The organism is Helicobacter mustelae (genome assembly GCF_900476215.1).
Lineage (GTDB): Bacteria > Campylobacterota > Campylobacteria > Campylobacterales > Helicobacteraceae > Helicobacter_H > Helicobacter_H mustelae.
Map to the genome: position 1 here is coordinate 1496679 of NZ_LS483446.1, position 57671 is coordinate 1554349.

Consider the following 57671-nt stretch of genomic DNA (forward strand, 5'->3'; position numbering starts at 1 on the left):
GTACGGTGTGGCTAGGAGATGAAGAGGTAGCCTTTTCGGGCGAAATGTATAGCTATTCTACGGATCAGAATCCTAAGTTTATCGCCTATTATTTTCAAACTTCGAAATTTCAAAAAGAAAAGGAAAAGATAGTGACGGGGACTAAGGTTATACGCATCCATGAAGATGATTTAAAACAAATCAAAATCCCCCTTCCCCCTCTGGAAGTCCAAAGAGAGATTGTGAAGATTTTAGATGATTTCTCCACCCTCACAGAGGACCTTAGCTCTGGCATCCCTGCAGAGATTGCTGCAAGAAAAAAGCAATATGAATATTATCGTGACAAACTACTCACCTTCACACCCCTCATAAAGGAGGGAGAATGATGCTTTTAAGGCAGGGGGGTTCCCTACCCTCACTCCAACCCCATAAAAAGGATGGGCCGCGTAGGGTGGTGTGGTTGCAATGCACGGGCACAAGTGGGAGCATTGTGAAAAATCCCTGTGGGCGTATGCCACGATAAAAAGTAGAGCGTGTAGGGGTGGGGGTACGACATAGGGGGAGGGAGCGACTTTGCCATATAAGCCCCTCCCCCTTGTCAAAGAAAGAACCTCCCTCGGGTTATTCGAGGAAAAAGCAGCCGCTCAGGGGGTGGAAAAAACCCACGGGTTATTTAAGGAAAGAGATTTTTAAGAAAGTGTAAAAGAAGAGGGGAGTGATAAACCCCTGCAAGGGTGGCAAATAAAGCCTTTAAAAAAATCCTTTATTTGCGCTTTTGGTCTGTGAGTTTTTCTGTAAATTTCTGTAGCACATACAGGCATACAGGTACGATAAAAAGCGTGAGGATCATCGAGCTCACCACCCCTCCGAGCATGGGTGCGGCGATGCGCTTCATGACTTCATTGCCTACGCCATTATTAAACATAATGGGAAGGAGCGAGCAGACCAAAGAAAGCACAGTCATGAGTTTGGGGCGCACACGCTTGGCCGCACCTTCAATGATGCAAGACTCAAGCCCTCCGCCATATTCCTTTCGTTTTTGCAATGCAGAATCCAGATAGACCATCATCACGATAGAAGTCTCAGCCGCCACGCCAAGAAGCGCTAAAAATCCCACAATCACGGCCACACTGAGATTGTATCCCAGCAAGTCGATGGCCAAAAGCCCGCCAAAGATCGCAAAGGGTAGCGTGAAAAATACCACGATGGCATAGGTGAGATTTTGCAGGGCCAACAAAATGAGTAAAAACACTAGGAAAATGGTGAGGGGAATGACAAATTTCATTGTGTTTAGGGATTTCTCCAAATATTCACTTTCCCCAGAAAATTCATAATAATAACCACTTGGCAATTTGAGACTAGAAAGCAATTTGCTCGCATCGCGCTTGTAGGTATCTGCACTCACTCCAGTCTTTGGGGTGATGTAGACAAAATTCACCTTCAACCCACCCTCGCTCTTGAGCTCTAGGGACATTTGTCTCTCTTGTATCTGACCAAGATCTAAGAGTGGAACAAAACCATAATCTGTCTTGATATAGAGCTCTCTTAGTGCCCTTAATCTATCTCTCTGCACATCAACAAAACGCAGACTCAAGGCATAGCGCTCCACTCCATCAATGATGGTAGAGACCTTAGCACCACCCACTCCTTGCGCGATGAAACTAAGTACCTGCTCCTTTGTGATGCCATAATAAGCAAGCTTTTGATTATCTAGCGTAATGTCTATAAAAAACCCCTTATTACTGCGCTCAGCAAACACAGAAAGACTGCCAGGATAGCTAGATAATCGCGATTCAATCTGGCCAGAGATCTCTTGGAGCTTGTCGCTATCATTGCCAAAGACCTTGATGCCAAGGGGGGTGCGAATGCCTGTGAGCAGCATGTCAATGCGCCCTTTGATGGGGTAGGTCCAGGAATTGGTCAACCCCTTTACCTGCAGGGCTTTTTCAAATTCATTGCGCAGCTTTTGCATGTCCATGCCCTTGCGCCATTGGTTTTTGGGTTTGAAGGTGATGAAGGTCTCAATCATAGCCAGCGGTGCTGGATCTGTGGGGGTGTTGGCACTTCCTACCTTGCCAAAGACACTCTCCACCTCAGGAAAGGATTTTAAAATCTTGTCAGTTTTGACCAAAAATGCGCGCGCGCTCTCTACATTGGCCCCATAGCTTGTCACAGGCATATAAATCATCACTCCCTCATCAAGTGGGGGCATGAATTCCCATTTTTGATGGGGATAGAGATAGACCATATAACCAATCCCCGCCGCACAAAGCCCCAAAAAAATATAATCAAATCGCAGGGCAAGTTTCAAAGCTGGCGTATAAAGGCGCATGAAAAAGGCACTAAGGATGTTTTTCTCTTCAGGCAGGATCTTGCCCTGGATAAGGTAAAACATCAAAATGGGCACCAAGGTAATGGAGAGCAAAGCGCCAAAAATCATTGCAAAAGTCTTGGTGAATGCCAGCGGGGCAAAGAGCTTGCCCTCCTGGCCATTGAGCCCAAAAATAGGCAGGAAGGAAATGGTGATAATCATCAAAGCAAAAAACACAGCCCCACCCACCTGAGAGCTTGCATGAATGATGGCATGCATCCTGTCTTTTGCAGTATGGGGAGTGGGAAGGGCAAGGAGATGTTTATGCGCATTTTCCACCATGACGATGGCTGCATCTACCATCGCACCAATGGCAATCGCAATACCCCCAAGGCTCATGATATTGGAAGTGATGCCAAAAATCTTCATCAATAAAAAGCTAAAGAGCACACACAAAGGCAGCGTGATAACAATCACAAGGGCACTGCGCAAATGCCACAAAAACAAAATCACAATCAACAAAACAATAACACATTCCTCTAGCAGGGTATGCCAGAGATTGTCGATGGCCTGCTGAATAAAATCACTGCGATCATACACAGGCGTGATTTGCACATTGGGATTTTCTTTTGCAATTTGCTCTAGGCGCTTTTTAATTGCCCTAATCACCCCAAAAGTATCTGCCCCATAGCGCACCAAAACAATCCCCCCCACTACCTCGCCTTCTCCATTGAGGTCAGCAATGCCTCTCCTGGCTGAGGGCGTGAGTACGACCTGGGCTATGTCTCCTACTCTAAGGGGGATAGAGTTTTTTGTTTTCACCATCACATTTGCGATGTCTTGTTGATTTTTGAGATAGCCACTAGCATTTACGACTTTTTCAAATCCACTCTGCAAGATCACGCCCCCACCTGTGTCATTATTGGCCTTTTTGATGGCATTGACCACCTCATCAAATCCGATGTTATACTGCACCAATTTATCATTATCAATGCGCACTTCATAGTTTTTCTCAAATCCCCCCACGCTAGCCACCTCACTCACCCCATCCACGCCAAGCAAACTGTATTTATAATAAAAATCCTGCAACGCTTTAAGCTCTTGGAGGGTTTTTGTCTTGCTAGAAAGCGCATAGATAAAGGCCCAGCCAATCCCGCTAGAATCCGATCCAAGTGTGATTTTTGCCTCTTTGGGTAGATTTGGGAGAATGGCGGTTATCTTTTCTAAAATCCTGCTATTTGCCCAATAAATGTCTGTGCCATCTTTGAAAATCACATACACAAGGCCCTTGCCAAAGCTACTCATCCCACGCACAACATCCACACGTGGCACACTCATGAGCGTGGAGGTGAGCAAGAAATTCACCTGTTCATCAATGACTTTGGGAGATTGTCCCTCATAATCAATCTGCAAAATCACCTGCACGGGACTGATATCTGGCAGCGCATCTAGCGGGGTATTTCGCAAGGCCCAAATAGATGCGATTAAAAGCAAAAAAATAACCCCTAGCACAAAATATTTGAAACGAAGCGAAAGAGAGATGATAAAATGAATCATTCATAATCTCCATTATTTTGCGCATCTGCATCAAGCATGAATAAAGAATCCTTGGCAATCTCTACACCTGCATCCACGCCAGAGAGGATCTCATAATCACCGTTTTCCAGTCTTCTAGCAGTGATTTTTGTGGGGGTGAATTGCTCCCCATCCTTGACAAATACATAAAGTTGGTTATTTCTAGAAATAACCGCATCGCTGGGCGCTATGAGCATTTTGCGCGGTGGCAGGGAGAGATGGGCGATGCCAAAGAGATTGGGAAAGAGCCTTAGGTCTTTGTTATCTGCCAAAAAGCGCACCTGCAAAAATTTACTATCAGGATCGACATTGGGAAGGATCTGGAGGAATTGCAAAACAAAGCTCTGTGGCATGCCCTGGCTAGAAAATCGCGCAGTAGAGAATTTCTCAAGCCTATCACCAGCATTATTATGGGTAGAATTTTTTACCTCCGCACTAGGATCTAGGGTTGTTGTAGGCATGGCTTTATCTCCCTTGGTAGACTCAGATTTAGCCCTCTTATCAGGCGCTGCCATGAGGCTTGGATTTTTCTGGGCATTTTTGGCTGGGCTGATGGCAGTGGGGTTTTTGAGATCTGAGGGATTTTTTTGGGCAGAATCTTGCACAAATTCCTGCAAAAATTCACGCGCACTCTGGGGCACCTGCACAATCACCCACACCTTTGAGAGATCTATAAGCTTATAGAGCGTCTCGCCCTTTTTGATGAATTGACCCTGGGTAATGTTTTTTTCCATCACAAAGCCCTCAGACTGGCTAAAAAATGGCAGCACATTCTGTGCTTTTTTATTCTTGGTGATAGCTTGTAGAATGTCTTTTTCCACGCCTAGGAGTTGCAGCTTTTCTGCGAGATTTTTTGCATTGTTGTTGAATTTGAGCGCATTGATGTATTCATTTTGCACTGCCAAAAGCTCAGGGGAATAGAGCCTATAGAGGGGTTGGCCTTTGTGCACGAGATTGTAGCTATCTTTGAGTTCCAGCTCTTCTACAAAACCATCAAGGCGCGTAGTGATGGTAGAAATCCTGCTATCATCTGGAGCTACCAAGGCATAGAATTTGCGCTCTTTTGCCACCTCTTTCATTTCCAAAACCATGGTTTTTTGATAGAACTGAGCAAAACACAGGGCATAAAACAATAAAAAACACCAAATTTTTTTCATCATAGATCTCCTAGACTCTCAAGCTCCACATAGGCACCATAAATACTCCCCAGCACATCAATTCTTAGCAATTGGCTATCTAGCAGCTCATTAAGCGCAGAATAATACTCCTGCACCGAGGCAGTGGTGGAGAGATTACTGCTATAGAGATTGGTGAGTTTTTGATTTTGTGGGATTAGGACTTTTTCTATCAAACCTAGCTCCCTTTGCTTTTTTTGCAGGATATTTTGCAGGCGATGGATTTGGCTTTTGATGCTATTTTCTTTGTCGACATACGCATCACTCTCAAGCTGAGCGCTCTTTCTTGCATTTTGCAGCATCAGTCTTTCTTTGCCATAAACTGGCAGCGAGAAGGTGAGAGAGAAATTCATGTAATCACTTTGCACCTGGCGATAAAAATATCCAATGCCAATGGTAGGATCGCTCAAAAAATTCCTTTTAGCCAGCGCCACATCTTTTGCAGCAATCTTTTGTCTGAGCTGCTGAATCTCTAACTCATAGGCATGTTTATAATAATCTGGTGGAAAATCTGTGCGAAAGTCCATCACAAAACCCACATCATCATAATCCCCAAAACTCGCCTCGCTAAGATCTATCATCTCGCTTTTTGTGTTTTCTTCTAGTTGATTGAGCTTTATCTCTAGTTTTGTTTGCAAAATCTCTAGATTGTACACCTTTGCTAGAGGGATGCTATCTGAGCTAGATTGCAGCTGCTCTTTGAGGATGGTGAGATTTTTTTTGGTGGCTTGTAGGATGCTAATGCGCGTTTTGTTTTGATAATTTCTAATCATGCTAAGCTTGACTTTTTTGATGAGATTTTTGCGCAGTGCTTTGAGCTCTAGCATCTTGATTTGCTTTTGCAGGGAAAATTTCTGAGACTCTAGGGGTTTTTTTGCAAAGAGATCGACTTTTTGCAAGAGAGTCACACCAATGCTTTGCATCTGACTTCCGCGATAGGCCGGATCCCTTAGATCCAAAACATTATAGCGGGCATCCAAATTGGGGTTCTCCCATTTTCTAGCAATTCTTGCCTGCAATTCCAACTGCTCGATTTGGGTTTGCAAGATCTTGATTTGGGCATTGTTTTGCATGGCCTTTTGGATGATGGCCTCAAGACTGCTCTGTGCAAAAAGCACAAGGGGCAAACACAAAAGCGCCAAAATCCTCATGCTAAAAAATCCCTTAGAAATCTATGCTGCTTTTGTAGTTATAGACTTTTCCATCCACTTCTATACTAAAGCGCAACTGCCAAGTGCCACCATGGGGAAAATTGAGTTTGGCCACATAGCCATCACCCTGCTCTTTTGCCTCAGCCCTAAAATCCATCTTTGGCATGCCTGGCATAGGTGGCATCACCACACGGATCTTGATTTTAGCCGCGCTAACAAATTTCCCATCTTTTTGCAAAGAGATCACAACCTCATTGTCTCCGCTGCTAAAGGGCTTTTTTGGGTGAAAGTCGATGTTCATATCCCCTACTTTTCCACCTTGAGCAAACAATCCTGCACAAAACAACAAAATTAAAAAAATCTTTTTCATAATCACTCCTTAAAAAATTTCGCGCATTGTAGAAATCTTTTGTGGAATATGTGTGGAATCTAAAAAAATATTTCAAAGGTATTGAGATTATCTTGTGTGCTAATCACAAAAGTATAATGATGGCTAAGTGCAACCTTTTGAACGATATCAAGCCCGATGCCATAGCCCTTGGTGCGAGAATTTTGGCGAAAATAGCGCATTTTAATCTGATCTTTTATGGAGGGATCGATGAGCTCGCCGCTATTTTGGATGCGAAGGCGCGTAGCAGAGAGTGCGATAAAAATCCGCCCATTTTGCTCATTGTATTTGATGGCATTGCTTAGCAAATTATCTAGCATCCTTGTGATTGACTCTCTATCAGCAAACAACACACAAGGGGAGAGATCTGTTTGTATGCGCAGGGATTTGGAGAGAAAATGCTCCTCAAACATCTCCAACCTCAAACCCAATAATGCCAAAAAATCGATGTGCTCTTTTTGCTCCCCCGCCTCGCCCAAAAACAAAAAAGTGAGATTGTTATAGAGAAATTCAATCCTCTTGCAGGCCTGCTCTATGCGTGAGAGCTTGCGATTATTTACGCCATTTTTGAGCGAATTGGCACTCATCAAAAGTGCTGAAATGGGGGTATTTAGCTCATGGGTGATGTCTTTGATAAAATGATCTAGCAACTCCAAACCCTGGCGCACAGGCTGCAAAAACATCCTGCCTAAAATCACACCAAAAACAAGCACCAGCCCCAAAGAAATCCCCGCACCCAAAACAAGAAAAAAAATCAGCCGCGCAGTTTCCTCTCCAAAATCCCTCTGAATCAAAATCCAAGCAATGCCAAGATGCCCAAATGCGCTATTATCAAGCAAATAGGCATGATGGCCCTGCACAAAAAATCGCTTTTTACTCTCAATAAATGGCAGATTTCCATAGAGATTTTTTTTGTTGGCATCAAAAAGTGAAATCTGGATTTTACTGCCATTTTGAGGCATGGGATTTTGCTGGCTATCATGCAAATTGTGGCCGGGGGTATTTTTCTCAAAGGGCAATGATGGGGAGTTTTTATGACTAGGGCTTTGTGATATGCTAGAAGAGATTTGAGCTGTGAGCCCCTGCAAGATTTTTGGATCAAAAACCCGCCTTCCGCTCATGTGCTCAAAGGTGGCAATTTGGGCAATTTTTGAACTCTGCAAGAGCATTTGATTGTAGGCATTTTTTTGGATCTGGTTTTTTTCAATGACAAAAACCAAAAACACAATGCCAATGATAAGAATCAAAGAAGAACTGATATAAAATCCCAAAAAGCGCGCGAGCGAGCGCTTTTCATAAGCTGTTAAAACGATAGCCGCTCCCCTTGGAATTGGTGATTTTTTCAAATCCCAAATAGCGTCGCAGATTTTTCACATAACTGCGCAATGTGTTCTGGCTAGGGGCTTCCTCATAGCTCCAAACATTCAAAAGGATTTCTTGTGGGCTTAGAATGCGATTGGGATTTTTGAGGAAAAAACAAAGAATCGCGCTTTCTTTTTGTGTGAGCTTGAAGGTTTGGGAAGTGGATTTATTTTGCAAAGTGAGATTTTTCGGGGAGAAAATGAAATGGGGAGAAATGAAAAAATTCTCAATTTGCAAATGCTTTGTAACATGTTTAATACGGACTTCTAGCTCTTGCAGGTCAAAGGGCTTTTTGATGTAGTCATCTGCGCCAACCTCAAAACCATTTTTGAGATCCCTGCTTTGATTGAGTGCGGTGATGAAGATTGCTTGGGTGCGATTGCCAAGCTCTCTTTGTGTGCGCAAAAGCTCAAAGCCATTGATGCCTGGCACCTGGACATCTAGCAGCAACAAATCAAAATGCAAAGATAGCAATGCCTCCTCTGCTGCCCTCCCATCGCGCACCACGAGCACCTCATCGCCCCGCTCAATCAAAAACTCCTCAATAATCTCACAAAGCAGCGCATCATCTTCTAGCAATAAAATCCGCAAAAAAACTCCTAAATTTTAAATCCAGCCGCTTCTATGCTAGCGCTCATTTCATTTGCGCCCTAAACCCCGCTGTTAGCACCTCGCAGCCAAAACAAGAAAAAATCTCACCGCAAAAAATCTAGCCTAACGCCCCCACCCATGCAAAAGGATGCAAAAACCACGCGCAATCTGCGCAAACTCGCCTTTTTGATAAAATCACGCGCAAGCCCCGGCACGACACCAAAAACACAACCGCGCGATCACTCTGACCCCCACTTATCTACTTTCTTTGATTTTTCCCTGCGATAATGAAGCGCAGGGCATTGAGTTTAATAAAACCTGCGGCATCTTTTTGATCATAGACGCTATCCTCTTCAAAGGTGCTATAGGCTGAGTGAAAGAGGGAATTTTTAGACTCTCTGCCCAGGATGCTCACATTTCCTTTATAAAGCTCTAGCCTCACTACTCCCTCTACCTTCTCTTGAGTCTTGTCAATCAATGCCTGCAATGCCTCGCGCTCGGGCGAAAACCAATAGCCATTATAAATAAGCTCGGCATATCTTGGCATCAGAGAATCTTTGAGATGTGCCTCCTCACGATCCAGGCATAGGGACTCGATGGCGCGATGAGCCTTAAGATAGATGCTGCCCCCTGGCGTCTCATAGCAGCCACGGGATTTCATGCCAACATAGCGATTTTCCACCAAATCCGTGCGCCCGATGCCATTTTGGGCACCAAGCTTATTTAGCTTTGTCCAAAATTGCGCAGGACTTAAGCGCTCTGCATTGATGGCGATGCCATCCCCCTTTTGGAATTCTATGGTGATGATGGTGGGCGTATCAGGCGCATCCTTTGGACTCACGCTCCATCTCCACATATCCTCTTCTGGGGCGATGCTAGGATCTTCTAGGATCTGACCCTCATAGCTAATGTGCAGCAAATTTGCATCCATGGAATAGGGGGATTTGTTTTTGTTTTTCTCAATCTCAATGCCTGCATTCTGCGCATAGGAGAGCAGTTTTTCGCGGCTATTTAGATCCCACTCCCGCCAGGGTGCGATGATCTTTATATCAGGATTTAGTGCATAGGCCCCAATCTCAAATCGCACCTGATCATTTCCCTTCCCTGTCGCGCCATGTGCGATGGCATCTGCACCCACAGCCTTTGCAATCTCTACCAAATGCTTGGCAATCAGTGGCCTAGCGATGCTAGTGCCCAGCAAATACTCCCCCTCATACACTGCATTTGCCCGAAACATCGGAAATACAAAATCGCGAATAAATTCCTCGCGCAAATCAAGGATGAAAATATTTTCCTCCTTGATTCCAAGCTTCTTGGCCTTCTCCCTTGCAGGCGCAACCTCCTCACCCTGACCAATGTCTGCAGTGAAGGTCACTACCTCGCAGCCATAGTTTTCCCCAAGCCACTTCAAAATCACGCTTGTATCCAACCCCCCGCTATATGCTAGCACGACTTTTTTTGCCATTTCTTTCCTTTTTTTAAAATGCGGAAATTTTATCACAGCTTGCAAAAACTTCGTTAAAATCACAAGAAAAATCCTCAAGGCCTGGCGTGAAAAACCTCTTTGGAAGCTATCATTTTTTAATCTTTTTGCTTAGCATCTATTTTGTAATCTTTTATCACCAGAGCTTTTGGAGTGCCCTTTTCAGCCACACCAAAAGCTTCCCGCATCAAAACCTCTTGCTTCTTAGCATAGGCATTCTTTTATGCAGCACACTTTGCTTTTGCTTGGAATTGCTCTGCACAAAACGCAGTGCCATCTATGTGCTAGGAGTGCTCTGCGCTTTAAGTGCGGTGAGTGCCTATGCCATGGACACCTATCACATCAGCATAAGTCCCTTAATCATTGATAGCATACTGCATACCAACCTCAAAGAAGCCCGTGGCGTTTTTGACCTCAAAGCAATGCTAAAAATCCTAGCCCTGCTTGCTGTGCCCTTTTTGGCCTTGTTTTTGATGAGAAGCAAAAAAATGCAAAACCCTCGCCTCAAAGATAAATTTTTGCTACTGGGATTTTATTTGCTTGTGATTTTGGGGATTTCTCTCCTGCAGGGGCGTGACATCATTTTTGCATTCAAGGCCTATAAGCCCATGATTGATATGCTAAACCCCATTGCACCCATTCGCTCCACCATCCGCTATGTTTCTGCGCAGGCAAGAACCCCAAAGACCTATGCGCAGATCGGAGTAGATGCCACACTATCCCCAGGAGATGCGCCAAAAATCATCGTTCTTGTCATCGGGGAATCAAGCAGAGCCCAAAACTTTGCTTATAATGGCTATCTGCGCCCCACCAATCCCTACACTAAGGATTTTGCATCCCATCTCATCAATTTCCCCCATTTCTTTTCTTGTGGCGTGATCACAGCCATCAGCATCCCCTGCATGCTCACAGATCTCACCCATAACAGCTACACCACAAGAAATTTGAGCTATTATCGCGACAATATCCTAGACATCGCCAAGCGCGCAGGCTATGAGGTGTGGTGGATTAGCAATAATGGCGGGGAGTGCATGGGCAAGGTCTGCCAGAGATTGCGTCATATTCGCTATTTTGATGAGGGCGGGGCGCGGAATACATTTGATGGCGCGATGCTAGGAGAAATTTCTTCCATCATCCAAAACGCAAGACACAATACATTTTTGGTCATCAATCTCTATGGCAGCCACGGGCCCAAATATTTTGAGCGCTACCCCAAGGAATTTGAGCACTTCACGCCTGTTTGCAAAAGCCCAAATCTCCAAACCTGCTCCAAAGAAGAAATAGAAAATGCCTATGATAATTCGCTGCGCTATAGTGATTTTTTCCTCGCCTCTGTGATGAAATCCCTTGCCGCCTCCCCACTGCACCAAGCCCTGTGGTATGTGAGCGATCATGGTGAGAGCCTGGGGGAATATGGCCAATACATGCATGGGGGACTGCCCTATTCGCTCTCTCCAGAGGAACAAAAGCATATCCCCTCCCTCCTTTATCTAGGTAAGGGCTATGAGGCACTCATTCCCACTCTCAAAGAACATGCAAATAAAATCTATAATCAGGACTATGTCTTTCATTCCCTTTTGCATTTGCTAGATATCAAAACCCATATCTACAACAAAAAACTCGATATTTTCGCACAATAGCTGATGTGAATTTGGGCTTTGTGAGGGATGTGAAGAGTTTCCAACCCTATGGGTAGGGGCATGCGTGAGGCGGATGAGAAATAGCCTAGGCACAGAGACGCAATCTCCCTTGACACAAGCCTTTATAACAGATCAAAACATATCCACAAAATCCTATGCTGACATTGATTCTTTTAAAAACAACAAAATCATCGCTTACCTGCAAATACCAGAGGGACTTCTTTAATAGGATCCCGCCCCAGTTTCCTCCTAAGCTAAGAGGAGATGGGCTAATAACTCTACTCTAGTCTAGGATTTTTCATCTATTAAGAAATTATTTGAGATCTGCCCAGTTTTGGCCGATGGCCACATTGCAGCGCAGAGGCACTCGGAGCTCATAGACGCCATTCATGATGTTTTCTATTTCTCTGGCTGCATCCTCTGCCTCCTCCTCTGGGCTCTGGAAAATGAGTTCATCATGCACCTGCAGGAGCATCTTTACGCCACTGTTTTGAAAGGTCTGATAAATCTTATTCATGGAGAGCTTCATCAAATCTGCTGCACTACCCTGGAAGATCGCATTAATCCCCTCGCGCAAAAAATTGCTCCGCATAAAATCCCCAACACCCTTGAAATTGAAATAACGCCGATGGCCTAGCAGCGTCTGTGCATAGCCCCTGCGCAAAATCTGCTCCTCCTCTGTGCGCAAAAATTGCCTGACCGTGGGAAAGGATGCAAAATAGCGATCGATGTATTCCTTGGCCTCTGTATTTGAGATTTTTAGCGTCTGAGAGAGTTTGCGCGTGCCCATGCCATAAATGAGACCAAAATTGATGGTTTTAGCAATATGGCGCTTGTTTTTTGCATCCTCTCCAAAAACCATCTGTGCGGTGCGCAAATGGATGTCTAGATCCTTCCTGAAGGCATCAAGCAACTCTTGGTCTTGAGAAAAATGAGCCAAAAGCCGCAGCTCAATCTGAGAATAATCCACGCTTATGAGTTTTTTACCAGCATCTGCGATAAATCCCCTGCGAATCTGCTTGCCCGCCTCCGTGCGCACGGGGATATTTTGGAGATTGGGTGAGCGAGAAGAAAGTCGCCCTGTGGTGGTGCCAGTCTGAGAAAAGGAAGTGTGAATTTTGTTTTCTTTGGTGCGAAGCTTTAAGATGGGCTCTGCATAGGTGTTTTTTAGCTTGAAAATCTCGCGATACTCCATCAAAATAGGGATGATGGGGTGACTGTCTTTGAGCTCTTCTAGGGTTTTTTCATCTGTGCTATAACCTCCCTTAACCCGCCTAAGCCCGCGGAGTTTGAGGTCATCAAACAAGACTCTAGAGAGCTGCTTTGGGGAATTGATATTAAAATTTTGCTTGGCGTGAGCAAAAATCTCTTCTTCTTTTTGGGAAAGTGCCTCACTTAAGCTTTCTTTTAGTGCTTCAAACCACTCTACATCAATCTTGATGCCCTGGTATTCCATATCAGCCAAAACCTCGATGAAGGGATACTCCAAATCTTTGGCAAGCTCTAATAGATGCGCACAGCGCTTTGCTTGCAACTCTTCTTTGAGTCTCTCTTGCAAACAAAAGCAAGCCACGGCATCTTCGCTAGCATATTCACTAGCCCGCTCCAAATCCACATCGCCAAATGTCTTTCCCTTTTTGACCACCTCATCATAAGCAATCATCTTTTTGCCAAAAAATTTCTCCATCAAGATATCTAATCCCATCATACTCGCACTATCTAGCAAATAAGCTAGCAGCATGCTATCTTGGATTTCCCTTTTTGGTGTGAGGTTAAAATTTGCCTTTGCTATCATGAGATCAAATTTGAGATTATGCCCCACAATGGGATGGGAGAAAATTTTTTCAATTGCGCGTTTTGCATCTTTGGTATCTACCTGCTTACCTACACCAAGATAATCATGAGAAATGGGCACATAATAGCCATGGATCCCATCAAAACAAAAGCTAAATCCCACAAGCCTAGCCTGCAGGGCATCCAGGCCATTGGTCTCACAATCATAGGCAATCAGAGCATCTGATGGGATGGAATCAAGCAGGGCAAATAATTCTCTTTCCTCTGTGATGAGATGGGGGATGCAGTGAAATTCACTCTTTTTTTGAGGGGAATAATCCACCCCGCCAATGCCCTTGGCGCGAATCTTTTTGGGTGTTCCTTGGGTGGTGGGGAGTTTTTTGAGTCTTTGAAGGATTTTGTAGAGCTGGTATTCTTCTAAATCACTAGCAATGGCAAGCATGGGATTTGACCCCCCCTCCAAAGAAGAACCAAAAGAAAAATCCTCTAATACATCCTTTCGCAGGCTCACTAGCTTGCGACTCAAATAGGCCTCCTCTTTGTGCTCTAGGATCTTGCTGGCAATTTTTTTTGACACAACACCCTCTAACTCCTCTGTCCTAGCATAGATTTCCTCCAAACTGCCAAAGTGATGGATGAGCTTTTGGGCAGTTTTGGGTCCTATGGATGGGATGCCAGGGACATTGTCCACACTATCGCCAACCAAGCTTTGAAAATCAATGAATTGCTGGGGATGGACGCCATATTTCTCCAAGCATTGCTCTGCTTTGATGGGGATTTTTTTGATGGGATCAAAGAGACAAATCCCCTCATTGATAAGCTGGTAGAGATCTTTATCATGGCTGTAAATCTCCACTTCATAGCCCTTTTTCACAGCCAAATTACTAAGTGTGGCAATCACATCATCTGCCTCATATCCCTCAATGCTTACAGAAGTAAGCTTCATACGCTTGATCCACTCCATGACAATGGGCAATTGCAATGCTAGATCTTGGGGGATCTCCTGCCTGGTGGATTTGTATTTGGGGTAGAGGGTCTTGCGGAAATTCTTGCCTCCCTCCAGCGCAAAGATCACATTTTGCAAGCCTATTTCTTTTTGGAATTTGAGCAAGAGGGCCCCAAATCCCTGCAAAAGCCCAGTGGGAAAGCCTTCTTTGTCCCTGAGGGGAGGAAGAGCAAAAAAAGAGCGAAACAAAAAGCCAAAGGTATCCACCAGGATGATTTTTTGCATCATTGCGCAATCCTTTCAGCAAAAATGAATTGATGCTCTTTGGGCAATGCTGCAAAGATGGCATGAGCGAGATTTCTTATCTCCCATAATGCGGACTTGCTGCTACGCAACTCCAAAAAATTCTGCAAGCTTCTTGCATTCACACTCCATGCAAGCTCTGTTTTATAGCATTCTGGCATGGCAAATTTGGCAATATCATTACTTATGCCATCACGCAAAATGAGTCGCAGATTCTCCAATGCCTGCAGGCTTGCATGATCCACTAGAGCATGATTTGTTAGCACGATAAATTCACTAGCGCGCTCTAGATTTTGCTCACTCATAGGCAAAAAACTCTGCTCTTCTTTGAGCTCCTTTAGTGTATAGCGCGTAGACTTCACGCTAAAGCTGCTCATTCTATGGCGCGCAAGCTCTTGCAGGCAAGCGCGGCTAATGCCCTGGATGTAGAAATTATAATAGAGATGCTCCAGCGTACTAGAATGCTTATTTTTATTGCCCACCCTATCAATCAAAGCCAAATCCTTCTCCCCTCCATTATCGCCTTTATCAAAACTCTGCCAGCAGGTCCTAATAGCCAATGAGCACACCTCTAGGGGCGTAAAATGTCGCAGTGTAATTTGCATGTTGGATCCTTTTCTTTGGGTCAGGTTTTATTGTATCTACAAAGTGGGGTTTTGTGATTTGATTTTTAAAACTTCACTCAAATCAAAGGGGAGGATTTTGCGGGGTTTTTGGGCTGGGATGGGGCTGTAGGAGGGCTTTGGCTAGGAATAAATCTGAGTACATAAAATTGTGGATTTAAAGCGATGGGGAATCTTTGGCAGGGTGGTATTTCTTGAAAAAATGCCGCAATTATGAAATAATTCCCCATCAATTTTGAGGGCAAAATGCTAGCAGATAAAATCCGTTGGGAAGAGCGCTACAAAAGCTCTAAAATGCCCACACAGCCAAGCTCCATCCTTGTAGAATTTTTGCCAAAGCTGCCCAAGGGAAGGGTTTTAGACATTGCCTGTGGGAATGGCAGAAACCTGCATCTTTTAGCAGAAAATGGATTTTTTTGCGAAGGAATTGACATCTCCCAAACCGCACTACAAGGCCTGCATCATCAAAATATCCGCACCCATTGCCTGGATCTAGACTCCTATGCATTGAAGCAGAATTATTATTCTGTAATCTTGAATTTTTATTTTTTAGACCGCGCGATCTTGGCCCAAATCCCCCTAGCACTCCAAAAAGGAGGCATGATGCTGCTAGAGACATTCATAGAAGATGAGACATTGCAAAATAGCATCTCGCCCCACAAAATCCTAAAACAAGGAGAAATGGAGGCGAATTTTGAGGGATTTAGAATCTTGCACAATGTCCAAAAAACCATCCCGCATAAGAATGGCCAAGATGCAAAAATCCTAACATTTGTAGCACAGAAATGCTAGGAGAAAAGCCCCTGCACCTCAATCCTGCGCTAAAACATCGCCTCAAAAAAATCATTGCCCTAGCCCTGCCCTCTGGCATCAATTCTTTTCTGGATATTTTCAACATCGCCATTGTCCTCTATTTCATCAGCGATTTTGGAGACTTGGAGGTGTTGGCAGTGGGGATTTCTCTGAATTATCTCATTTTATTTTTTGCCATTCATGCCATCTTTTATGTGGGCACCAATGCACAGATCTCACGCTACTTTGGAGCCAAGGAATATGACAAAATCCGTGCAGTATTTTTGAGTGTATGCACAGGTGGACTGCTCATCGCCATGCCCATGATTTATGTGGGCAGGATTGGGGCAGGGATCTTTTTGGATTGGATGGGGATGGGGCAGGAAGTGAGCAAGATGGCGCTAGACTACACCAATATCATCATTTACGCCCTGCCCTCCATCATGCTAAAAAACATCATCATCTCTTCACTCGCTGGCATTGGCAACACTTACCTCCCGCTTTTCATCCGTCTTTTCAACACAATATTGGGTTTTTTTCTCAACTACATCTGCATCTTTGGGATGGAGGGTCTGGGCATTGAGGGTAGAGGGATGCTGGGAGCGGGCATTGCAAACCTCATCATTGCATATTTTGAGATTTTAATTTTTTTCATCGTGCTTTATTTTCGCACCCATTTTCTAGACTGCCTAACACTCCAAAAAAAATATTTTTTCAAAGCCCTGCGCATTGGCATCCCCTCAGGGATTGAGCGATTTTTGACCATTTTTTCCATCATCCTCACAGGCAAGCTCATCGCAAATTATGGAGACTTGGTGTTAGCGGGCTCACAGATTGGGGCGCGAATTGAAGCCTTTTCCTTCATGCCGGGATTTGGATTCATGATCGCAGCCATGGTGCTAATGGGGCAGAATTTGGGGGCCAACAAAGCAAAACTCGCAGGCCTTTATATCCGCACGATCCTGGGATTTTCTAGCATCGTTATGGGGATTTCTGGGATCCTCTTGGTGTATTTCTCTAGAGATTTTTCCAAAATCTTCTCTGCTAATGAAGTGGTGCTACAAAATGCTGTGTATTATCTCTTTGCTGTGGGACTTTCACAAATCCCCATGATCTGCTGCTTTGTCTTTGATGGAGCGCTGCGTGGAGCAGGGATCACAAAAATCACGCTAGCTATCAACACCATCAGCATTTGGGTGGGTAGGATTTTACCCATGAGTCTGGTAGTGTGGCTGGGAGGGGATATTTTGTGGATTTTTGCCATCATTTTCACAGAGACCTATATCCGTGCCATCATCTTTTATCTGGTATTTCGCACAGGAATCTGGCGCAGAGCCGGTAGCGAAATCTAGCGTGGGCCTAGGGGGGGGTTTTCATTGTAGATTAGGGAACAAAACCCAAGGATTTTAGCGGAATTTTCAAGGTTTTATCATCTTTTTTTGAAAACATGTCTATAATACAGACCGTAAAATCAAATCACAAGGAGACTGCACTATGCAAGACAATAAAATCATAGAGGGTTATCTTGGCATAACTCAAGAAAGGAAGCACAGTCGCTTGCCCGCTAAACTGGATTATTTGCAAAGCGCGACGGGATTGTTTTTGGGCATTTTCATGATCGCGCATATGTTTTTTGTTTCAAGCATTCTTTTGGGACAAGAAGCGATGTATAAGGTTACCAAATTCTTTGAAGGTAGTATGTTTTTTTCAGAGAATCAGCCCATGCTTGTAAGCATTGTAGCAGTAATCGTAATTATTGCATTTGTAACTCACGCATTCTTAGCATTACGAAAATTTCCCATCAATTACCGTCAATTCAAAATACTAAGGACACATAAGCATCTCATGAAGCACAGCGACACGAGTCTGTGGTTTGTGCAAGCAGGCACTGGCTTTGCGTTATTTTTCCTCGCGAGTGTGCATCTCTTTGTCGTTCTCACCCAGCCAGATACCATCGGCCCCAATACTTCTGCCTATCGCTTTGTGCATCAACATTTTTGGATTCTTTATATCGTATTGCTCTTTGCTGTAGAACTCCATGGATCCATTGGGCTTTATCGTCTTTGCATTAAATGGGGTTGGTTTGAAAAACTTGGATTAAAAAACCTACGCGCCATCAAATGGGTAATGAGCGTGTTTTTTATCGTGCTTGGGCTTTTGAGCTTTGCTGCGTATGTCAAAATCGGATTACATCAAGAAAAAAAGTCGATTGAGTATTACAAAATGGTTGATGATCAAATGTATGGAAAGGAGAGTAAATGAAGATTGCATATTGTGATGCACTAATTGTTGGGGGTGGACTCGCAGGGCTTAGAGCCTCTATAGCTGCAAGAAGAAAGGGGTTAAACACCGTTGTATTGAGCCTAGTGCCTGTTCGCAGAAGTCACTCTGCTGCTGCACAGGGTGGCATGCAAGCAAGTCTTGGCAATGGAAAAATGAGCCAAGGAGATAATGAAGATCTGCATTTCATGGACACAGTCAAGGGGAGTGATTGGGGTTGTGATCAAAAGGTCGCGCGTATGTTTGTCACCACTGCGCCAAAGGCCATTCGCGAGCTTGCAAGCTTTGGAGTGCCTTGGACAAGAATCAAAGCTGGGGATAGGGATGCTGTCATCAATGGAGAGCATGTGACCATCACAGAGGAAAAGGAACGCGAGGGCTATATCCAAAGCAGGGATTTTGGTGGGACAAAAAAATGGAGGACCTGCTTTACTGCTGATGCAACAGGGCATACGATGCTCTATGCAGTGGCCAATGAAGCCTATAAGCATGGAGTAGACATCCAGGATCGCAAAGAAGTGCTTGCGCTGATTCATGAAAATAATCACTGCTATGGTGCAGTGGTGCGCAATCTTATTAGCGGGGAGATTTCTGCCTATGTTTCTAAGGGCACACTACTTGCTACAGGAGGCTATGGCAGAATCTATGCCAACACCACAAATGCCGTGATTTGCGAGGGAATTGGGATTGCCGTGGCACTAGAGACTGGGATTGCCAAGCTTGGGAATATGGAAGCGGTGCAGTTTCACCCTACCTGTCTTGTGCCAAGTGGTATTTTGATGACAGAGGGCTGTCGAGGTGATGGCGGTGTGCTCAGAGACAAAGATGGCTATCGCTTCATGCCTGATTATGAACCCGAAAAAAAAGAGCTTGCCAGCCGCGATGTAGTAAGCCGAAGAATCTTAGAGCATATCAAAAGCGGCAAGGGTGTGGACTCTCCCTATGGTAAGCACGTATGGCTAGATATTGCCATCCTTGGGCGTGCGCATATCGAAAAAAATCTGCGGGATGTCCAAGACATCGCCAAAACTTTTGCAGGGCTAGATCCTGCAGAGAAATGGGTTCCCATCCGCCCAATGCAGCACTATTCTATGGGAGGCGTGCGCACCAATCACAAAGGAGAGACTCACCTCAAGGGACTCTTTTGTGCGGGCGAGGCAAGCTGCTGGGATCTACATGGATTCAATCGCTTGGGAGGAAACTCTGTGAGCGAGGCAGCGGTGGCTGGGATGATCATCGGGGGATATTTTGCACAGCATTGCGAAAGCGCAGAGCTCAATGTCTCCACACAGACGATTCAAAATTTCATCACAAAGCAAGAAAACTATCTCCAATCCCTCATCAACAACAATGGTGACCAAGATGTCTATGCCATCAAAAACAAAATGAAAGAAATCATGGATGATAAAGTTGGCGTATTTAGAAATGGCAAGGAATTGGCAGAGGCAGTGGAAGAACTCGAGGAACTCTACAAAAAAAGCAAGCACATCCATGTAAAAAACAAAAAACTCCACAGCAATCCAGAGCTAGAGGATACTTATCGTGTCCCCAAAATGCTAAAACTTGCACTCTGTGTGGCCAAAGGAGCGCTAGAGCGCACAGAATCCAGAGGCGCACATACTCGAATCGACTTCCCCAAAAGAGATGATGCCAACTGGCTCAAAAGAACACTGGCCTCTTGGAGTAATCCAGAGCAAACAACACCCACCATCGAATATGAAGACCTAGATGTCATGAGCATGGAGATCACTCCTGATTGGAGGGGATATGGTGCCAAGGGCAATTTCATCCCCCATCCTGACAAAGAAAAGCGCGATGCAGAGATTGCTGCAATCACCAAAGAAAATGAAGAAAAAGGCGGCGATCGCTACACCCTGCAAGAAGCATTGATGCCCTTTGAACTGCACCCAGAATACAAAGTAAAAAATAAAAGACTAGGAGACAAATCATGAGCAGCCCACAAACAGAAGGAAGAATCATCACCATTAGAGTTTTGAAGTTTGATCCACAAAGCGCGGTTTCCAAGCCACATTTCAAAGAATACCAGCTCCAAGAAGCGCATTCCATGACCATTTTCATTGCCCTTGGCATGATTCGAGAGAAATTTGATCCTGATTTGAGTTTTGATTTTGTGTGTCGTGCGGGGATTTGCGGAAGCTGTGGGATGATGATCAATGGACGTCCACGCCTAGCATGCAAAACCCTTACCCAAGATTTTCCCGATGGCGTGATCACCCTCATGCCACTCCCTGCCTTTAAGCTCATTAAAGATTTGAGCGTGAATACAGGGGAGTGGTTTGCAGGAATGACAAAAAAAGTAGAGAGCTGGATTCACAGCAATACCACCATCGACATCAGCAAGGTCGAAGAAAAAATCGACCCAGATGTCGCACAAGAGGTGTTTGAGCTAGATCGCTGTATTGAGTGTGGTTGCTGCATCGCAAGCTGTGCAACCAAGCTCATGCGCGAGGATTTCGTGGGTGCTGCGGGGATGAATCGAATCGTACGCTTCATGATCGATCCTCATGATAAGAGAAGTGATGAAGACTTCTATGAACTCGTGGGCAATGATGATGGGGTATTTGGCTGCATGAGTCTCATCGCCTGCCATGATACTTGCCCCAAAGATCTACCACTGCAGAGTAAAATCGCCTACCTGCGAAGAAAAATGATCCAAGTGGGAATGAAGGGATGATTTAGGGGGGATTTGATTTTGTGATTTTGCGCCTTTTGGGCGCCTTTTTGAATTTTTGAATTTTTGAATTTTTGAATTTTTGAATTTTTGAATTTTTGCCGCCCCGGCGCTGCCTTTGGTTTTTATTGCCTCTTAGTCCCATCTTGTTCTTTGTTTTTGAGCATGAACATTACTAGCGTTGCTCATGAGCCCTAGATAGCATTCCCAGATCACTTTCAGCGTCTTTGCTTGTCTTTGCTACTTGATTGCCCTTAGCCTTGAGTTTTTGCCTTTGGTTTTTCTTGTCACTTCTGTTTTTTGTTTTTTATCGCCTTGTTATTGAAATTTTCCTCGTCATGGAGATTTTTTGCTGATTTGAGTTTTTACTACTTGCACTCAAAATCTCTGCTAATCCATCCAACCCAAGCCGCCAAAGCCAAAAACTTTCTAGACAAAAAAATCACTCAGATGCAAAAAATATAAAAACACATATTGTGTTTACTTTATTTTAATAGAATCCCTATAATTTATGGGCTTGCTGGTGGCAAACACAAACCAGCCTAGCCCTCTTGCATTCACAATGAGGAGAGCAAATTGATAAGACTAAGAAATATTCAAAAAATCTATCCCAATGGTTTTTGTGCGATCAAAAACCTTAATCTTGAGATTCACAAAGGCGATATTTTTGGGATTATTGGCTATTCTGGAGCGGGAAAATCCACACTAATCCGCCTCATCAATCGATTAGAGGAGCCCACAAGTGGCGAGGTGCTAATTGATGGGGTGAACATCCTTGGCCTCAATGCCAAGGCCTTGCAAAAAGAGCGCCAGAAAATCGGAATGATTTTCCAGCATTTTAATCTACTCTCCTCCATGAATGTCTATCATAATGTGGCATTTGCACTCAAGATCGCCAAGTGGCAGGACAAGGACATCCATGCGCGCGTGCTAGAACTCCTAGAGCTCGTGGGACTCTCTGATAAAAAGGACTTCTACCCCAGTCAACTCAGCGGTGGACAAAAGCAGCGTGTGGCTATTGCAAGAGCCCTTGCCAATCATCCAAAGATTTTGCTATGCGATGAAGCCACTAGCGCGCTAGACACCAAGACCACCCAGTCCATTTTGCAATTGCTCAAAGACATCCACAATAAACTAAAAATTACCATTATTTTAATCACCCACCAAATCGAAGTGGTCCGCAGCATCTGCAACAAGGTCTGCGTAATTGATAGGGGAGACATCATCGAGCAAGGAGACATAGGCAGGGTCCTCACCCATCCCACCCACGCCATCACTCACGAACTCATTGCTTCTATGCCACACAAGAGCGATGCGGATCTCTACAAACACATCCCAGAATCCAGCAATCTCTACGAATTGATCTTCGTGGGCAGACAAAAGGATATACCCATCATTTCAGACACTATCACAAAGCATCAAGTTTGCATCAACATCCATTTTGCGGATTTTGACTACCTCAATGATGAGGCATTTGGCAGGATGATCGTGGGGATAGAGGGGGCAAATTCAAAAGATGCCATTGCCTATATCCAATCTCATAACATCGAAATCAAAACTTTTTATAAGGAGGAGAAATGCTAGGAACATTATTGCAAAGCACGCTTGATACTCTCATCATGGTGTTTTTTTCTTCATTTTTTGCAGTCATTTTTGGATTACCGCTGGGGATTTTTTTGTTTATCACGCAAAGGGACTCCCTTTTGCCCATGCCAAAAACCAACAAGGTCTTAGGGACGATCGTCAATGTTGTGCGCTCCTTTCCCTTCATCATTCTCATTGTGTTGCTATTGCCGCTATCACGCCTTCTCATCGGCACGAGCATCGGAGTGGGTGCTGCAATCATCTCTCTTTCTACAGCAGCCATCCCATTTATTGCCAGGATGTTTGAGGGAGCATTAGGAGAGATTAACAAAGGCTTAATTGAGGCAGCCATCAGCATGGGGGCGAATAAATTTACCATTGTCAAGATGATTTTACTAGAAACGCTTCCTTCTTTGATTCATGTTTTTGTTATTGCAGTAATTTCTATTATTGGCTATTCTGCAATGGCGGGAGCAGTTGGCGCAGGAGGCCTGGGAGATCTAGCCATCCGCATCGGCTACCAGTCCAATCAACCTGATGTCATGCTCTATACCGTACTTGTGATCATTGCGATGGTGCAAATCATACAGAGCATTGGAGATTTTATCACCAAGCGACTCAGAAAATACAGATGAGGAGAAAAAAATGAAAGTATTTAAGTTCTTTTTGTTGCTAGTAGCGCTTACCTTTGCAGCCTGCAACAACAACCAAGCACCAAAAAACATCCTAAGAGTCGGAGCTACGCCTGTGCCGCATGCAGAGGTTTTGGAATTCATCAAACCCCAGCTTGCAAGGAAGGGGATCTCATTAGAGGTCGTGGTATTTAATGACTACATCACTCCCAACACCGCACTCAATGACAAATCCATTGATGCCAATCTCTTCCAGCACCTGCCATTTTTGCAAAAACAAATCGCTGATAGAAAATATGATCTCGTCGCCTCTGGACCAATCTTGCTCGTCCCACTGGGCATCTATAGCAACAAAATCCATAACCTTGATGAGCTAGGGCAAAATGATGTGGTGAGCATCCCCAATGATCCCAGCAATCTGGCACGTGCATTAATCTTGCTAGATAGCCTCCATATCATCAAACTCATAGATCCTAACAATCTCAATGCCACAGAGCAAGACATCATAGAAAATCCCAAAAAGCTAAAGCTCGTTCCCCTAGAGGCCCCTATGCTAGCCCAATCACTCAAAGATGTAGTCATCAGCATCGTGCCAGGGAATTTTTCCCTGCAAGCAAAATTACAAGATCCGCTCGCTCAGGAATCCAGAGACAATCCCTATCCCAATGTGGTCGCAACAAGGAGGGACAATCAAAATGATCCCAAGATTAAAGCGCTGCTTGAAGCCCTGCACAGCAAGGAGACTAGAGATCACATCCAGTCATACTACAAAGGCGCTGTTTTAGTTTATTAAATCTTACCAAAGGAGTCTATTATGAAATCTTTTTACAAAATTCTTTTTACTGTTTTTAGCATTGCTTTTTTGCTAGGTTGCAAGAACTCTGATAAAGAGCATGTCATCATCATCGGTGCCTCTCCTGTGCCGCATGCACAGATTTTAGAGCATGTCAAACCAGAGCTAAAAAAGCTCGGATATGACTTGCAGATTCGCTCCTACACAGATTATGTCACCCCAAATGAAGCGCTGCTAGATGGATCGCTGGATGCGAATTTTTTCCAACATGTTCCCTTTCTTGAAGCATTTAACAAATCACGCAAAAGCGATCTGCAGAGTGCTGGAAAGGTGCATATTGAGCCGCTTTCTATTTATTCTGCACAGATTAAAAATCTCGATGAGCTCAAAGAAAATGATGCCATCCTCATCCCCAATGATCCCAGCAATCTGGCACGTGCATTAATCTTGCTAGATAGCCTCAATGTGATTAAACTCAAAGATCCCAGCAATCTCAATACCACAGAGCAAGACATCATAGAAAATCCCAAAAATCTAAAGATCGTGCCCCTAGAAGCCGCGCTGCTAGCAGACAATCTCCATGACAAAAAAGCTAGAGCGATTGTGATCAATGGGAATTATGCCCTGCAAAAAGGTCTCAAAGATCCTATCGCACAGGAAGGAGAGAAGTCTCCCTACGCCAATGTGATCGCCACACAAAAGAAGAATGTCAACAGTCCAAAGATCCAGGCACTCCTCAAGGCACTGCATAGCAAAGATACAAGAGATTTTATCTTGAAACAATACAAGGGCGAAGTCATCCCTGTATTCTAAACCCGCGGAGCTCTTTTGAGGAGCTCCAAAAATCCAAACATTCAAAAACCCCTCATGCAAAATCTCAAACCTCCTCCTGCTTGCAGCAAAACACAGACCCCCTAAAACCATAGAAAGGTCACAAAACAAAATCCCGCCTCCCACGCGCACAAATCCCACGCAATCAAGACAAGATTTTTTCCATGAAAATCGTGGGAAATACTAAAGTCTCCTGACCCAAGCTCACGATGCAATCCTCCTCTCTCAAGCGCAAAAAGCCTAGTTTTTCATAGAGTTTGCATGCCTTGATTTGAGTTTTGCTCACATGAAGAGAGATCTTTGCATAGCCCTTGGAAAGTGCGTATTGCTCCACAACCCCATAGAGCCTTTTGCCAAGTCCTAGGCCTTGATAGGGGGCGGCTATGTGGAATTTGCAAAGCTGTGCTTGCATTTTGTCAATGTGAGCAAGCCCGCAGATCCCTATCAGCTTCCCATCATCACTCACCTCCCAAAATTCCCCGCCATTTTTGCGCAGCTCATGGACAAAATCACAAATGCTAGGCAGGAGATCCAATCGCTGGATGAATCCCAAAGGATTGTCTGCGATGCGCTTGGCATAAAAGTCTTGTAATTGAGCAAGGGATTGAAGGGAGAATGTTTGGATGGTCATGGTTTTCCTAGATTTGGGGATATCGGGGGGATTATAAAAAAATAAGGAAAATAGGAAAAAAATTAAAAAAGTAAGCAATAAAAATCCCCCGCTTTTTGGGCGGGGGCAAAACATAAGGAAGACAATGTAAAAACTAAACTTTATTACTTTAGATGACTACAAATGCTATGCTTTTTGTAGCACGACGGAATTATAACAACTCTTAGCTTAAATTAATATAAAAAATAATAATGATTATTATAAAATATTCTTTGGCTTAGAAATGCACCCAAAAACACGGGAAAATTCTCGCTGCCAAATTCAACCTAGCCCCCTACTGCCAACTTCAAGCCAAAAGCTTAAAACTAAGATTCCAAGAGCTTGAGCAATGCCTTTTTGTATTCCATCGCCAGGGCTTCATTTTCGGCTTCAAATCTTGTGACAAGCACGGGTGTAGTATTGCTCGCTCGCACCAATCCCCAACCCTTTTCAAAGACCACCCGCACCCCATCAATAGCAATAATCTCTACGATTTTAGGAAATCCTAGGGGTGGATTTTTTAGCCTTTGGTGCAAGGAGGCGATTTTTTCAAATTTCTCCTCCTCTGTGGTGGGAATTTTTTCCTCTGGAGTGGCATAGACCTTGGGTAATTGCGCAATAACATCCTCCAGCTCTTTGGGAGACTTTTTGGCAAATAGCTCTAGTGCCCTTAGCCCCGCATAAGTGGCATCATCATAGCCATAATAACGATCATGAAAGAAAATATGCCCGCTCATCTCCACGGCCAAATCCGCGCCCAATTCCTTGAGCTTGACCTTTAGATTGCTATGGCCAGTTTTGTACATGAGACCCTTGCCAAATGCATTGATGGCATCATACATCACTTGAGAGCATTTCACCTCGCCGATAATGAGGGGATTTGGCTTATTTTGTGCGATTTGTTTGGCAAACAAAATGCCCAATTCATCGCCCTTGAAATGATGATTTTGCGTCAGTAGCGCAATCCTATCCCCATCCCCATCAAAGGCAAGACCAATGGGCAAATCCTGAGTGCGCATCAAATCCTTGAGATCTTTTAGGTTTTTTTCTTCACTGGGGTCAGGATGATGATTGGGAAAAGTTCCATCAGGATTGGCATAGAGGCTTTGATGATGGATGCCTAGATTTTCCAAAATCCTCTCCATTCCCAAGCCCGCTACGCCATTGCCATAATCTAGCGCGATTGCATAGGGGAAATTTTCAAGACTTTGAAAATGCGTGCTCAAAAATGCCACATATTGGCTCAGCGCATCCACACAAACCCTATCCCTACTCCTAGGAATGGCAACAAGATTGCTTGATTCTATCTCTTGGCGCAGGCTTTGGATTTGGCTTCCATAAAAGGGCTTACGATCAATGGTAATCTTGAAGCCATTGTACTCTGGTGGGTTGTGAGAGCCTGTAATCATAATGGAGCTTGTAGCACAAATCCCATCAATCTCATGATAGGTGCAAAAATATGCCACAGGTGTGGGGACCATGCCAATCTCTACTACATCCACCCCGCCATGCTCAAGCCCTGCACCCAGCCACTCCAAAAGTTCCTGGCTATGCACGCGCGCATCAAAACCTACAAAAACAATTCTTTGTCCCTGGGAGAGGATTCTCTGCCCCACAAAAACCCCAATGGCAAAAACGTGATTCCTTGTCAAATCTTTTCCAAAGATGCCCCGAATGTCATATTCTCGAAAAATACTCATGTTACTCCTTTAATAAATCTTTGCTTTGAGCGCATAATGTCTTCCACGAGCTCTGCTCAGCAATATCTGTGCATTGCTTAAGCGTGGCGCTGGCTTGTTTTTTCTTTCCTTGCTTGATCTCTAGATCTGCTTTGATATAGAGCGCTCTTTGTTTGTTTGGGTCTGATAATTTCTGCGCGATCAATTTGGTGGCCACTTCATAGGCCCTGGCATTGTCTCCACCTTGCTTGAGGGCATCAATGAGCATAAAATCCACAAAGGGTGAGTAATCGCTAGAATGCAGGGATTTTTGCAAATCATAGAGCTTGGTGGCATAGACAAGCTTGGCGGAATTAATGATGTCTTTTTGATTTAGCAATGCAAAATAAACAGAGAGCATTCTTGGATCGTTGGGGAAATTTTGCTCAAGACTTCCATAGATATTCGTGGCTTCAGGGAGATTGGAGAGTGCGAGTGCATCAAAGAGTGTAAATAAAATATCCTCATATTGCTTTGCATTCTCTGCCCTGGCAATTGCTAGCACATCCCTGCTTGCCAGAATACTATCTTGATATTTTCCGAGTTTGTAGAGATTTTTGGCATAGCGATAGAGCCAGGGGAGATAGTCCTTGCTGTTTTTGTCTTGGATTTGGGATTTGGCTAGCAAATTTGCTTTAGCGTTGAGATTGAGCTCATACAAACAATCAAAAGTCTTAAGCTTGTCTTTTATCTCAGAAAAATCAGAAATTTCTCCCAAATATTGCGCTGCAATGGCGCAGCGATTTTCCTGCATGTCTTGGTTGATAAGCGCGCTCAAAGCGGAATTATAGGGCCCTTTGTCTTGCTTTAAGAGATCCTTCATTGCAAGCACAGCTAGATAGTCTTTTTCTTTTAGTAGGAGCTCTGCTTTGAGATGTGCGGCTTTTTTTGCCTCTGGGGTGGAGGGATATTTTTGTAAAATCACATCATAGCGATCGAGTTTTTCTTTAGCACTTCCACTAAGCTCAAAGAGCAAATTATCATCCCTGCGCTGCACTTCCTTTGCACCAACCAATCCATCATATTCCTTGAGATAGGCCAGATTTGCGACATGAGCGCGATCAAACTGCCCTGCCCCCTCATACAACTCACCTAGCAAAAACAACACTTTTTCATAATTGGCCTCTTGCTTATTGATGTGGTCCACAAAATATTGCGCGATTTTTGCAGCAATATCATCCATTTTGTGCTCTTTTAATACGCCTAGGAGATTGAGTGTCTGATCTTGATGCTCTGTAAAATACTTGGGATTGGCATGAAAACTCTTTTCAAAAAGATCTCTGGCATTTGCTAGGGAATTGCTTTGGATCTCAAATAACGCCCATTCCATGGCGATGTCCACAGCATCATTGAGATTTTTTGCCTCCTGATAGGCCTGGGAATAATACAGACGCGCAAGTCCGACATTTGAGCCTCCTGCAAACATGTTGGCAATCTTTATTTTAGAAAGCGCGGCAAATCGATTGCCTGGATATTCATCAATAATGCGGCGATAATAATAATTGGATTCACTAGGAAAGCGCAGGCGCGCATAGCTATTAGCTACCAGATACAGCATCTCAGGCACACTGGTGTCTGAGGAATAATTCTTTAGCCAAGCATTGGCATAATCAATGGCGCTATCATAGCGCTTGAGGTGATAGAGCGCCTTGATTTGAAAAAACAAAAAATCCTTTGCAAAAAGTGTTTTTGGATATTTTTTGAATGCATTGGCGATGTTATTTAATGCAGCGCGATAACTTTGAGAATCAACCAAATCCTTGACCTTGAGATATTCCGCATAATCTGCGCCAAGGTTGGTGTTCATAGGATTCTTGTCCACGCCAATTTCACCAACAAAGGGGTATTTTTGGCGAGAAAGGGAGATCGGGAAATTGATGCCTAGAGGTTTTTTCTCACTCAAAAACGGCAGCTTTTTTTCATATCCCACAATCTGCCAGGTACGCGAGAATTTATCGCGCCTTTGGACAAAAAAGCCGCTATCTTGGATGTCATCAGGGATGAAAAGCAGCCTTTGGTGCTTCTTGCTTTTGATGATAAGATGGAATTTTTGATCTACCATCTCATAGGAAACCTCAAAAAAATTCGTATCAAAGGGTAGGAATCCAGCCTCTGGTGTTTCTTTGATGATGCACTCAATGATATCAGAAGAATAATCCTCTCGCGATAGGGTCTGGCAGGCAAAGGGCTTGGCATGAGTGAGAGTGATGATGGAAAAGGGGGAATTTTGCTCCCTGCCATAAGTGATGTCCACTTTCAGCGCATGCGCCCACACCATCAAAAAGAAAAAGCAAGCAATCTTCCTCATTCCCAAAACCCCATTTGAATTTCGCTAGAATACCATAAAAACGCAAAAACATCCACGCCAATGGCTGCTCCCAGCCCCTGTGCATGCCCTGCTTTTGACGGGATTTTGAGTGGAGGGGAGCTGATGTTTAGGATGCGAGGATTTTGCTGCTTAATGAGTTTTAGCTAGCTCGCGCAAGTTCCCTGCCTTTTGCTACCCTCTGCTTTTTGCCACTCAATTTTTCCCACCCCCTCCCTAGATTTCTCACTCTAGGTTTTTAGCATAAGCTTTAATAGCGATAGATCACCTTCCCACCAAAGTTGATAGGATTGCCAATAGAATAGGCATTGCCTTTTGCATTATGGATTGCATGAGTGATATAACGCGCATTGGTGAGATTTTGTCCAAAGATCATGAAAGTATAGCGCTTCCTAAAATTGTAAATCAAAGAGAGCTCTAGCAGCACAAAGGGTTTTTGATACAGTGCACTAGAGCGCGTAAAGTCTTTGATATAGTAGCCTGTAGAAAAATGCAATAGGGAAGTGAGCTTGAGATTGTGATTTGGGATTTTGAAAAAGTAGATATCTGTCCCGGTGTTTAGAGAAAACAGGGGCGAGAATTTGGGGCGCAGCCCTGAGATATTATAATGCCCTGTGACCCCCAGTATCGTGATGGTGCCGATGTTTTTTCCTCCTTTGGCAAATCGTGATTCTCCCAGATTGAAGCTCGCAAACAAATCAAAATAATCCCCCTGGTATTTGAGTGTAAAATCCACGCCATAGGCATAGGCATTACCGATGTTTTTGATACTTTTGTAATACCCATTGCCAGCATATGCCTGTGTGTCTGTCCGAAAAATGCCATAGAATGCGGTTTTTACCTGCAGCCTATTGCTAAGTGCATGAGTCTTATTCCCTAGCTCTGCGCTATAAATATTTTCTGAACCATAGGGGATGGTGTCAGTATCTGCAAAAGGAAACTTTGCAAAACCCCCCGGCTTTGTGGAGGTGGAGAGCTGGAGATAAAAGCTGCTTTGTTTTGAAAAATGCCAAAACAAAGAAAGCCTAGGATTTACTGTGTTGAAAGTCTTGGCATTTGTATAGGGGGCGATGTCAGTGACTGGAGGATTTTTTGAGACGATTCTATTATGAAAAAGCTGGTAGCGCACCCCTGCGTGCAGTGAAAAAGCACCAAAGGGGAAGGATGCATTGCCAAAAATCGCAAAAGTATTAAGCCGCTCTGCTGCATCCCAATTCCCGCTATAACCAATTGGTTCTGTAGGGACATTCACCATGCCATTGTCTGTGAGGAGATTTTTGTAATAAATCCCAAACAAAGTCTCCTGCCCACCTTTGTAGGTGGTGTGTAGCCTCGCCTCGCCGATGAATTGGGCATTGTTGTAGTAATAGCCATCTTTTTTTTCATTTTGCACATAAATTCCAGGATATTCATTTGCAAGGGTGTCCACCTTTTGATAGGCCCCCACAACACTAAGCGTAGAGCTTTTGGTGAAGTATTCCATCTTGAGACTCGCATTCTGGGCATCTAGATTCATGAAGGGAGTTTTATTCAAAATCCTATCCTGCACGCCATCAGAAAATTCCTGCCAAGTAATGCCTTGATTATTGGGAAGTGTTAGACTCTTGATTTGAGACTGAGTGAAAAAAAAATCCTTGCGCGTAAAGGTGTGATAATAACTATAATTTGCATTCAATAGCAGGCTTTCTATAGGCTGATAATAGAGGCTTGTGCCTGCAATGAGGGATTGCCCTGGGTTTAGCATTTTTTTGGTCACGGGGTCTTTGATAAAGCCATTGTCATAGATGTAGCGAAAATTTCCCTTGCCCCAAAGCTTGTCCTTAATAAGCTCTCTGCCCATTTGTAGATTAATGCCCTGCTGCAGACGCGAGCCCTGCAAAGATGCAAGGGCATAGGGTTTTTTCATAGGGTTTTTGGAAGTGATAGAAATGATGCCAAGTGGTGCATTTTCTCCATAAAGTAGCCCCTCGCTTCCATTAATAAGCTCGATATTCTCTACATCCCCCAGGGTTTGGATAAGAAAGCTTGGGCTCTGAGGAATGCCATCTACATAGAGCCCGAGAATGGAGGAATAATAATCCGGACTAGAAACCCCACGATAAGAAATCATAGGGAAGGTATCTGCGCCTCGGGAATAGATGTGGAGATTGGGGAAAATTCGCCCCAATTGCTCCGTGGTTTTGATGGTGTATTTTATGAGTTCTTTTCCGGTGACTTTTGAGCTAGAGCGCTCTTTTTCTACTTTACTTTCATTTCCTGCTTCTGAGGTGGTCTGTATGCGCTCTAGGCTCGCCTCCTGCGAAAAAAGTGGAGTAAGAAACAATGGCGGTAAAAATATTTTTGTGAGATTTTTCATGATTTGTTCCTTATGATGAAAATAATGAACAAATGAAGGGGGTGTTTGAGTGGGTTTAAGTATTCCCGACGCTGGCATTATCCAGATCCGGTGCGGTCTAAGCTATGAGCTTACTCTCAACCTATTCATAGGCTCCCGTCACTTGTAGGCACTCATTATAACAAAAATCCCCCTGCGCGCTCAAAAAATTTCAAAATTCTAGCTGCTATGGGAAATCTCACACACCTGCGTGGAAACTCGCAAAATTTATGCGCTTTATCAAAATTGGATGCTTGCAAGGAAGATTGCTTGCTTGTGGAGGGGGAACTCAAGAGAAAATAAAAAACACCATGCAAAGATGCAAAAAATTCACACAAAAAGCCCTCTTGTGCTAGCTCCTATAATCTGCATTAATCTTGACATACTCATAACCCAAATCACAGCCATAAGCAAGATAACTCCCCTCTCCCATGCCCAGATCACATTCAATCAAAAAGCTCTCCTGCTGCATTTTTTTGCCAGCCCTTGCCTCGGTTTCTTTGTCAAAATAAATCTCTCCGCAATCATACACCAGCACGCCGCCAATACGGATTTTTAGCAGATTCGCATCGCATTTCACACCACTAGCTCCAATAGTAGAGGCGATACGCCCCCAATTAGGATCCCCACCAAAGATCGCAGTTTTTACAAGCAAGGAATTACTCAGAGCCTTGGCAGCGCGCTCTGCTTCTGCATCACTCCATGCAGAATTTATCTTGAATCCCACAAGCTTAGTAGAGCCCTCGCCATCGCGCACAATGTCCTTGGCTAGCTTTTCTAGCGCCATGACCAAAACTTCTTCAAAAATCTCCTCTTGCACCTCCACATCCTCACTGCAAAAGAGCATCACGCTATCATTGGTGCTCATATCTCCATCCACGCTGATTGTATTGAAGGTTTTTTTCACGGCCCTCTCTAACAGACTTTGAGCATTGTTTAGCCTTGCATCTGTGGTGATGTAGCAAAGCATTGTGGCCATGGAGGGCTGAATCATCCCCGCACCCTTTGCCATTGCTCCAATGCGAAATTTCTTACCCAAAGAATCGATTACTTCAAAAGCGATTTCTTTTGCATAGCGATCGGTGGTCATAATCGCGGTTGCCGCACGCTCATGTCCAGATTCATCGCGCTTCTCCAAATAGATTTGGTCAAAACTAGAGAGAATTTTTTCTTTTGGCAGGTGATAGCCAATCACGCCCGTGGAAGACATGATGGGATTTTGGATCTGGGGGAATTTTTTTTGCAATGCAGAGAGAATCTCATACACATCCTCTAGCCCTCTTTTCCCCGTCATCGCATTGGCATTTTTGGTATTGATAAGGACAAAATTACTCTTTTTGCCCGACACATTTTCCAAAAAATGCAAAATAGGCGCGGCTTTGAAGGCATTTTGAGTAAAAAGCGCGTACACACAGCAGGGAATTTGCATGTAGATATAGCCAACATCTAGGGCTGCCCTGCCCTCTTTATCCAGCTTCCCAAGCCCTGCGCAATACCCATCTGCAAGGAATCCTCTTGGCGCGCACACCCCCCCTTTGATGGGGAAAATCTTGTATTCCATTCCTTTCCTTTGTGATTTTGTCGATTCTATCACATATCCTTTTGCTTTTTGAGATTTTTTCAATACAATTAGGCTTTATCTGATGCGATAGCTATGCCCACGCTGCGCGAGAAATCCTGCGCACACCTTGGAATGAAAGATGCTTGCATTCCCAGAAATTTCAAAAATCCCAGCCAGGGATTGTGGGCAGGTTGAGCATGCACTAATTTTGAATCAACACAGGCTGCCACAGAGGCCTTGGCTTGAGAGTGAACAAGGGGGTGAATTTGAAAAGAATCTTGGTGTTTTTAGCGTTCTTGGCCCAAGCGCTTGCAGATGCCTATGGGGAAGGCTATAGCGATGGATTTAGCGATGGCTACAATACCCTGCTCTACAAAGAAGAAACACCCTTACTCAAAAAAAGAGGTCAACCCCCTGCCTATCAAGAGGGGTATGAACAAGGCTATAAAGAAGGGTTCAACCAGCCAAATCCCAATGCAGATACCTCCTTTGTCCTAGATCCCAAAGAAGAAGCAAGAGCAAAAGCAGAGCGTGAGAAAAAAGAGCAGGAAAAAAGAGCGAGGGCAGAGCGAAACAGAAAAGAAGCACAAAAGGCAGAGCGTGAGCGAAGACGCCAAGAAGAAATACTAGAACGTGAGCGCAAGAAGCAAGAGGAAAAGGAGCGCTTAGAGGCCCAGAGGCTGGAGGCGCTGCACAGAAAGGAAGAAGAAAAGGAGCGCTTAGAGCGAGAAAAGAGAGAACGCCAACGAAAAAAAGAGATCGAGCAGGCAAGGAAGCAAAGGGATGCGATCGCGCGCAGACAGCAAGAAGAAGAGGCTGAGAGAGCACATCTTGAGGAGCTAAACAGGATTAAGAAGCAGACAGAGGAAAATGCCAAAAGAGCCAGGGATACTGCTGCGCTCAATGCAAAGAGCGCAAATGCCCTCAATGCAGGCCGTCCAAGTGGAGTGCAGCAAGATAGAATCAAGGGCGTGAATGTGAATTTTTCTAATGGCACTGGGGTGAGAAATGGCAACCCACAAAATGCCAATGGCTTTGGTAACACCAGATCACCCAATCCCCCTGGGACAAATGGTAATCTCTATGCCAGTGCTTCTTTGAGTGGAAACGCAGCCAGGAATCCATCAAACAGTCTTGGTCAAAACCCCACGCTTTCTGCCAACAAAATCCCATTAAATCCATTAAACACCAACAAAAGAGGCACCTCTTTCCAACAAGCACAAAGAGGCATAGGCCCCTCCTACCTGCGGGGCGGGCTGGATGGAGATTTTGGATTGATTATAAACTCTGATGCCATCAGTTATCAGGAGGGCTATCGCGATGGATTTGAGGATGGTAGCAAAACCACCTACCAAAATGCCTATCGCCAGGGCTATCAAGAGGGCTATCAGGATGCGGGGCAGAAGATCTTCAAAGAAGCCTATTATCTTGGCTATCAGAAGGCATTGCAGGAATTTGCTAGAAAAAACAAAGCCTTTATCGCACAAAGAAGAAATTACGCCAATCAAAATCCCCAAAATTATCCTCAAGATTACCCGCAAAACCAGAACTACCCACAGAATTATCCACAAGGCCAAAATTCAAATTATGGCAATCAAAACTACACGCGGAATTCTCAAAATTATCCCCAAAATTCTCCAAACTACCCACAGAATTATCCACAAGGCCAAAACCCAAATTATGGACAAAGCCCAAATTATGACAATCAAAACTATCCACAGAATCCCCAAAACTACACCAATCGCAGAGAAGAGAGGATTAATCATGATCAAGCCCTAGATGAAGAGAAAAGATATCAAGCACAAATGGAAAAAAGGGCATATGACTCTGGGGATGAGGGGGCAAAGCAAGCCCTAGATGAAGAGAAAAGATATCAAGCACAAGCAGAGAAAGAGCGCAAAGAAGCAGAAATGAGCGAGAAAGAGCGCAAGAAGCAAGAGGAAAAGGAGCGCAAGCAAGCAGAGAAGGCCGCAAAAGAGGCAAAGAAGCTAGCCCAAAAAGCAGAGAAAGAGCGCAAGAAGCAAGAGGAAAAGGAGCGCAAGCAAGCAGAGAAGGCCGCAAAAGAGGCAAAGAAGCTAGCCCAAAAAGCAGAGAAAGAGCGCAAGAAGCAAACACAGAGATCCAATCAGGATTCCAAAGAAAGCACCTTTGGCAAGCAGGGTATTCTCTTTAGTGTGGGTGGTGGTGGCGCACTCATCTCCATGCCAAAAACGCAGCCAAACCTGCGCTACTCCTTCAATGTCAATCTCGCCATAGGTGGCTATTATCGCTTCCATAAATATTTTGGGTTGCAGTATTATTATGCATTTGATGGAGGTTTTTTCCAATCTCGCGCCACTCCAAAGATTCAGAATCTCTATGCGGCCAATACCCTCAATCTAGATGCGATTTTTCCCGTGTATGATGCGCCCCTTTTGCAGATGGAATTCATCGCTGGAATGGGTGTGGGTGTCAATACTGGCGCGATTTTCCTCAATGGCAATCAGATTAAGCAGTTTTATCAGCTTGATGTGCGCGCAAATCTCGCATTCCGCATGATGTTCTACCATCGCTTTGGCTTTGAGATCATCTCCCATGCCCCACTCCTGCCCATCAAAAACACCTACCATGGCATACCCACCAACTTCACCCCCTATGATGTGGGCATCAACTTCGTCTATATGCACAATTTCTAAAAGAAGCGGGGTAAAGTTCCTGCAACCACCTTAGGTGGTTTTTGCAAAGAATTGCCAATCGAATTAAAAAGATTCGAATTAAAAAAATTAACTCTTTTTGAAAAAATAGCGCGCAATGCGCGGGCCGGAGAGAAAGGGATATAGCTCTTCTGCTATTGGGTAGAGCCATGTGTTAGCACATGCTATGGGGTGCGCACAAGCGTAGGGGTAACACATTAGGCGTGTAAACGCGCTAGGATGCGAGCTTGCTCATTCAAGCCCCCCTCTTATAAAAGAAAAAACTCCCCGCAGGGAAAGGATAGTAAAAGCCTCCCGCGCAGGCAGTGTGGCGTTTTCACTCCCTACTTTTTAAATAACTTGCCATGACTCCCTAGCCTTACTAAGTGCAGATTGCTTGTTTTTATTTGATAGATTAAAAGCAATTTCTTGTCTTATGTGACATTCTCTAGAACCTGCATAATTGACTTTTAATGCGTGGGTCTCTGTTTTTTGTCTAAGGGCTCTTGTGCAGATCTGGTTTATAACGCTTAAAAGAGCTTGTTTAGGCGCCAAGCTCTGCGTGCTCATACTTTAGCATGGAGGAAATTATTGAAACGTAGTGCCACCATCAATGACAATAGTTTGTCCTGTGAGCCAGCCGCTTTGGCTTTGATCGCAGAGGAAGAGCGCTGCACCTGCCAGATCCTCTGGATTGCCCATCCTTTTGAGGGGGGATTGCTCCTCTACTTTGGCTCGCACCTCTGCATAATCAGGAAATGCCCTCAGTGCGTCGGTGTCAATAGGTCCACCACTTATGGCATTGACGCGAATGCCAAAGGCGCCAAGCTCTGTTGCGGCATACTTTACCATGGTTTCTACGGCATTTTTGGAGTTGCCATGCCCTGCGTAATTGGGCATATAGACAAGATTGCCCGTAGAGGAGAGAGACAAAATAGCCCCTCCGCCTACTTCCTTCATGCGCTTGGCTGCTTCTTGCGCGCCTACGACAAATGCCAAAACCGTGGCAGTGTAGATATTGCAAAGCCCCTTTGGCTTGAGTCTCATAAAGGGTGCAAATCCCCCCACTACATTTCTACCATAAATGATGGCATTGGAAATAAAAAAATCCACCCTAGGAAAATCCTCATCAATGCGCTTAAAAAGCTCAATATAAAGCTCTGGCTCCAAGACATTGAGGGCATAATATTTTGCTTTGATTCCGTATTTTTCTTCTACATCAAGAGCGATTTTATGCGCTTCTTCCTGGTTTTTGTTGTAGGTAAAGGCGATATTTACCCCAGCCTTGGCAAAGCGATACAAAATGGCCTTGCCAATGCCCCTAGTGGCCCCACTGATGACCAAAGTCTTTCCCTTCATGTTTTCTTTGCTTGCGTTCATTATTTTAACACCTCGTATTTTTGTAAAGTTTTTTCAAGGAGCTTCATGTTTTCCTTGCTTGGCGCCAGGAGTGGCAATCTGTATTCCAATGTATCAATGAGCCCAGAGAGATACAAGCATGCTTTGATGGGAATGGGATTGCTCTCACAAAACAAAACTCTATTGAGAACATATAGCTCATTGTTTATGGCTTTTGAGTCTGACATTCTACCACAAAGTGCAGTTTTTACAAGTTGCACAATCTTATCAGGAAGAAGATTCCCCGTCACAGAAATCACACCCCTACCCCCATTTGCAAGAATGGGATAATTGATAGAATCCTCCCCGCTAAAAATTGCCAAACCCTCTGCATAAGTATTGAGCTCGATGATGGTATTCATCGATCCGTTGGCCTCTTTGATGGCAAAAATATTTTTTACATCATTAAAAAGGGAAATAGCAGTGGCAGTCTCGATTTCCACGCCCGTCCTACTTGGGACATTATAGAGCATCAATGGGATTTCTACACTATTTGCCACGGCTTTGTAATGTTCATACAATCCTCTTTGCGTGGGCTTATTGTAATAGGGAGTGACGCAGAGGATGGCATCTGCGCCACATTTTTGGGCAAATTGTGCAAGCTCTATAGCCTCGTGAGTGGCATTACTCCCCGCACCTGCTAGCACTTTCACACCTGTATTTTTACAAGTCTCTACAGCAATCTCTATACACTGCTTATGTTCATTATGGCTAAGTGTAGCAGACTCTCCTGTAGTGCCCACAGGCACACAGGCCTGCATGCCATATTTGATCTGGCGCTTAATGAGCTCTATATAGCTTGATTCATCAATTTTGTTGTGTTTGAATGGAGTAATGAGAGCACTCATTGCGCCATCAAGACAAAAGCTCATTACTTCTCCTTTACTTGGGGTTTTAGGATCACGCTTGTGGATTTCTCAAGCACCAGATACTTTTTTGCCACCTCAACAATGTCTTGAATGTCAAGATTTTGAAAATTTTCTTCATAGTTCAAAAGAGGACGGATATCCCCTCGTGCAAAATAACTTCCAAATAAATCCGCCACACTAGAGGCATCCTCTAATCCATAAAGAAATTCCGCCTTCATGTTGATTTTTAGTTTTTGCAGTTCTTCTTGTGTGATTTTTCCCTCTTTGATTTGATTAATGATCTTAAAAATTTCTTGTTTGATTTGCTCTGCACTTATATTTTGATTTGCTGCGGCAATAAACATAAAAACCCCCTCATCCACCATGTCCATATTGTATCCATAGATTTGATTGACAAGCTTTTTTTTGTCTACGAGCTCTTGATAGAGCAGGCTACTTTTTCCATTGCTAAGCAGACTTGAGAGTGCGCTTAGGGCAACCTGGTCTTTGTGCGCAAAATTAGGGATCTTAAATCCAAAGGCCAGCCATTCAATTTGCGTATCCTTATGAACAATGATATTTCTTTGTCCATCTTGAATGGGCTCTTTGCTAAAAACCACGGGGATTTTGCCTTTGTTTTTGATGAGCCCAAAATGCTCTCCTGCCTTTTGAAAAACCTCTTTGGGTTCAATGTCTCCACTTACCAAAACAATGGCATTTTGTGGCTGGTAGTAGGTCTTGTGAAAAGTTCGAATATCTTTGATTTTCCAGTGCAAAATATCATCCATAAACCCAATGGGCGTCCAGTGATAGGGATGATAGGTAAATGCTGTATTGAAAAATCGAAAATACAAATACCCCGTAGGGGAGTTGTCCGTCCTCCAGCGACGCTCTTCTGCTACGACATCGCGCTCAGGTAAAAACTCTTCTTTCTTGAGGGAGAGGTTTTGCATGAGCTCTGCAAAGAGTCCCAGCGTCTTATCGAGATTTTGCGCGCTGGATTTTACAAAATAATGCGTATAATCAAATCCTGTAGAGGCATTGGTGATGCCACCAAACTTTTTGACAATTTCATCAAATTCTCCGGCTTTGAGATTCTTGCTAGATTTGAAATTGAGATGCTCTAGCATGTGCGCGATCCCACTTTTCCCCATAAATTCATTGCGTGAGCCTACTTTGTAAAAGATGCTTGTTTGGATTACATTGCTTTGATTGTGCATGGGAATGACTACAATTTGCAATCCATTTTCCAGCACCTTGCTTTCATATTTTGGTAAGTTGCTTGCTATACTCATTGCCATAACTCCTAAAAAAAATAAAAGTTTTTTCATAAATCTACACCTATTGCTTCATTGATATGCTCAAATCCATCTTGTTTTAGAAATTGCACAAGCCCTCCATTAATGCTCTTGCAAATGCCCGGGCCCTCATAAATTAGGCCTGTAAGGATTTGCACCAGGCTGGCACCCTGACGGATTCTCTTGTATGCTTCTTTGGCATCACTAATGCCCCCTACAGAGATTAAAATAGTCTTTTTGAAAAAATGCTCTGCCAAGACTTTGAAAACCTCTGCGCTTTTTTCTTTGAGCGCCTGCCCACTAATGCCCCCAATCTCTTTGGGATGGCACACCAAACTATAATCAATCGTGGTATTTGTAGCGATAATTCCACTTGCTTGATGATCGATTGCCCTCTGGCATACTGCGAGCATGGAATCTGTATCCATGTCCGGAGAAATCTTGAGAAATAGGGGCTTTCTTGTGAGGCTTCTAGCCATAGCAAAGAGCTCAGAGACAAAGCTCTCATTTTGCAAATCTCTGAGATTTGGGGTGTTGGGAGAGGAGAGATTAAACACATAATAATCCCCCAAATCCAAAAATTCTTTTAACACGGCTTCATAATCTTTGAGGGCATCTTTTTGCTCGATATGTTTATTTTTGCCAAGATTAATTCCCAGCGGGATACAAAAGGGGAAGGATCTTTGTAAGCGATTTTTAATCTTTTGTGCACCATCATTATTAAATCCCATTGCATTTTGGATGCTCTTTTCCTCAACATGACGGAATAAGCGAGGCCTAGGGTTGCCCTCTTGTGGCCTTTGGGTAATGGTACCCAACTCCAAAAACCCAAATCCCAGCGCACTTAAACCCTCAAGCATGGAGGCATTTTTGTCAAATCCTGCAGCAAGACCAATGGGATTGTCAAAAATAAGACCACAAACAGTGTTTTGCAACATGCTGTGGGAATCATGAAACTGGCGTAATAAAAAATCCTGCACCAAGGGCTTATTGGCAATGTGGGAGAGGAATTTCTCTGCATACTTATGCGCATTTTCCGCATCACATTTGAAGATCAGATTGCGGAATGTCTGGTAGCTTATCATTCTTTTCCCTGGATTAGTTTGTAGCTTTGTGCAAGCTCCACATAATGCCTAGAGCTCTCTGCTATGGAGAGGATTTCCTGGTCGCTTAGCTCTCGTATAAATTTTGCGGGATTCCCCATGATGAGAGATTTTGGTGGGAATTTTTTGCCCTTGGTAACCAAAGAACCCGCACCAACAATGGAATGCGCGCCAATATGCGCATCATCCATGATAATACTCCCCATGCCAACAATGACAAAATCCTCGATAGTGCAACCATGGATGATGCAATTATGACCAATGGTGACATCTTCTCCGATCTTGACATAGCCCCTGCCCTCACTATCAGGATAGCCCACATGGATGGTAGTGAGATCTTGGATGTTGCTTCTTTGGCCAATCTGTATGTAGTGGACATCCCCGCGCAACACACTGCCAAACCAAATGCTGCAATCCTTTTGAATCTCCACCTGGCCAATAATATGCACTCCATTAAAAACATAGGTCTGAGGATGGAGAATGGGGGTGTGAGAATGATGAGGGATTAATGTTTGCTCCATAAGATTATGCTCCCATCTTTTTTGATTGCGTAAGTAACAAAATGTTGATGCAGATCCCCCTGCTCCATGCCCGGGCTACCGATGGGCATATTTGGCACAGATAATCCTGCGATGTCCTTGGGTCTTTCTTGCAGTAGGCGCTTGATATCTTGAGCAGGAATATGCCCTTCCAAAAAATATCCCTCCACCATGCCTGTATGACAGCTTCGCATTTCTCTGGGAATCTTGTATTTGTCTTTGTATTCTTGAACTCTTGGTGTTTTACTCTCTTCTACATCAAATCCATTTTGCCCAAGATATGCACTCCATTTTCCACAACATCCACAGTTAGAATCCTCATACACAGTGACGTGAGATTGCGCAAACAATGCGCCAAACATAAGCCCAAGGCATATTTTTTTCATCATTACTCCCTGGAAAATCAGATAGGGCATTATAACGAAAGTTGAAAAAACAAAGGCATGCCAGAGGCAAGGTTATGGCCTGCTTCCTTAATATCTTTTGCAAAAACTTCCACAGTCACAAGCTTTGGATTTATGGGGTTAGGATTTGTGAGTTTTGTGGAGTGGGGTATAGGAGCAACGCAAGAGGCTTGAATAAAGCCAAAGACAATTATAAAATTTAAAAGCTCTTGGCTTAGGACTCTAGGCGCGCGCTAATTCCCTATCTAATGCTTGAAGAAAATGTGAGCTATAAGATCTGTCTTGAGGTATTTTGGAGCGAAAATCCAAAAGGATGGAAAAATAATCCTCCTTGCTCATTGCACCTCTAAGAAGCTCGTACTTAAGATAGACCCAATAGGTGTTTAACACATCGCTTTGGCAATAGGTCTGGATTTGCTCCATCTTCTCCTCCTCATCCAAAGTAGGGTCATAATAGATATGATGCACCATGTCTCCGCTGATGTCATATTTCCCTGGGAGATCTAGCATCATACAGATCTTATCTAGCTGCAATCCGCGCACATTGCCAAAATTTCCTAAGGTATCAAATAGGTCTACATGAAAGCGCTCACTATATCTTTGGCGATAGTTCTCCCATTTGTTTTTGTTGTGCTTGGGATTCTCTGTCTCATAGTAAGCAATGGCAGAGAGATTATAACGCATGCTCCTTAGCAGAATCGCAGGGATGTCAAAATTGCGCCCATTAAAGCTTACAAGCTTGGGGTTTTTCTTATCCATAAAGCTCAAAAACTCTGTGAGCAAATTCTCCTCTCCCTCGCCTTTGCCAAAATTACCCACCTTGATAAAATACCCATATTCATCTGCAAGCACACTGGAGATACAGATGATTTTATGCAAATGCAAGGGGAGAAATTCACTGCCAGTCTTTTCTTTTTGCAGAAAAAAGGCATGAGCACAGAGATCCAAATCACTCAAAAGGGCTGCATCAGGATACATACGACGCAAAATATCTACATCGGGAATGGTTTCAATATCAAGCACACAAATCATGGAGGCATTGTAGCAGGAAAATGCAACAAGCAAAATCCATAGCCAAAAAAAAACATTCAGAGGGGCAGGCAAGGGAGCAGACATTTATACCAACAGAGATAATGATTAAGGAAAACACACAAAGACAAACAAGAACAAAAAAGGGAGGAGGAAGTCCATAAAATCTATGGACTTTTGAAGATGGGATTAGAACAGCGCCTTAATGGCATTTTCAATCACCAAGCGATTGCCCGGCTCTATGAGTCGCTCTCCTACCTCCACTCCATTTTTAAAAAAAAGCAATGTGGGAATTCTTCTGATGTTGAGAGTTTCTTTTAGAGATTCTGCATCATCAAAATTCACCTTATAGAACTTCACTTTCCCCTCATATTCCTTGGATAATGCCTGCATGATGGGCTCAATCCTCACACAATCAGGGCACCAAGAAGCACCAAATTCCACTACCACCAACCCCTCTTTTGTGACTTGTCCATATTCTTTTTCTGTGATATTTTGCATGTTCACTCCTTGTCTTTAAAGATAGGGGAGTATAACATCTTTTTATTTATGCAAAGATCTTCACAAGCAAAAAGCCAAGCACCAGCAGGGTTCCAAATAAAATTGCCCCCAAGAGAAATGCCCTCCCCCCAGAGCTTAGGAATTTTTTGAGATCAATCTGCAATCCCAGCGCACTCATTGCAAACACCAAGGAGATGCTACAAAGAAGGCGCAGGATATACGTGCTTTTTTCTATCAAATCCTGAGAGAGGAAGGGGCCAATCAAAGGATCGATAAAGGAATTGATTACCACCATCAAAAGAAACAAAAAAGCAAACCAAGGGATGGGGAACTGACGCCTTACTCCTTCTTTTGGATTTTTTGCCGTGAGATAGGGGATGATCAACAAAAGTGGAACGAGCAAAATTACACGAATCATTTTTACTGTGATGGCAGCAACACTTGCATCTAGACCAATGCTCCCTGCTGCCCCCACAACATTTGCCACCTCATGAAGTGTCGCACCAATATAAACCCCCATCTGCGTCTGACTAAAAGAATCGTGCAAAAAAAACACATAAAAAAGCGGATACAAAAACATCGACAATAATCCAAAAAACACCACCGTCCCCACTGCGATGATCCCCTTGTAGGGCTCAGACTTGATGGAAGATTCTAGCGCAAGCACAGCAGCCGCTCCACAAATCGCACTCCCCCCACTCACAAGCATGGCGACATCTTTGTCTAATTTCAAAAATTTCACCCCAACATAGCTGCCCAGTGCAAAAATCCCCACCACCACACAAAGTGCGATCAAAAAGCCACTCCATCCAATGCCACTGATTTGATCCAATGTGACATTGAAGCCATAAAGCACAATACCAAAGCGCAAAAGCTTCTTGGCACTAAAATTTATGCCAGCTTCTAGATAGTCTTTCTTCCTACGAAAGAGCGGAGAGAGCAATGCTCCCATAATCACGCCTATAAGAAGCGCGGAGATGGGGATTCTTCGCGCAAAAAGCAGACCTTCAAGATAAAAAGACACAAGGACAATTACCCCAACAAATAAAATCCCATAAATGAGGCTAGTGCGCATTTCCCTCTTCTTTTAGCTTAAGTTTGAATAATTTTTTGTCAAAAATTGCGATGTAAAACATTCCCTCAAACACCTTGATATCCAGCAAAAACCCCTCGACTTTTACCTCACATTTTTTGATTCCACTTTGCAGCGTTGTGGCTTGAAATAAAATCTCATGCCCGATTTCAATAGGAGCTAGAAACTTGACATCTGAGCCAATGATGATGCTATTACGCTTATTGATTGCACAAAGTGCGGCATAAGAAGCGCTATTGAAAATAAAGCCTGCGTGTATGGATTTTTCTCCATCAGTTGTCATGATGGATGAGGCGCTAAAAACCACCTGTGCGCTTCCTTCTTTGATGCTCACAAGCTCGCCGCACAGATCCACATTGATGGCATTGCAGATGAGGAGCTTATCTTTTGGCTTGATTAGCGAGGAGGTTTGTTCAAAGTCTTGTTCTTGCATTTTTCATCCTTTTGAATTTGAAATATGCTCTTTTTGGCAGAGGGTAACCCTCAATCGTTTGCCCTTTTTGCAAATCGACAAAGGAATCTAGACTCAGAGAATCCATCCATTCTGTTTTGCGCTGCTCTTCTAGGGTCGTGGCTTTGATGTTGATGATTTCTATGAGTTCGAGTTTTGCGCGAAAACACCAGGACAGCAATGCGGGAATAGAGGGAATGAAATACACGTTTTTCATTTTGGCATAGCTTTCTTTAGGGGTGAGTGCAACCTCTTTATCATCATCAATGATAAGTGTGTCTAAAACCAGCTCACCATCCTCTCTGAGTGCACGTGCAAGCAGCTTGAGGGCAGATATGGGATCGCTTCTGTGATAGAGCACACCCAGACAAAAAATTACATCAAATTTTTTCTCATAAAAACGCAAATCCTCCACCCCCAGGAGTTGAAAAACAATTGGAGTCTGCAAAAAGTGATTGAGGAAGCAAAATTGTGCATAAAAAATTTCCCCAGGATCAAAGCCCATGAGGGATTTTGGATTGTGTTTGAGCATTTCCCATAAATAATAGCCATTATTACAGCCAATGTCTGCGACATCTTTTTGCTCTAGATTTACATGAGGGGCAATTTGCTCCCACTTCATGAAGCTGCGCCACTCACTATCAATAAACAAGTCTCCCAAATAAAATGGCCCCTTACGCCATGGCAAAAGAGCTCTAGCAAGATTTGTGATTGTTTCTTGATCTTTTTGGCAGAGCTCTGGCAGATTGATGTGCACTCCATTTTCACAGTGATAGGGGCAGGGATTGGAAAGCTTTGGCAATGTGGAGATTTTTTCAAAAAGCTCTTTGATTTTTGGATTTTTAAAATTCATCAAAAAGACTTGCCATGATTTTTGGTGCATGGGATTGCAGTAAATGCGTGAGATCTTCATTTTTGATTCCAAAAACCAATCCAAAATGAAAATTCTCCTGCTGGAAGAAGGAATATAAATCTTCTTTGTCGCCATAAAAAAGAGCGGGAAAGGGGAGCTCTTCTGCACAATCCTTGGGGAGAAATGTCATAATCCTACCCCATTTTCCATTGAGCGCAATGTATTTGAGATACTTTTTGAAATCTTGTAGCTCCTCTTGGGCGATGAGGACCTTATTGCTTTTGCCATAATCTACAAGCCTTGGGGTAGAATCAATGAAGTTGGGCTTAATGGCAGCTAGCTCTTTGAGCGCAGATAAATCATATTGGATTTGATAATTCTCGCATAAATACAAAACCGCGCACAGATCCTGTGCAAACAAAACAGGGAGATTGATATGATAATGCAAAAATTTATAATAAAAACGCAGATCAAACAAGGTCGCCACCCGAATATCTAGCAAGGATTCCTGTGGCACGATGCTTGGAGTGGAGTCTAGAATGTATTGCAGGGGTTTTTTCTGAGAAAATAAAATAGCCTTATAGAGATTTTCTTCACAAAACAAAAGGCTGACGATCTCCTCTAAATTCTCATCATAAATGAGCACATTGGCATCCGTGCAAATTTGTTTGAAAATAGCAAATTCAAGATCCTTGAGGCAGAAGGCCTCGATTTTTTTGCTTAGCAGGAAATAACGCAAAAGCCTTGAGATCGCTTCTTCTATGTTTTTTACCTCAATCCAAGCAATCTCAACATCATTGATTAATACGCTTTGGTCATACACGATACCATAAGCACCCATGGCAATGGCTGCATCAATCTCTTGTATATTTTTGGCAAAAAACAAATCTCCTTTTTTGAGAGCATTTAGCGCAAAAGAAATTCCACTAAATGCATCTATGGCGGGGGCATTGTGCAGTTTCCCCTGCATCAATTCAATCATTTGATTCAATCTCACTAGCTTACCTTGCTACCATTTTGCTTTGTTTTATCCACCTTGAGAAGTCCTAGCCCCTCCAAATCCCTGACTGCAAGGATCATTCCCTCTGAAATCTCTCCCATGATTTTTGCGGGCTTGAGATTGGCAATCACACAAACTTGCTGATTTTTAAGACTCTCTGGAGTATAGAACTCTGCAATTCCTGAAAGTATACATCTAGGGCGCTCCTCTCCCAAATCCACTGATAACCTTAAGAGCTTCTTGCTTTTTGGGAGTGCCACTGCCTCCAAAACAGTCCCCACCCTAATGTCTAATTTGGAAAAATCCTCGATGCCCACAAGCCTATCGGTACTTAGGGCCTTGAGGGATGCATGCACTTTTGATGCCTTTGGCGCAATGGCTGCATCATGCTGGGATTGCACTTCTTTGCTCTCCTCAATTTTTGGGAAGAGTGCTTCTATTTTTTTTAGCCTTAGATCTGCTTCCCAGTGGCGCTTTGTAATGTATTTGGCATAATTTGCAGCCGTGGCCTCAATTCCAAATACACTTAGGATTTTTTGTGCAGTCTCTGGCATGATGGGATAGAGACACAATGCCCCTTTGATCAAAATATTTCCAATTACAAGCAAGAGGGAGGCTGTGGCTTTAATCTGTCCTTGTTTCATAAGATTCCAGGGCTCATATTTGGGGATCAGGGAGTTTGCAAGTGTAAAAATTTTCCACAATTCCTCCAGATAAGAAGAGGGCTGAATTTCATTCATGAGGGGCTCTAACCTTGCTAGGATCTGCTCGATTTGCTTTTTTTCTTCATACAAAGAAAACTCGCCACTCAAATGCAGTGCAAAATATTTTTCTGCCATCCCTAGCGTGCGGCTAAGAAGATTCCCCAAATCATTGGCAAGGTCGGTGTTAATCCGCTGTGCCAGGGATTTTTTTGCAAAATTCCCATCATTTCCAAAGCTCACCTCACGCAACAAAAAATAGCGCAGATGCTCAATCCCATAATCCTCCCCAACCTCTTTAGGATTGACAACATTGCCCAGGCTTTTGCTCATTTTTTTACCCTCAATCAACCACCATCCATGTGCGCAGATGACCTTGGGCAAGGGCAGCTCTAGACTCATCAAAAACGCAGGCCAATAGATGGCATGGAAGCGCAAAATATCCTTGCCAACAATTTGGATGGCATTCTCCCAAAAATCCTTTTGAAAATTTGCATCGGGATATCCAAGCGCAGTGATGTAATTCAAAAGCGCATCCAACCAAACATAGATAATGTGCCTTGGCTCTTGCAAATCTTTGGGAAGCGGGATGCCCCATGCAAAACTCGTGCGCGTGATGGAGAGATCATTAAGGCCATTTTTTACAAAATTGATGACTTCATTTTTTCGAAACCTTGGGAAGATGCAATCACTTTTTTCATACCATTGAAGCAATTTATCCTGATACTTGCTAAGTGCAAAAAAATAGCTCTCCTCTTTGATGAGATTTGTGTTTCTACCACAATCAGGACATTTTCCATCTAGAAGCTGTGAAGGAGCGAAAAAACTTTCACAACTAATGCAATAATTTCCCTCATACTCGCCCTTATAAATATCCCCCTTTTGATACATCTTGGAAAATGCCTCCTGCACCCCCTTGATGTGGCTAGCATCTGTGGTGCGCACAAAATGATCATAATCAATGCCAAAATAATCCCAGAGATTGCGAAATTCCTGGCTGATTTGATCAGCATAGGCCTTGGGGGTTTGGTGCTTTTTTTGTGCAGATTGCTCGATCTTTTGTCCATGCTCATCTGTGCCAGTGAGCAAAAATGTCTCTTCTCCCAAGAGGGTGTAGTACTTTTTGAGCATATCCGCCAAAATATTTGTATAAGCATGCCCAATATGAGGAACATCATTGACATAATAAATGGGCGTAGTGATGAATTTTTTCATGGATTTTTTCCCTCGGGTTTTTGGGAAAGATTATACAAAAATCTTATTGGAAATTTGCTTAAACATAGCGCAGGACCCTCTTTCCCTCCTGGTTTTTGATGTCTTGAAATTGATCAAAATAATCCAAATAAGCAATCAAATATTTTCTACTAATCCCCCATTCTTTTTTCAAGATTGCCAGATCCAAAAAATGATATTTCTCTAACAAATCGCGCATTTCTTTGAGGATGTGATTTAGCGTGATCGTAGGCAAAAATACATTCTTCTCTAAACGTGTGATTTTTTGTGCTTTGCAGAGTTTTTTGAGTGCATATGCGCCAATGCTAGGGTCAATATCTAGCAATGCATAGAGATGACTAGGAGCCTTTGGGGTTTTGCCACAACTTAGCAAATTTTCATAAAGCTTCTCTCTAACATAGCTTTGCAAATCCTTGATGGAATTATTTTTTGAGACAAATAGGCCCTTGTTCTTGGAAATCTCTTGATTTTTGCATAAATCTTGCAGGGCAGATTCTAGGATCAAAGGGGATGCCCAGGGAATCTTGCTAGAAAGCGATTTGCTAGAGAGGAGTGCGAAGGGATTTTTTGCATAAATCTTGCGCACAAGAGAGGCAATCTCTCCTAGAGCTTCTTGATGATAGAGTATGAGATTTTTGCTATCTAGCACGCTATTTGGAACAAGTGCAGCGATTTTTAAAGCCTCTTCTTGAGTAAGACAGAAGCGCTGTGAAGCACAAATAAGCCCAAATCCCCTCTTGTGTGCAAGCAAGATCCTGCCAAAACTCTCTACAAAATTTTTTGATAGGAGAGAGTGTAGCAAGGGAATTTTTTGGGATTTTTTGATGGGGTCTGTGATGGGACACAAAATCCTTCCTCCGGCAATATTTTTCTCTTCATCCCTCAAGACAAAGCGCTCCCCAAAGATGCTATAGATTTTTTTATCCGTTTGCAATGTGGCAAAGATCTGCCCCTGCTCCCTCTGCAAGACTAGGATTTTTGCATGGCAGCACTTTGTCCCGATATAAAATTGCACCTTGAGATTGTGCAAATCTTGCTTCACCAATGGATAAAGCACCACATCGATGCGATCAAACCCCCTCATAAAACCCCTTTGGGTTAGAAGATAGCCGCGTTTAAGCTTCTTGCTAGGAATATTTGCGAGATTGATGCCAACACGGTGAGAAAAAGAAGCGTGAGAGAGATTTTTGTGATGCATTTGCAAGGAACGCACCTGTAATTCTCTTTGGAGCTCACAGACAAAGACTTTTTGACCAACTTCAATCCCTCCACTTACTACACCGCCACTCACCACGCTGCCAACACCCGGGAGAGAAAAGCTGCGATCTATGTAGTAGCGAAAAAAATGCGCGGGGGTTTTTTGAGGCTTATGGATGGAATCTAACACATTTAAGAGTTCAAGCCTTAGCTTTGGCTCATAGATGCTAAAACTAAGAATGGCCTCTAGAGAAATGTTACTAAAGCGCGCAAAGAGATCTAGAACCTGAGATCTAAGGGCTAGATTTTGGGGGAGATCTACCTTGGTGATGACGCAAATGGCTTTTTGGATGCCCAAAAAATTGGCAATCTCTAGATGCTCGATGCTTTGGGGCATGATGCCATCATCACTCGCGATCACAAGAAGCAATACATCGATGCCAAATGCCCCAGCAATCATGTTTTTCACTAACTTATGATGTCCTGGCACATCAATCAATGTTATGGTACGGCTAGGAGTCCTTAGGTGAGAAAAGCTAATATCCAGAGTAATCCCCCGCTCTTTTTCCTGCGGGCTCTCATCTCCATCAAAACCATTGAGCGCCTTGATGAGAGAAGTTTTGCCATGGTCGATATGACCCGCTAACCCCACAATGATGTCATTATCCATTGCGATTTTTGTAGTCTAAATATCCAAATGTTTTGAGTAACACAAAGCCCTGATTTGTGATTTTGCCAAGGGAAGGCAGCGGGATGCCATTGAAAGTATTGTTTTTTACGATGGTGTAGTGCATCATGTCTTCAAAAATCACGCGATCCCCACGCTGCAATGCAACATCAAAGCTATAATCCCCAATCACATCTCCTGCTAGACAGCTAGGGCCGCCAAAGCGATAGCGATATTTTGCTACATCTTCTCCCTGGTCTTGATGAATGCCCCATCTATTTAGCACGCGCACCCTTGGGCGATAGGGCATCTCTAAGCAATCTGGCATATGCGCAGTAGCAGAAACATCCAAAATTGCAATATCCATTCCATTGTGAATGAGATCCACCACTTCCCCGATCAAAAACCCACTCTCCCAACCAACAGCCTCCCCTGGCTCCAAAAATACCGCGACTTCATTATAGCGCTTGCGAAAATCTTTGATGATGCCATCTAGGAGTGCGAGGTCATAACCCTTTCGCGTGATGTGATGCCCGCCACCAAAATTGATCCAAGACATTTGAGGGATGTAATCTCCAAAATGCCTTTCAAAATGCACCAACGTGCGCGCAAGCGCATCAGAATTCTGCTCGCAATGGGTGTGGAAATGCAGGCCGCTGATGCCTTCTAACCCATAGCTCTGCACTCCTTTTTGGAATTCACTAGGATTGATGCCTAGGCGACTGCCGCTAATGCAAGGATTATAGATGGGGGGAGTGACCTCGCTATAGAGAGGATTGAGGCGCAATCCCACTTCAATCTCTTGCTTATTTTCTACTCTAAATATCTTATTTTTTTGCTCGATTAGGGGTTTAAATTCCTGCCACTGGGCAAAGGAATTGAAAATGATATGCGTAGCAATTTCTATGAGATCTAGCATTTCTTGATGCTTGTAAGCAGGAGAGAACACACAAACTTCTTTGTTTTTTTCCCTCCCTCCAAACTCCTCTGCCCCAAGCCTTGCTTCATGAATCCCGCTAGCAGTGGTGCCACTTAGATATTGGGAAATGAGAGAGAAGCTTGGATGGAGGGCGTAGCCCTTAAGCGCGAGCAAAATCTTTGCACCGCTAGACTTTTGGATGGAATCTAAAATCTCAAGATTGCCAAGTAAAAGCTCTTCTTCTAGCACATAGCAGGGAGAGGGGATATCCCATAGGATGTCGTGCTGCATTATTTGTTTAGCAATTCTTGAATGGCCTCTTTGATCTCGATGGGATTGGATTTGGATATGAAGCGATCGGCTTTAAGGGAGAGGGCCATGTATTCATTACTGCTTCCACTCATGGAAGAATTTACAATCACGGGGAGATGTGCGGTGTCTGGATTGTTTTTGACCTGCTTGATGACCTCAAAGCCGCTGACTTGGGGCATCTCCAAGTCCGTAATGATGAATCCAATCTCATCGAGTTTTGTTTTTTTGTCAAAGAGATAATCCAAGAGCTTCTCGCCATTGGTGAAATCTAGATGTTTTAGCTCGAGTTTGTCTAGGATGAATCCCATGGTCTTTAGCACGCTTGGGCTATCATCTGCTAGTAATGCGATCTTTTTGGTGGGGATTTTTTTCAATTCATTGAGTTCGAGCTGTTTTTCCTCCTCAATCCATGGGAACACATCCACAAGCATTTTTTCGATATCCACGACCTGCACCAAGCTCCCATCAAAATAGCGCGTATAGCTCACAAGCTTATTGTTATAAGCGCCCCCCGTGATGCTCACGCCCTGCTCAATCTCTGTCCATTTCTTAGACAAGATCCTATCTGCTTCAAAAATCCTCACCCCAATTGTCCAATGAGAAAATTCACAAATCATAATGACATCATCCTGGCCGCCTTCTCTGTGGATCCTGTGATCTTTTAGACTGCGATTAGGAAAGTTTCCATCATAATGAAACCACTTCCTCATATCCACAAGCGGCAGGGTCATGCCACGAATGGTGATGAGACCCTCTACCAGCGCATGCTCTTCGAAACTGATGGTATTGAGACTTCCATTGTATTTGACTACTTCGCGAATTTTAAAGACATTGACTGCATAGAGATCCTTGTCTTTCTCTAGGCGAAAACAAAGCAATTGCAGCTCGTTATTTTTGTGTAGGGATGTTACCTGATCGACTTGAACTAAGTTTGACATAATCCGCCTCTCTTCATCAAAAAAAGTTTCTGCAATCATATCATTTTTCGTGTAAAAATTTTAAGCCAAATCAATAGGATTTATGCGAAAAATTGGGGGATAGCAAGCGTACTGGGGGTGAGGCGACTCGATTTGTAGGAAAATTGCATTTTTTGCATAACTCCTCTATGGCAATGCCTTTTTCAAAGCCCTCTTTGATAGCAACAGATCTTGGAGAGTGATAGATTTCTTGCAGGCTTTGCACATTCACATCCCCAAGTGCAATCACCCCAGCAGCATCGATACAGCAAGGCACCACAATCCCATTGGCAAGGATTGCGATTTGCTCCTTGATGGCATGGCAGCGCCTGCTATCACAGCTTTTTTTTAGACTCATATCTGCCCAGGTGAAGCTTTTGGTAATCACCAAAAAAATATATTCTCTAAGCTTGTAGCGCCCATAAACATGGGGTTCTTTGATTTGCACGCCAAAAAAGCGCACGATCTGCTCTAAAACAGCAGGATTTAAGAGGCGATCTTGCAGGCGCAGATTGAGAAAAATCTTTGATTGGCGCATTTGGTGCAGTGCACAAAATTCCAAAATCTTTGCAAGATAGTCTTTTTTGTGGGGATTTTTGGGATCCAAACCCGCATCCAGCGAAAAAGCCACCTGATGAATACAGGGCTCAAAAAGCAGCTCTTGGCAGAGGTAATAGCCGCTAGTTACAATATCTGCCCTAAGTGCATATTTTGTCAAAAGATCCAGATAGGAGGAAAGATCGGTATGTTTGCAAGGATCTCCCAGGACATGGAGGCTCACGAGCTTGGTTTTTCCCTGGATTTGGGAGAGGATTTTCTCAAAAAGCAAGAGGCTCATCTTCCCGCGCACCCCTTTTTGCTGTGGGCAAAAAGAGCAATTTAGCCCACAAATATCGCTGATTTCTATATAGACTTTTTTGAAACGCAATCCCAGATCCATACTTTGGGGAATTATAGCCTTTGTAAGCAAAGATCCATCCATAAAAATCATTACTATTTTTCTAAAAATGCGCATAAAATGGAGGCAGAGTGTGGCAAAAATTCCCAGGTATTTCTTGATTTTTTTGCTATGATTTTCCCTATCACAAAACAAATAACATTAAACTGCGAGAAGAAAAATGAAGAGAATCTTGCTATTTTTATGCCTCTTAGGCTTCATTGATGCAGAAGAAGAAAATCCTAAAAATGGCTTATTTTTTGGACTAGAGGTGGGCCTACAAACAGCAGCGCTCAATCACGCTTTTGAAAATGGGGCTTGGAAGGGCTTTGTGGAGCATCCTGCCGGGGAGTTTGGCATCAAATTTGGAGATCAGCTGTATTACACCAATAATTTTGGCGCCAAATTATCCCTATATGGAGGCATCTCAACACCCATCACCCAAGGCTTCGCACTAGGGGATGCAAGAGCCAAAATCGATCTATTGCCCCTAAGTTTTGGGGTGGATTTTGAATTTTTGTATGATTTTTTGCAAAAGGGAAATTTTTTGCTAGGGGTGAACTTTGGCGCGGGTTATCGCTTTGTGTATTATCGCAATCGTGAAACCAGTGTGCAAAATGGGTTTAAAAACTCCTTCAAAAGCAATGATTTCTACCCCCAAATTGGACTACATTTCTTCCTAGGGAGGCATCAAATTTTTATCAATTACAGGGCCGGGGGGCTGCTGTATCAAAATTCCAAAATCCTGCGAGGCATCATAAAAAACACCATGCCCCTTTATGCGAGACTAAGAACCAGTGATTATATAGCAATGGAATATCTCTATCGATTCTAGTCCCAGGGTCTCTAAGATCTGTAAGGGTTGAGGGACCTCTTTGAAAATCCTTGGCTTTGGTCGCATGGATTTTTAAGAGATCGTGCATTTGAGTCCGCTGGGTCATGATCCCAGTTTTTAGAATTTTTGTGAATTTTTACCAGTAAATTCTGATTTTTTTATGAACTTTTCAATTTTTCTTGATAAGTTTTGATTTTTATGTTAGATTGACTCAGAAAAATAATTGTAATTTTTGTAAATAATAATTATAATTATGTTTTGAACAAAACACATAGATCGACACAAGGAGATGACTTGGAAGCCGTGCAATCATTTCAAGAACATTTACAATCCTGGGGGTATTTATTATTATTCCTCTATTCTTTAGGTGGAGGATATTTGGCCATCATTGCAGCGGGTTTTCTCAGCAGCCTAGGAAGCATGGATATCACCCTTTCTGTCCTGGTGGCTTTTGTGGGAAATGCCATTGGCAGCGGGATTTTTGCAGTCCTGGTGCGAAGTCAAAAAAAAGATTTTGCAAGATATTTTCAAAAACACAGGCGCAAGGTCGCCCTAGCGTTTTTGTGGCTCAAAAAATATGGCATTGGGCTGATTTTTTTTAGTAAATATATTTTTGGGATCAAGGCAATTGTTCCCGCGGTCATTGGTCTAAGCAAATACAGCTTGAAAAAATATTGGATTTTCAATACTCTTGCATGCCTCTTGTGGGCATTGGTGATGGGGCTACTTAGCTACTTTGCTAGCGAATTGGTAAAAAAACTCCTAGAGAAACTCGTTTTTCTGCCCCCCTATGCGATGCCATTGCTTTTATTGGGAATTGGCGTTTTGTTTGTTGGGGCACTAAAGTACTTTAGTAGCAAAAAAATGGTATAACTCTTTGCATCAACAGTGAAAGGAAAAATTATGAAAAAAATCGGCATTTTTTATGGAACAGATGGCGGAAATACTCATACAGTCGCAGATAAAATCGCGAAAGAAATTGGCGGGGAGGTGGATGTAATTGACATCTCCAAGGCTTCAAAGGATCAGGTACTGGGGTATGAGAATCTCATTCTTGCTAGCTCTACTTATGGCGCTGGGGATTTGCAATCTGACTGGGAAGATATTCTAGATAGCTTCTCTCAAGAGGATTTCCATGGGAAGGTGATTGGCCTGGTGGGACTAGGAGATCAGGATACCTATAGTGATACATTTTGCGATAGCCTTTCTCATCTCTATGAAAAAGTCAAACTTGGTAAGGTAGTGGGCCATACTGATGTGGATGGCTATGACTTTAGTGATACCAAATCCATTGAGGATGGAAAATTTGTGGGTCTAGTGATTGATGAGGACAATCAAGAAGACCTCAGCGATGAGCGCATCAAAAAATGGGTGGCAGAGATTAAACCTCTTTTCCTCTGATTCTTCTAAGCACCTGCATCATCTAGGCATTCCATCCTTAGATGGTGCAGGCACCCAGCACAGGCTTGAGTGGATTTGATGGCATGGGATTTTAACCATCCTTGCAATTTGTGAGCACTCTTGCCTCAAACCACCTAACCCCATCCCCCCTAAACACATCACACAACCCAAACAATCCCAATCTCATAAAATCCCAAAAAACTCACGAGCCACTGTTTTGTGGCATTGCAAAACATCCCGCACTATGCGCAGAACGCAAAAACGCGCATAGTACGCACAAAGCCATAGAGACTATTGCATGGCAGGAGTTACAAAAACACTCTTTCGATGAATCACTATTTTTGGGTCATCTGCCTCATAAATTTCAATCTCCAGTGGGATGGTGACATCCTGCTCATTGGAGAGTTTTTTGCCCTTGCTCCAAGTTCGCAAAATCACGATTTGCTTGAGCTTCTCTCCTGGATCCACCTCTATGGATTGCTTGGGACGGAGGATTTCTATGTCATCACGATTGGTGATACGAAAATAATAGCGATGGGGGCGATTTTCTGTGTTTTCAAACAAGAAAACATAAAAATTATCAATCGCGCCATTTTTTCGCACCTCATAGAGCTGGGTGTTGCGATCGATATTTACCAGCATGGGCTCTTTTTTGCTTCCCATAAATAGCATGATTCCCACCACAAGCAAGATGATGATGAGATAGCCAATGGTGGCTGCTCGGAAATACTTCACCCTGGAATTTGTGCTCACTGCATTGGGCGAACTCCAGGAAACCAGAGAGGGTTTATTGAATTTACCCATAACCTCGGTGCATGCATCCACGCATTCTAGACAGTTGATGCATTCTAATTGCATCCCCTTGCGAATATCAATATGCGTAGGACAAACCCTCACGCATTGATGGCAATTAATACATTCATTTATGGGATTTTGCTTTTTTGGCGGGGATAAGAGATTCCCCCCATCATCATACACCATACCCCCGCGCTTTGTGTCATAAATTGCCATGAGGGTGTTATTGTCAAAAAGCACAGATTGCACTCGCGCATAAGGACAGACATAAACACAGAAATTTTCTGCCATAAAAGTAATATCAAAAACCAAAAATGCCGCAATACAAAATAAAAATCCCAAAAAAACCTTGTGATCAGCAGGGTCTTGCAAATAGGCGAAAAAATCCTTAGGAGGGATGAAATAAAACAAAAACACGCTGGCTGCAATAAGCGCAATCACGCAAAAAAGCAGGATTGCCAGAGTCTTTTTGAAGACATTTGCACCCTCGTGATAATTGGGTTTTTTTTGCTTGTCTGCGACCTTTTTACGCAGCCCCAATAATTTGGTCTCAATAAGATCGCGATAAATCACGCGAAAAATCGTCTGCGGACAGCTCCATCCACACCACATACGCCCTCCAAGAGTCGTCATAAAAAAAATACCAATAAATAGCAGTATCAGTAAAAATGGCAACAAATAAAACTCTTGAACATTGAAGGCCACTCCCAATAGATGGAGCTGCTCATGGACAAAAGAAAGCAGCAGGATATGATTCCCATTTATCGTGATAAAGGGCATTAAGATCACCAAAATCGTGATGATGCCATAACCAATGTAGCGCTTGTAGCGATAATGAGTCACCATGGTTTTTCCTTTTTTCAAAAATGTGCAATTATAACATTTCTTGTTTTCAAACAAGTCCAAAAGCCCGCAGCCAAGAAAATGCCATAAATCTGATAGAAAGCCAACAAAAGGCAATGATGAGATGGGCTAA

The 57671-nt window shown here is 43.5% G+C and carries 48 protein-coding genes and 1 riboswitch (1 of these 49 only partly in view); of the genes, 16 read left to right on the forward strand and 32 right to left on the reverse strand.

Annotated features, from left to right (window positions below; all coding sequences use genetic code 11):
* Together DQN48_RS07220 and DQN48_RS07740 are read left to right on the forward strand one after the other, a co-directional pair.
* A protein-coding gene (locus DQN48_RS07220; protein ID WP_013023694.1) for a restriction endonuclease subunit S crosses the window boundary here: on the forward strand, positions 1–365 show its end. Its footprint begins 961 nt before the window's first position; only the last 365 of its 1326 coding nucleotides appear in the window; its start codon lies beyond the left edge, outside the window; it ends in the stop codon at positions 363–365.
* The gene (locus DQN48_RS07740; RefSeq protein WP_158303480.1) at positions 362–502 is read left to right on the forward strand and encodes a hypothetical protein; all 141 of its coding nucleotides are present in this window, start codon (positions 362–364) and stop codon (positions 500–502) included. Before DQN48_RS07220 ends, DQN48_RS07740 begins: the two co-directional genes overlap by 4 nt.
* 240 nt (positions 503–742) lie before the next feature.
* Here DQN48_RS07740 and DQN48_RS07225 read toward each other — a convergent pair whose 3' ends face one another.
* The 7 genes from DQN48_RS07225 to DQN48_RS07255 all read right to left on the reverse strand — a co-directional run bounded on the left by DQN48_RS07225 (position 743) and on the right by DQN48_RS07255 (position 9997).
* Positions 743–3847, reverse strand: coding sequence for an efflux RND transporter permease subunit (locus DQN48_RS07225; RefSeq protein WP_013023695.1), 3105 nt, complete (start codon positions 3845–3847; stop codon positions 743–745).
* Positions 3844–5025, reverse strand: a complete 1182-nt coding sequence (locus DQN48_RS07230; RefSeq protein WP_013023696.1) for an efflux RND transporter periplasmic adaptor subunit — start codon at positions 5023–5025, stop codon at positions 3844–3846. The genes DQN48_RS07225 and DQN48_RS07230 overlap by 4 nt, the downstream gene beginning before the upstream one ends.
* Positions 5022–6191, reverse strand: a complete 1170-nt coding sequence (locus DQN48_RS07235) for a TolC family protein (protein ID WP_013023697.1) — start codon at positions 6189–6191, stop codon at positions 5022–5024. Before DQN48_RS07235 ends, DQN48_RS07230 begins: the two co-directional genes overlap by 4 nt.
* A gap of 13 nt (positions 6192–6204) precedes the next feature.
* Complete coding sequence (locus DQN48_RS07240; RefSeq protein ID WP_013023698.1) at positions 6205–6561, reverse strand: FixH family protein; 357 nt, start codon at positions 6559–6561, stop codon at positions 6205–6207.
* A 59-nt stretch (positions 6562–6620) separates the two neighbouring features.
* Positions 6621–7925, reverse strand: coding sequence for a sensor histidine kinase (locus tag DQN48_RS07245; RefSeq protein ID WP_041913208.1), 1305 nt, complete (start codon positions 7923–7925; stop codon positions 6621–6623).
* A complete protein-coding gene (locus DQN48_RS07250) occupies positions 7873–8532 on the reverse strand; it encodes a response regulator transcription factor (RefSeq protein WP_013023700.1) in 660 nt (219 codons plus the stop codon). The genes DQN48_RS07245 and DQN48_RS07250 overlap by 53 nt, the downstream gene beginning before the upstream one ends.
* 259 nt (positions 8533–8791) lie before the next feature.
* Positions 8792–9997: an argininosuccinate synthase gene (locus DQN48_RS07255; RefSeq protein ID WP_013023701.1), complete on the reverse strand. Its 1206-nt coding sequence runs from the start codon at positions 9995–9997 to the stop codon at positions 8792–8794.
* An 86-nt stretch (positions 9998–10083) separates the two neighbouring features.
* On the opposite strand from DQN48_RS07255, the gene DQN48_RS07260 reads away from it, so the two are divergent.
* A complete protein-coding gene (locus DQN48_RS07260) occupies positions 10084–11655 on the forward strand; it encodes a phosphoethanolamine transferase (RefSeq protein WP_013023702.1) in 1572 nt (523 codons plus the stop codon).
* A 313-nt stretch (positions 11656–11968) separates the two neighbouring features.
* On the opposite strand, the gene polA is transcribed toward DQN48_RS07260, so the two are convergent.
* Both polA and thyX read right to left on the reverse strand, forming a co-directional pair.
* A complete protein-coding gene (gene polA, locus DQN48_RS07265) occupies positions 11969–14683 on the reverse strand; it encodes a DNA polymerase I (RefSeq protein ID WP_013023703.1) in 2715 nt (904 codons plus the stop codon).
* The gene (gene thyX / locus DQN48_RS07270) at positions 14680–15303 is read right to left on the reverse strand and encodes an FAD-dependent thymidylate synthase (RefSeq protein ID WP_013023704.1); all 624 of its coding nucleotides are present in this window, start codon (positions 15301–15303) and stop codon (positions 14680–14682) included. Before thyX ends, polA begins: the two co-directional genes overlap by 4 nt.
* Positions 15304–15567: 264 nt before the next feature.
* Here thyX and DQN48_RS07275 point away from each other — a divergent pair, with 264 nt between their 5' ends.
* From DQN48_RS07275 to DQN48_RS07315, 9 genes are all read left to right on the forward strand, one after another.
* Positions 15568–16113, forward strand: coding sequence for a class I SAM-dependent methyltransferase (locus DQN48_RS07275; protein ID WP_013023705.1), 546 nt, complete (start codon positions 15568–15570; stop codon positions 16111–16113).
* A complete protein-coding gene (locus DQN48_RS07280) occupies positions 16107–17465 on the forward strand; it encodes an MATE family efflux transporter (protein ID WP_013023706.1) in 1359 nt (452 codons plus the stop codon). Before DQN48_RS07275 ends, DQN48_RS07280 begins: the two co-directional genes overlap by 7 nt.
* 142 nt (positions 17466–17607) lie before the next feature.
* Positions 17608–18375, forward strand: coding sequence for a fumarate reductase cytochrome b subunit (locus DQN48_RS07285; protein ID WP_013023707.1), 768 nt, complete (start codon positions 17608–17610; stop codon positions 18373–18375).
* On the forward strand, positions 18372–20345 hold the full coding sequence (locus DQN48_RS07290) for a fumarate reductase flavoprotein subunit (RefSeq protein ID WP_013023708.1): 1974 nt from the start codon (positions 18372–18374) through the stop codon (positions 20343–20345). Before DQN48_RS07285 ends, DQN48_RS07290 begins: the two co-directional genes overlap by 4 nt.
* Positions 20342–21088: a fumarate reductase iron-sulfur subunit gene (locus DQN48_RS07295; RefSeq protein ID WP_013023709.1), complete on the forward strand. Its 747-nt coding sequence runs from the start codon at positions 20342–20344 to the stop codon at positions 21086–21088. Before DQN48_RS07290 ends, DQN48_RS07295 begins: the two co-directional genes overlap by 4 nt.
* A 573-nt stretch (positions 21089–21661) precedes the next feature.
* A complete protein-coding gene (locus tag DQN48_RS07300; protein ID WP_013023710.1) occupies positions 21662–22669 on the forward strand; it encodes a methionine ABC transporter ATP-binding protein in 1008 nt (335 codons plus the stop codon).
* A complete protein-coding gene (locus tag DQN48_RS07305; protein WP_013023711.1) occupies positions 22663–23304 on the forward strand; it encodes a methionine ABC transporter permease in 642 nt (213 codons plus the stop codon). The genes DQN48_RS07300 and DQN48_RS07305 overlap by 7 nt, the downstream gene beginning before the upstream one ends.
* Before the next feature lie 10 nt (positions 23305–23314).
* Positions 23315–24094: a MetQ/NlpA family ABC transporter substrate-binding protein gene (locus DQN48_RS07310; protein ID WP_013023712.1), complete on the forward strand. Its 780-nt coding sequence runs from the start codon at positions 23315–23317 to the stop codon at positions 24092–24094.
* A 21-nt stretch (positions 24095–24115) separates the two neighbouring features.
* Complete coding sequence (locus DQN48_RS07315) at positions 24116–24907, forward strand: MetQ/NlpA family ABC transporter substrate-binding protein (RefSeq protein ID WP_013023713.1); 792 nt, start codon at positions 24116–24118, stop codon at positions 24905–24907.
* Positions 24908–25070: 163 nt separating this feature from the next.
* Here the strand turns inward: DQN48_RS07315 and DQN48_RS07320 are convergent, their stop codons facing one another.
* The 5 genes from DQN48_RS07320 to argJ all read right to left on the reverse strand — a co-directional run bounded on the left by DQN48_RS07320 (position 25071) and on the right by argJ (position 33553).
* Positions 25071–25556, reverse strand: coding sequence for a GNAT family N-acetyltransferase (locus DQN48_RS07320; protein ID WP_041913414.1), 486 nt, complete (start codon positions 25554–25556; stop codon positions 25071–25073).
* Between the two features lie 344 nt (positions 25557–25900).
* Positions 25901–27274 carry a phosphomannomutase/phosphoglucomutase gene (locus tag DQN48_RS07325; protein ID WP_013023715.1) on the reverse strand — a complete coding sequence of 458 codons (1374 nt, stop codon included), beginning with the start codon at positions 27272–27274 and terminating at the stop codon, positions 25901–25903.
* 1 nt (position 27275) lies between these two features.
* Positions 27276–29600, reverse strand: a complete 2325-nt coding sequence (locus tag DQN48_RS07330) for a tetratricopeptide repeat protein (protein ID WP_013023716.1) — start codon at positions 29598–29600, stop codon at positions 27276–27278.
* A 268-nt stretch (positions 29601–29868) separates the two neighbouring features.
* Positions 29869–31974 (reverse strand): TonB-dependent receptor, encoded by a 2106-nt coding sequence (locus tag DQN48_RS07335; protein ID WP_013023717.1) that lies wholly within the window; start codon positions 31972–31974, stop codon positions 29869–29871.
* Positions 31975–32019: 45 nt separating this feature from the next.
* Positions 32020–32123: riboswitch (TPP riboswitch) on the reverse strand.
* 221 nt (positions 32124–32344) lie between these two features.
* Entirely contained in the window at positions 32345–33553 is a 1209-nt protein-coding gene (argJ, locus tag DQN48_RS07345) for a bifunctional glutamate N-acetyltransferase/amino-acid acetyltransferase ArgJ (RefSeq protein ID WP_013023719.1), read from the reverse strand.
* Between the two features lie 266 nt (positions 33554–33819).
* On the opposite strand from argJ, the gene DQN48_RS07350 reads away from it, so the two are divergent.
* The gene (locus DQN48_RS07350; protein WP_013023720.1) at positions 33820–36228 is read left to right on the forward strand and encodes a hypothetical protein; all 2409 of its coding nucleotides are present in this window, start codon (positions 33820–33822) and stop codon (positions 36226–36228) included.
* 585 nt (positions 36229–36813) lie between these two features.
* Here the strand turns inward: DQN48_RS07350 and DQN48_RS07355 are convergent.
* From DQN48_RS07355 to DQN48_RS07435, 17 genes are all read right to left on the reverse strand, one after another.
* Positions 36814–37584, reverse strand: a complete 771-nt coding sequence (locus tag DQN48_RS07355) for an enoyl-ACP reductase (RefSeq protein WP_041913415.1) — start codon at positions 37582–37584, stop codon at positions 36814–36816.
* A 20-nt stretch (positions 37585–37604) separates the two neighbouring features.
* Entirely contained in the window at positions 37605–38495 is an 891-nt protein-coding gene (gene dapA, locus DQN48_RS07360; protein ID WP_013023722.1) for a 4-hydroxy-tetrahydrodipicolinate synthase, read from the reverse strand.
* The gene (locus DQN48_RS07365) at positions 38495–39802 is read right to left on the reverse strand and encodes a M16 family metallopeptidase (protein WP_013023723.1); all 1308 of its coding nucleotides are present in this window, start codon (positions 39800–39802) and stop codon (positions 38495–38497) included. Before DQN48_RS07365 ends, dapA begins: the two co-directional genes overlap by 1 nt.
* Positions 39799–40851 (reverse strand): quinone-dependent dihydroorotate dehydrogenase, encoded by a 1053-nt coding sequence (locus DQN48_RS07370; RefSeq protein ID WP_407646387.1) that lies wholly within the window; start codon positions 40849–40851, stop codon positions 39799–39801. The genes DQN48_RS07365 and DQN48_RS07370 overlap by 4 nt, the downstream gene beginning before the upstream one ends.
* Positions 40851–41393 carry a gamma carbonic anhydrase family protein gene (locus tag DQN48_RS07375; protein ID WP_013023725.1) on the reverse strand — a complete coding sequence of 181 codons (543 nt, stop codon included), beginning with the start codon at positions 41391–41393 and terminating at the stop codon, positions 40851–40853. The genes DQN48_RS07370 and DQN48_RS07375 overlap by 1 nt, the downstream gene beginning before the upstream one ends.
* The gene (locus DQN48_RS07380; RefSeq protein WP_158303481.1) at positions 41378–41797 is read right to left on the reverse strand and encodes a DUF411 domain-containing protein; all 420 of its coding nucleotides are present in this window, start codon (positions 41795–41797) and stop codon (positions 41378–41380) included. The genes DQN48_RS07375 and DQN48_RS07380 overlap by 16 nt, the downstream gene beginning before the upstream one ends.
* Before the next feature lie 240 nt (positions 41798–42037).
* On the reverse strand, positions 42038–42847 hold the full coding sequence (locus tag DQN48_RS07385) for a 3'-5' exonuclease (RefSeq protein WP_041913416.1): 810 nt from the start codon (positions 42845–42847) through the stop codon (positions 42038–42040).
* Positions 42848–43033: 186 nt separating this feature from the next.
* Positions 43034–43345: a thioredoxin family protein gene (locus DQN48_RS07390; protein WP_013023728.1), complete on the reverse strand. Its 312-nt coding sequence runs from the start codon at positions 43343–43345 to the stop codon at positions 43034–43036.
* Positions 43346–43391: 46 nt separating this feature from the next.
* The gene (locus DQN48_RS07395) at positions 43392–44420 is read right to left on the reverse strand and encodes a YeiH family protein (RefSeq protein ID WP_013023729.1); all 1029 of its coding nucleotides are present in this window, start codon (positions 44418–44420) and stop codon (positions 43392–43394) included.
* On the reverse strand, positions 44410–44871 hold the full coding sequence (locus DQN48_RS07400; RefSeq protein WP_013023730.1) for a hypothetical protein: 462 nt from the start codon (positions 44869–44871) through the stop codon (positions 44410–44412). Before DQN48_RS07400 ends, DQN48_RS07395 begins: the two co-directional genes overlap by 11 nt.
* Positions 44852–45742 (reverse strand): tRNA 5-methoxyuridine(34)/uridine 5-oxyacetic acid(34) synthase CmoB, encoded by an 891-nt coding sequence (cmoB, locus tag DQN48_RS07405; RefSeq protein WP_013023731.1) that lies wholly within the window; start codon positions 45740–45742, stop codon positions 44852–44854. The genes DQN48_RS07400 and cmoB overlap by 20 nt, the downstream gene beginning before the upstream one ends.
* A complete protein-coding gene (locus DQN48_RS07410; RefSeq protein WP_041913209.1) occupies positions 45732–46739 on the reverse strand; it encodes a hypothetical protein in 1008 nt (335 codons plus the stop codon). Before DQN48_RS07410 ends, cmoB begins: the two co-directional genes overlap by 11 nt.
* Complete coding sequence (gene metG / locus DQN48_RS07415) at positions 46739–48658, reverse strand: methionine--tRNA ligase (RefSeq protein ID WP_013023733.1); 1920 nt, start codon at positions 48656–48658, stop codon at positions 46739–46741. Before metG ends, DQN48_RS07410 begins: the two co-directional genes overlap by 1 nt.
* Positions 48659–48716: 58 nt before the next feature.
* Positions 48717–50543 carry a selenocysteine-specific translation elongation factor gene (gene selB, locus DQN48_RS07420; RefSeq protein WP_013023734.1) on the reverse strand — a complete coding sequence of 609 codons (1827 nt, stop codon included), beginning with the start codon at positions 50541–50543 and terminating at the stop codon, positions 48717–48719.
* On the reverse strand, positions 50536–51750 hold the full coding sequence (gene nspC / locus DQN48_RS07425) for a carboxynorspermidine decarboxylase (RefSeq protein ID WP_013023735.1): 1215 nt from the start codon (positions 51748–51750) through the stop codon (positions 50536–50538). Before nspC ends, selB begins: the two co-directional genes overlap by 8 nt.
* On the reverse strand, positions 51750–52712 hold the full coding sequence (locus DQN48_RS07430; protein WP_373973453.1) for a chemotaxis protein CheW: 963 nt from the start codon (positions 52710–52712) through the stop codon (positions 51750–51752). Before DQN48_RS07430 ends, nspC begins: the two co-directional genes overlap by 1 nt.
* Positions 52713–52779: 67 nt before the next feature.
* Positions 52780–53742 (reverse strand): radical SAM/SPASM domain-containing protein, encoded by a 963-nt coding sequence (locus DQN48_RS07435; RefSeq protein ID WP_145980449.1) that lies wholly within the window; start codon positions 53740–53742, stop codon positions 52780–52782.
* Between the two features lie 103 nt (positions 53743–53845).
* Between DQN48_RS07435 and DQN48_RS07440 the strand changes: the two genes are divergently transcribed.
* The 3 genes from DQN48_RS07440 (at position 53846) to DQN48_RS07450 (ending at position 55900) form a co-directional block, all read left to right on the forward strand.
* Positions 53846–54499, forward strand: coding sequence for a hypothetical protein (locus DQN48_RS07440; protein WP_041913211.1), 654 nt, complete (start codon positions 53846–53848; stop codon positions 54497–54499).
* Between the two features lie 303 nt (positions 54500–54802).
* Entirely contained in the window at positions 54803–55372 is a 570-nt protein-coding gene (locus tag DQN48_RS07445) for a DedA family protein (protein ID WP_041913419.1), read from the forward strand.
* 30 nt (positions 55373–55402) lie between these two features.
* A complete protein-coding gene (locus DQN48_RS07450) occupies positions 55403–55900 on the forward strand; it encodes a flavodoxin (RefSeq protein WP_013023739.1) in 498 nt (165 codons plus the stop codon).
* A 291-nt stretch (positions 55901–56191) separates the two neighbouring features.
* Here the strand turns inward: DQN48_RS07450 and ccoG are convergent, their stop codons facing one another.
* Positions 56192–57541, reverse strand: coding sequence for a cytochrome c oxidase accessory protein CcoG (gene ccoG / locus DQN48_RS07455; protein WP_041913212.1), 1350 nt, complete (start codon positions 57539–57541; stop codon positions 56192–56194).
* Positions 57542–57671: the final 130 nt, after the last annotated feature.

Excerpts from the sequence above, each read along its gene's own strand:
- DQN48_RS07740 (WP_158303480.1), top strand. The coding sequence starts at position 362 with ATGATGCTTTTAAGGCAGGGGGGTTCCCTACCCTCACTCCAACCCCAT.
- DQN48_RS07225 (WP_013023695.1), bottom strand. The coding sequence starts at position 3,847 with ATGATTCATTTTATCATCTCTCTTTCGCTTCGTTTCAAATATTTTGTG.
- DQN48_RS07230 (WP_013023696.1), bottom strand. The coding sequence starts at position 5,025 with ATGATGAAAAAAATTTGGTGTTTTTTATTGTTTTATGCCCTGTGTTTT.
- DQN48_RS07235 (WP_013023697.1), bottom strand. The coding sequence starts at position 6,191 with ATGAGGATTTTGGCGCTTTTGTGTTTGCCCCTTGTGCTTTTTGCACAG.
- DQN48_RS07240 (WP_013023698.1), bottom strand. The coding sequence starts at position 6,561 with ATGAAAAAGATTTTTTTAATTTTGTTGTTTTGTGCAGGATTGTTTGCT.
- DQN48_RS07255 (WP_013023701.1), bottom strand. The coding sequence starts at position 9,997 with ATGGCAAAAAAAGTCGTGCTAGCATATAGCGGGGGGTTGGATACAAGC.
- polA (WP_013023703.1), bottom strand. The coding sequence starts at position 14,683 with ATGATGCAAAAAATCATCCTGGTGGATACCTTTGGCTTTTTGTTTCGC.
- thyX (WP_013023704.1), bottom strand. The coding sequence starts at position 15,303 with ATGCAAATTACACTGCGACATTTTACGCCCCTAGAGGTGTGCTCATTG.
- DQN48_RS07275 (WP_013023705.1), top strand. The coding sequence starts at position 15,568 with ATGCTAGCAGATAAAATCCGTTGGGAAGAGCGCTACAAAAGCTCTAAA.
- DQN48_RS07280 (WP_013023706.1), top strand. The coding sequence starts at position 16,107 with ATGCTAGGAGAAAAGCCCCTGCACCTCAATCCTGCGCTAAAACATCGC.
- DQN48_RS07285 (WP_013023707.1), top strand. The coding sequence starts at position 17,608 with ATGCAAGACAATAAAATCATAGAGGGTTATCTTGGCATAACTCAAGAA.
- DQN48_RS07290 (WP_013023708.1), top strand. The coding sequence starts at position 18,372 with ATGAAGATTGCATATTGTGATGCACTAATTGTTGGGGGTGGACTCGCA.
- DQN48_RS07295 (WP_013023709.1), top strand. The coding sequence starts at position 20,342 with ATGAGCAGCCCACAAACAGAAGGAAGAATCATCACCATTAGAGTTTTG.
- DQN48_RS07305 (WP_013023711.1), top strand. The coding sequence starts at position 22,663 with ATGCTAGGAACATTATTGCAAAGCACGCTTGATACTCTCATCATGGTG.
- DQN48_RS07310 (WP_013023712.1), top strand. The coding sequence starts at position 23,315 with ATGAAAGTATTTAAGTTCTTTTTGTTGCTAGTAGCGCTTACCTTTGCA.
- DQN48_RS07315 (WP_013023713.1), top strand. The coding sequence starts at position 24,116 with ATGAAATCTTTTTACAAAATTCTTTTTACTGTTTTTAGCATTGCTTTT.
- DQN48_RS07320 (WP_041913414.1), bottom strand. The coding sequence starts at position 25,556 with ATGACCATCCAAACATTCTCCCTTCAATCCCTTGCTCAATTACAAGAC.
- DQN48_RS07325 (WP_013023715.1), bottom strand. The coding sequence starts at position 27,274 with ATGAGTATTTTTCGAGAATATGACATTCGGGGCATCTTTGGAAAAGAT.
- DQN48_RS07330 (WP_013023716.1), bottom strand. The coding sequence starts at position 29,600 with ATGAGGAAGATTGCTTGCTTTTTCTTTTTGATGGTGTGGGCGCATGCG.
- DQN48_RS07335 (WP_013023717.1), bottom strand. The coding sequence starts at position 31,974 with ATGAAAAATCTCACAAAAATATTTTTACCGCCATTGTTTCTTACTCCA.
- argJ (WP_013023719.1), bottom strand. The coding sequence starts at position 33,553 with ATGGAATACAAGATTTTCCCCATCAAAGGGGGGGTGTGCGCGCCAAGA.
- DQN48_RS07355 (WP_041913415.1), bottom strand. The coding sequence starts at position 37,584 with ATGAAGGGAAAGACTTTGGTCATCAGTGGGGCCACTAGGGGCATTGGC.
- dapA (WP_013023722.1), bottom strand. The coding sequence starts at position 38,495 with ATGAGCTTTTGTCTTGATGGCGCAATGAGTGCTCTCATTACTCCATTC.
- DQN48_RS07365 (WP_013023723.1), bottom strand. The coding sequence starts at position 39,802 with ATGAAAAAACTTTTATTTTTTTTAGGAGTTATGGCAATGAGTATAGCA.
- DQN48_RS07375 (WP_013023725.1), bottom strand. The coding sequence starts at position 41,393 with ATGGAGCAAACATTAATCCCTCATCATTCTCACACCCCCATTCTCCAT.
- DQN48_RS07380 (WP_158303481.1), bottom strand. The coding sequence starts at position 41,797 with ATGAAAAAAATATGCCTTGGGCTTATGTTTGGCGCATTGTTTGCGCAA.
- DQN48_RS07385 (WP_041913416.1), bottom strand. The coding sequence starts at position 42,847 with ATGATTTGTGTGCTTGATATTGAAACCATTCCCGATGTAGATATTTTG.
- DQN48_RS07390 (WP_013023728.1), bottom strand. The coding sequence starts at position 43,345 with ATGCAAAATATCACAGAAAAAGAATATGGACAAGTCACAAAAGAGGGG.
- DQN48_RS07395 (WP_013023729.1), bottom strand. The coding sequence starts at position 44,420 with ATGCGCACTAGCCTCATTTATGGGATTTTATTTGTTGGGGTAATTGTC.
- DQN48_RS07400 (WP_013023730.1), bottom strand. The coding sequence starts at position 44,871 with ATGCAAGAACAAGACTTTGAACAAACCTCCTCGCTAATCAAGCCAAAA.
- cmoB (WP_013023731.1), bottom strand. The coding sequence starts at position 45,742 with ATGAATTTTAAAAATCCAAAAATCAAAGAGCTTTTTGAAAAAATCTCC.
- metG (WP_013023733.1), bottom strand. The coding sequence starts at position 48,658 with ATGAAAAAATTCATCACTACGCCCATTTATTATGTCAATGATGTTCCT.
- selB (WP_013023734.1), bottom strand. The coding sequence starts at position 50,543 with ATGGATAATGACATCATTGTGGGGTTAGCGGGTCATATCGACCATGGC.
- nspC (WP_013023735.1), bottom strand. The coding sequence starts at position 51,750 with ATGCAGCACGACATCCTATGGGATATCCCCTCTCCCTGCTATGTGCTA.
- DQN48_RS07435 (WP_145980449.1), bottom strand. The coding sequence starts at position 53,742 with ATGCGCATTTTTAGAAAAATAGTAATGATTTTTATGGATGGATCTTTG.
- DQN48_RS07440 (WP_041913211.1), top strand. The coding sequence starts at position 53,846 with ATGAAGAGAATCTTGCTATTTTTATGCCTCTTAGGCTTCATTGATGCA.
- DQN48_RS07450 (WP_013023739.1), top strand. The coding sequence starts at position 55,403 with ATGAAAAAAATCGGCATTTTTTATGGAACAGATGGCGGAAATACTCAT.
- ccoG (WP_041913212.1), bottom strand. The coding sequence starts at position 57,541 with ATGGTGACTCATTATCGCTACAAGCGCTACATTGGTTATGGCATCATC.